Annotated in this window: 49 protein-coding genes and 1 pseudogene (2 of these 50 only partly in view); 30 read left to right on the top strand and 20 right to left on the bottom strand. The window is 72.2% G+C overall.

The features are described 5' to 3' along the window. From ACIGYR_RS06780 to ACIGYR_RS06745, 8 genes are all read left to right on the top strand, one after another. Positions 1-348: the final stretch of an MFS transporter gene (locus tag ACIGYR_RS06780; RefSeq protein WP_399601986.1), read on the top strand. Its footprint begins 846 nt before the window's first position; only the last 348 of its 1194 coding nucleotides appear in the window; the start codon falls outside the window, past its left edge; it ends in the stop codon at positions 346-348. Positions 349-462: 114 nt separating this feature from the next. Beyond that, on the top strand, positions 463-1362 hold the full coding sequence (locus ACIGYR_RS06775; RefSeq protein WP_399601984.1) for an SDR family NAD(P)-dependent oxidoreductase: 900 nt from the start codon (positions 463-465) through the stop codon (positions 1360-1362). 164 nt (positions 1363-1526) lie between these two features. Continuing rightward, positions 1527-1937: a nuclear transport factor 2 family protein gene (locus tag ACIGYR_RS06770; RefSeq protein ID WP_399601981.1), complete on the top strand. Its 411-nt coding sequence runs from the start codon at positions 1527-1529 to the stop codon at positions 1935-1937. A 1-nt stretch (position 1938) separates the two neighbouring features. After that, positions 1939-3216, top strand: coding sequence for a glycosyltransferase (locus ACIGYR_RS06765; protein ID WP_399601978.1), 1278 nt, complete (start codon positions 1939-1941; stop codon positions 3214-3216). Further along, positions 3213-4499 (top strand): MFS transporter, encoded by a 1287-nt coding sequence (locus ACIGYR_RS06760; protein ID WP_399601976.1) that lies wholly within the window; start codon positions 3213-3215, stop codon positions 4497-4499. The genes ACIGYR_RS06765 and ACIGYR_RS06760 overlap by 4 nt, the downstream gene beginning before the upstream one ends. A gap of 208 nt (positions 4500-4707) precedes the next feature. Beyond that, positions 4708-7545, top strand: a complete 2838-nt coding sequence (locus tag ACIGYR_RS06755; protein WP_399601973.1) for an AAA family ATPase — start codon at positions 4708-4710, stop codon at positions 7543-7545. Positions 7546-7724: 179 nt separating this feature from the next. Then, a complete protein-coding gene (locus ACIGYR_RS06750; protein WP_399601971.1) occupies positions 7725-8597 on the top strand; it encodes an NAD-dependent epimerase/dehydratase family protein in 873 nt (290 codons plus the stop codon). Continuing rightward, positions 8590-9414: an MBL fold metallo-hydrolase gene (locus tag ACIGYR_RS06745; protein ID WP_399601969.1), complete on the top strand. Its 825-nt coding sequence runs from the start codon at positions 8590-8592 to the stop codon at positions 9412-9414. The genes ACIGYR_RS06750 and ACIGYR_RS06745 overlap by 8 nt, the downstream gene beginning before the upstream one ends. Positions 9415-9690: 276 nt before the next feature. Here the strand turns inward: ACIGYR_RS06745 and ACIGYR_RS06740 are convergent, their stop codons facing one another. Then, entirely contained in the window at positions 9691-9939 is a 249-nt protein-coding gene (locus tag ACIGYR_RS06740; protein WP_399601967.1) for a zinc-binding dehydrogenase, read from the bottom strand. 596 nt (positions 9940-10535) lie between these two features. Here ACIGYR_RS06740 and ACIGYR_RS06735 point away from each other — a divergent pair. The 4 genes from ACIGYR_RS06735 to ACIGYR_RS06720 all read left to right on the top strand — a co-directional run bounded on the left by ACIGYR_RS06735 (position 10536) and on the right by ACIGYR_RS06720 (position 14336). Continuing rightward, on the top strand, positions 10536-12029 hold the full coding sequence (locus ACIGYR_RS06735; RefSeq protein ID WP_399601965.1) for an MFS transporter: 1494 nt from the start codon (positions 10536-10538) through the stop codon (positions 12027-12029). A gap of 152 nt (positions 12030-12181) precedes the next feature. Next, complete coding sequence (locus tag ACIGYR_RS06730; RefSeq protein WP_399601962.1) at positions 12182-12682, top strand: winged helix-turn-helix transcriptional regulator; 501 nt, start codon at positions 12182-12184, stop codon at positions 12680-12682. Between the two features lie 89 nt (positions 12683-12771). After that, positions 12772-13278, top strand: a complete 507-nt coding sequence (locus ACIGYR_RS06725) for an SRPBCC family protein (protein ID WP_399602356.1) — start codon at positions 12772-12774, stop codon at positions 13276-13278. Further along, the gene (locus ACIGYR_RS06720; RefSeq protein WP_391838227.1) at positions 13278-14336 is read left to right on the top strand and encodes an LLM class flavin-dependent oxidoreductase; all 1059 of its coding nucleotides are present in this window, start codon (positions 13278-13280) and stop codon (positions 14334-14336) included. The genes ACIGYR_RS06725 and ACIGYR_RS06720 overlap by 1 nt, the downstream gene beginning before the upstream one ends. 50 nt (positions 14337-14386) lie before the next feature. On the opposite strand, the gene ACIGYR_RS06715 is transcribed toward ACIGYR_RS06720, so the two are convergent. Then, positions 14387-15190: an alpha/beta fold hydrolase gene (locus ACIGYR_RS06715; protein ID WP_399601960.1), complete on the bottom strand. Its 804-nt coding sequence runs from the start codon at positions 15188-15190 to the stop codon at positions 14387-14389. 238 nt (positions 15191-15428) lie between these two features. Here ACIGYR_RS06715 and ACIGYR_RS06710 point away from each other — a divergent pair, with 238 nt between their 5' ends. After that, positions 15429-16517, top strand: coding sequence for a GlxA family transcriptional regulator (locus ACIGYR_RS06710; RefSeq protein WP_399601957.1), 1089 nt, complete (start codon positions 15429-15431; stop codon positions 16515-16517). Here ACIGYR_RS06710 and ACIGYR_RS06705 read toward each other — a convergent pair. Together ACIGYR_RS06705 and ACIGYR_RS06700 are read right to left on the bottom strand one after the other, a co-directional pair. Next, positions 16439-17797 (bottom strand): beta-1,3-glucanase family protein, encoded by a 1359-nt coding sequence (locus tag ACIGYR_RS06705; protein ID WP_399601955.1) that lies wholly within the window; start codon positions 17795-17797, stop codon positions 16439-16441. The two genes, ACIGYR_RS06710 and ACIGYR_RS06705, sit on opposite strands and share 79 nt — an antisense overlap. 501 nt (positions 17798-18298) lie before the next feature. Then, positions 18299-18529, bottom strand: coding sequence for a hypothetical protein (locus tag ACIGYR_RS06700; protein ID WP_399601953.1), 231 nt, complete (start codon positions 18527-18529; stop codon positions 18299-18301). A gap of 161 nt (positions 18530-18690) precedes the next feature. Here ACIGYR_RS06700 and ACIGYR_RS06695 point away from each other — a divergent pair, with 161 nt between their 5' ends. The 3 genes from ACIGYR_RS06695 to ACIGYR_RS06685 all read left to right on the top strand — a co-directional run bounded on the left by ACIGYR_RS06695 (position 18691) and on the right by ACIGYR_RS06685 (position 24593). Continuing rightward, positions 18691-18915, top strand: coding sequence for a hypothetical protein (locus ACIGYR_RS06695; protein ID WP_399601950.1), 225 nt, complete (start codon positions 18691-18693; stop codon positions 18913-18915). A gap of 395 nt (positions 18916-19310) precedes the next feature. Continuing rightward, positions 19311-23567 (top strand): molybdopterin-dependent oxidoreductase, encoded by a 4257-nt coding sequence (locus tag ACIGYR_RS06690; protein ID WP_399601948.1) that lies wholly within the window; start codon positions 19311-19313, stop codon positions 23565-23567. A gap of 63 nt (positions 23568-23630) precedes the next feature. Then, complete coding sequence (locus tag ACIGYR_RS06685) at positions 23631-24593, top strand: alpha/beta fold hydrolase (protein WP_399601945.1); 963 nt, start codon at positions 23631-23633, stop codon at positions 24591-24593. A 107-nt stretch (positions 24594-24700) separates the two neighbouring features. Here the strand turns inward: ACIGYR_RS06685 and ACIGYR_RS06680 are convergent, their stop codons facing one another. The 4 genes from ACIGYR_RS06680 to ACIGYR_RS06665 all read right to left on the bottom strand — a co-directional run bounded on the left by ACIGYR_RS06680 (position 24701) and on the right by ACIGYR_RS06665 (position 30636). Further along, positions 24701-24877: a hypothetical protein gene (locus tag ACIGYR_RS06680; protein WP_399601943.1), complete on the bottom strand. Its 177-nt coding sequence runs from the start codon at positions 24875-24877 to the stop codon at positions 24701-24703. Positions 24878-25279: 402 nt separating this feature from the next. Then, entirely contained in the window at positions 25280-27514 is a 2235-nt protein-coding gene (locus ACIGYR_RS06675; protein ID WP_399601940.1) for a S9 family peptidase, read from the bottom strand. Further along, positions 27490-29271, bottom strand: a complete 1782-nt coding sequence (locus ACIGYR_RS06670) for an N-acetylglutaminylglutamine amidotransferase (RefSeq protein WP_399601938.1) — start codon at positions 29269-29271, stop codon at positions 27490-27492. The genes ACIGYR_RS06675 and ACIGYR_RS06670 overlap by 25 nt, the downstream gene beginning before the upstream one ends. A gap of 171 nt (positions 29272-29442) precedes the next feature. After that, positions 29443-30636 (bottom strand): glutamate--cysteine ligase, encoded by a 1194-nt coding sequence (locus ACIGYR_RS06665; protein WP_399601936.1) that lies wholly within the window; start codon positions 30634-30636, stop codon positions 29443-29445. 268 nt (positions 30637-30904) lie between these two features. Here ACIGYR_RS06665 and ACIGYR_RS06660 point away from each other — a divergent pair. From ACIGYR_RS06660 to ACIGYR_RS06640, 5 genes and pseudogenes are all read left to right on the top strand, one after another. After that, positions 30905-32123: pseudogene (locus ACIGYR_RS06660) on the top strand (spore photoproduct lyase family protein). A gap of 66 nt (positions 32124-32189) precedes the next feature. After that, a complete protein-coding gene (locus tag ACIGYR_RS06655) occupies positions 32190-32546 on the top strand; it encodes a PRC-barrel domain-containing protein (RefSeq protein WP_399601933.1) in 357 nt (118 codons plus the stop codon). 25 nt (positions 32547-32571) lie between these two features. Beyond that, positions 32572-32745 carry a hypothetical protein gene (locus ACIGYR_RS06650; protein WP_399601932.1) on the top strand — a complete coding sequence of 58 codons (174 nt, stop codon included), beginning with the start codon at positions 32572-32574 and terminating at the stop codon, positions 32743-32745. A gap of 145 nt (positions 32746-32890) precedes the next feature. Next, positions 32891-34063, top strand: coding sequence for a polysaccharide pyruvyl transferase family protein (locus ACIGYR_RS06645; RefSeq protein ID WP_391837136.1), 1173 nt, complete (start codon positions 32891-32893; stop codon positions 34061-34063). 27 nt (positions 34064-34090) lie between these two features. Continuing rightward, complete coding sequence (locus ACIGYR_RS06640) at positions 34091-35500, top strand: FAD-dependent oxidoreductase (protein WP_399601928.1); 1410 nt, start codon at positions 34091-34093, stop codon at positions 35498-35500. A gap of 49 nt (positions 35501-35549) precedes the next feature. On the opposite strand, the gene ACIGYR_RS06635 is transcribed toward ACIGYR_RS06640, so the two are convergent. After that, positions 35550-36761, bottom strand: a complete 1212-nt coding sequence (locus ACIGYR_RS06635) for a PP2C family protein-serine/threonine phosphatase (protein WP_399601926.1) — start codon at positions 36759-36761, stop codon at positions 35550-35552. 216 nt (positions 36762-36977) lie between these two features. Here ACIGYR_RS06635 and ACIGYR_RS06630 point away from each other — a divergent pair, with 216 nt between their 5' ends. Both ACIGYR_RS06630 and ACIGYR_RS06625 read left to right on the top strand, forming a co-directional pair. Next, on the top strand, positions 36978-37292 hold the full coding sequence (locus ACIGYR_RS06630; protein ID WP_399601923.1) for a hypothetical protein: 315 nt from the start codon (positions 36978-36980) through the stop codon (positions 37290-37292). 3 nt (positions 37293-37295) lie between these two features. Continuing rightward, positions 37296-37727, top strand: coding sequence for a response regulator (locus ACIGYR_RS06625; protein ID WP_399601922.1), 432 nt, complete (start codon positions 37296-37298; stop codon positions 37725-37727). A gap of 153 nt (positions 37728-37880) precedes the next feature. Here ACIGYR_RS06625 and ACIGYR_RS06620 read toward each other — a convergent pair whose 3' ends face one another. The 3 genes from ACIGYR_RS06620 to ACIGYR_RS06610 all read right to left on the bottom strand — a co-directional run bounded on the left by ACIGYR_RS06620 (position 37881) and on the right by ACIGYR_RS06610 (position 42191). Then, entirely contained in the window at positions 37881-38723 is an 843-nt protein-coding gene (locus ACIGYR_RS06620; RefSeq protein ID WP_399601919.1) for an RNA polymerase sigma factor SigF, read from the bottom strand. Between the two features lie 113 nt (positions 38724-38836). Beyond that, the gene (locus ACIGYR_RS06615) at positions 38837-40600 is read right to left on the bottom strand and encodes a thiamine pyrophosphate-dependent enzyme (protein ID WP_391837148.1); all 1764 of its coding nucleotides are present in this window, start codon (positions 40598-40600) and stop codon (positions 38837-38839) included. Positions 40601-40616: 16 nt separating this feature from the next. Continuing rightward, positions 40617-42191, bottom strand: coding sequence for an FMN-binding glutamate synthase family protein (locus tag ACIGYR_RS06610; protein ID WP_399601916.1), 1575 nt, complete (start codon positions 42189-42191; stop codon positions 40617-40619). 490 nt (positions 42192-42681) lie between these two features. On the opposite strand from ACIGYR_RS06610, the gene ACIGYR_RS06605 reads away from it, so the two are divergent. Both ACIGYR_RS06605 and ACIGYR_RS06600 read left to right on the top strand, forming a co-directional pair. Beyond that, a complete protein-coding gene (locus ACIGYR_RS06605; protein WP_399601914.1) occupies positions 42682-43890 on the top strand; it encodes a phosphatidylserine/phosphatidylglycerophosphate/cardiolipin synthase family protein in 1209 nt (402 codons plus the stop codon). Positions 43891-44048: 158 nt separating this feature from the next. After that, a complete protein-coding gene (locus ACIGYR_RS06600; RefSeq protein ID WP_391837152.1) occupies positions 44049-44513 on the top strand; it encodes an ATP-binding protein in 465 nt (154 codons plus the stop codon). A 51-nt stretch (positions 44514-44564) separates the two neighbouring features. Here ACIGYR_RS06600 and ACIGYR_RS06595 read toward each other — a convergent pair whose 3' ends face one another. Then, entirely contained in the window at positions 44565-45425 is an 861-nt protein-coding gene (locus ACIGYR_RS06595) for an oxygenase MpaB family protein (protein ID WP_391837154.1), read from the bottom strand. Between the two features lie 291 nt (positions 45426-45716). Here ACIGYR_RS06595 and ACIGYR_RS06590 point away from each other — a divergent pair, with 291 nt between their 5' ends. Both ACIGYR_RS06590 and ACIGYR_RS06585 read left to right on the top strand, forming a co-directional pair. Further along, positions 45717-46511: a beta-glucanase gene (locus tag ACIGYR_RS06590; RefSeq protein WP_399601911.1), complete on the top strand. Its 795-nt coding sequence runs from the start codon at positions 45717-45719 to the stop codon at positions 46509-46511. Positions 46512-46656: 145 nt separating this feature from the next. Then, positions 46657-47907 carry an NAD(P)/FAD-dependent oxidoreductase gene (locus tag ACIGYR_RS06585; RefSeq protein ID WP_399601908.1) on the top strand — a complete coding sequence of 417 codons (1251 nt, stop codon included), beginning with the start codon at positions 46657-46659 and terminating at the stop codon, positions 47905-47907. A 47-nt stretch (positions 47908-47954) separates the two neighbouring features. Here ACIGYR_RS06585 and ACIGYR_RS06580 read toward each other — a convergent pair whose 3' ends face one another. The 4 genes from ACIGYR_RS06580 to ACIGYR_RS06565 all read right to left on the bottom strand — a co-directional run bounded on the left by ACIGYR_RS06580 (position 47955) and on the right by ACIGYR_RS06565 (position 51726). Further along, positions 47955-48431: an MSMEG_6728 family protein gene (locus ACIGYR_RS06580; RefSeq protein WP_399602353.1), complete on the bottom strand. Its 477-nt coding sequence runs from the start codon at positions 48429-48431 to the stop codon at positions 47955-47957. A gap of 85 nt (positions 48432-48516) precedes the next feature. Continuing rightward, positions 48517-49398 (bottom strand): SDR family oxidoreductase, encoded by an 882-nt coding sequence (locus ACIGYR_RS06575; protein ID WP_399601905.1) that lies wholly within the window; start codon positions 49396-49398, stop codon positions 48517-48519. A 221-nt stretch (positions 49399-49619) separates the two neighbouring features. Continuing rightward, positions 49620-51239: a phytoene desaturase family protein gene (locus ACIGYR_RS06570; protein ID WP_391837162.1), complete on the bottom strand. Its 1620-nt coding sequence runs from the start codon at positions 51237-51239 to the stop codon at positions 49620-49622. Next, a complete protein-coding gene (locus tag ACIGYR_RS06565) occupies positions 51232-51726 on the bottom strand; it encodes an SRPBCC family protein (protein ID WP_399601902.1) in 495 nt (164 codons plus the stop codon). The genes ACIGYR_RS06570 and ACIGYR_RS06565 overlap by 8 nt, the downstream gene beginning before the upstream one ends. 411 nt (positions 51727-52137) lie before the next feature. Here ACIGYR_RS06565 and ACIGYR_RS06560 point away from each other — a divergent pair, with 411 nt between their 5' ends. Further along, positions 52138-52740, top strand: coding sequence for a PRC-barrel domain-containing protein (locus tag ACIGYR_RS06560; RefSeq protein ID WP_399601900.1), 603 nt, complete (start codon positions 52138-52140; stop codon positions 52738-52740). Next, complete coding sequence (locus tag ACIGYR_RS06555; RefSeq protein ID WP_399601897.1) at positions 52737-53168, top strand: PRC-barrel domain-containing protein; 432 nt, start codon at positions 52737-52739, stop codon at positions 53166-53168. The genes ACIGYR_RS06560 and ACIGYR_RS06555 overlap by 4 nt, the downstream gene beginning before the upstream one ends. A 312-nt stretch (positions 53169-53480) precedes the next feature. On the opposite strand, the gene ACIGYR_RS06550 is transcribed toward ACIGYR_RS06555, so the two are convergent. From ACIGYR_RS06550 to ACIGYR_RS06540, 3 genes are read right to left on the bottom strand one after another with little or no spacing between them, the layout of a single operon-like run. Further along, positions 53481-55031 carry an FAD-dependent oxidoreductase gene (locus ACIGYR_RS06550; protein ID WP_399601895.1) on the bottom strand — a complete coding sequence of 517 codons (1551 nt, stop codon included), beginning with the start codon at positions 55029-55031 and terminating at the stop codon, positions 53481-53483. Continuing rightward, positions 55028-55747, bottom strand: a complete 720-nt coding sequence (locus ACIGYR_RS06545) for a class I SAM-dependent methyltransferase (RefSeq protein ID WP_399601894.1) — start codon at positions 55745-55747, stop codon at positions 55028-55030. Before ACIGYR_RS06545 ends, ACIGYR_RS06550 begins: the two co-directional genes overlap by 4 nt. Further along, positions 55744-56961, bottom strand: a complete 1218-nt coding sequence (locus ACIGYR_RS06540; protein WP_399601891.1) for a lycopene cyclase family protein — start codon at positions 56959-56961, stop codon at positions 55744-55746. Before ACIGYR_RS06540 ends, ACIGYR_RS06545 begins: the two co-directional genes overlap by 4 nt. A gap of 229 nt (positions 56962-57190) precedes the next feature. Between ACIGYR_RS06540 and ACIGYR_RS06535 the strand changes: the two genes are divergently transcribed. Further along, positions 57191-57452 carry the start of a polyprenyl synthetase family protein gene (locus ACIGYR_RS06535; protein ID WP_399601889.1) on the top strand. Its footprint extends 1067 nt past the window's final position, so 262 of the gene's 1329 nt are visible here — the first part of the coding sequence; the start codon lies at positions 57191-57193; its stop codon lies beyond the right edge, outside the window.

Below are 57452 nucleotides of genomic sequence, written 5' to 3'. Positions count from 1 at the left end.
AACATCCGCGCGACCATCATCACCATCGGCGCCGTGCTGACCGTCGTCCTCGGGCTCTTCCCCCTCGCCGGCCGCACCGCGGTCAGCGGCGCGCTCCTCCTGCTGGCATGGGGGCTGGCCTTCGGCGGCGTACCGGTCGCCGTCCAGACCTGGATCCTCAAGGCCGCACCCGAATCGACCGAGGCAGCCACCGCCCTGAACACCTCCGTCTACAACCTCGCCATCGCACTCGGCGCCCTCCTCGGTGGAATCGTCGCCACCCACCTCTCCGTCAACGCCGCCCTGACGACCGGGGCCCTCTTCACCCTCCTCACCTCCCTCGCCGTATGGAGCGCGCGCAGGAGCTGACCGGCCGACCGGACACGCCCGCGCACCACGCACGCACGCACCCGAACCTCCCACACCCGAGACCCCGGCGGACCGAACCCCGGGCGTCTCGTTCCTCAGACAGGAGTACCGCGAATGCACCTCTCAGCCGACACCACGAGCCGCGTCTGGTTCATCACCGGCGCCAGCCGGGGCCTCGGCCGCGCCTTCGCCGAGGCCGCGCTGACCGCCGGCGACCGCGTCGCGGTCGCCGCCCGCACCACGGCCCCGTTCGACGAACTGGCGACCGCCCACCCCGGGCGGGTGCTGCCCCTCGGGCTGGACGTGACCGACCGCGACGCGGTGTTCGCCGCCGTCGCCGAGGCGGTCGCCCACTTCGGTCGGCTCGACATCGTCGTCAACAACGCCGGAATGCTGTCGATGGGCATGGTCGAGGAGTTCACCGAGACCGAGGCCCGGGCCCAACTGGACACCAACTTCTTCGGCGCCCTCTGGGTCTCCCAGGCCGTCATGCCGGTCCTGCGCGAACAGGGCTCCGGACACCTCGTGCAGGTCTCCAGCATCGCCGCCCTGGGCGGCTTCCCCAGCACCGGTCTCTACAGCGCCAGCAAGTTCGCCCTGGAGGGACTCAGCGAAGCCCTCGCCGCGGAAGCCGCCGGCTTCGGAGTCAAGGTAAGCATCATTCAGCCCGGCGGCTACTGGACCCACCTCTACACCGCCATGCGCAACACGAGCCCCCTGGAGGCGTACGCGCCGCTGCGGGAGGAGTTGGCCAAGCAGTTCGCCGAGGGCTCGGTCGACAGCGACCCGAAGCTCGCCGCGGCCGCGCTGCTCAAGCTGGTCGACAGCGACGAGCCGCCGCTGCGCCTGCTCCTGGGGAGCATGGTCTACGACCTCGCGTTCGACATCGCCCGCACCCGCATGGACACCTGGGCGGCATGGGAGCACGTCAGCCGCGCCGCAGAACAGGCGATCGCCGCTCCCGCCACCACGGTCGAGGAGGCGGGGACCGGCCTTCAGCAGGAGACGCGATGACCCGACGACCCGCAGGCACCGGCCGAACCGGACCTTTCGGGCCACCGGGGGTGCCCGGCCGTCGGCACCGGGCCGGCACACGCACCGCCGGGAGGGCCGGTCGCCCGGCCGGGCCCGAACGGGAAATGGCAGACCGATCGTTCCACTTCCGAGGAGTTGCGGCATTGACGTTCCGTACCACGGCCGAGGTCATCCACTGCTTCAACCGCGCCTTCATCGACCATGACGCCTCCACGCTCGCCGACCTGATCGCCGACGACTGCGTGATGGAGGCGAAGGAGCCGGCCCCCGACGGGACCCGCTATGAAGGCCGCGCCGAGTGCCTGGAGTTCTGCCGGGCACTCGCCGAGGACCGCACGATCCAGTTCGAGCCGGAGGGCGTCGTCATCACCGGTGAACGGGCGACGGTCCGCTGGCGGTGCCACTTCCGCGAGGGACCCACCGACTCGGTCCGCGGCGTGAGCCTCACGCTGGTACGGGACGGGTTGATTGTTGAGTCCCTTGGCTACAGCAAGACCACGGGCTACGCCCCGCCGGCCAAGGCCGGAATCCACGGAAAGCAAGGGAAACCCTGACATGCGTGTGTTGTTGGTGGCGTACGGGTCGCGCGGGGACGTCGAGCCGATGCTCGGGCTCGGGGCGGAACTGCGGGCACTCGGCGCGGAGGTGCAGATGTGCGCCCCGCCGGACTTCGCGGAGCTGCTGGACCGTGCCGGCATCCCACTGGTGCCGCTCGGCCAGTCGTTGCGCGCGATGGCGACCAGGGCGGTGACCGGGACGGGGAAGCCGCTGCCGGCGGAGAGCCTGTCCGAGCGCGCGGCCCGGATGCTCGCCGCGACGTACGACTCGGTCGCCGCGGTGGCCGAGGGATGCGACGTCGTGGTGGCGACCGGCTTGATCCCGGCCGCGGCCGCCGCGCGGGCGGTGGCCGACGAGCTGGGCGTCCCCTACGTGTTCGTCGCCTACTTCCCGACCTACCTGCCGTCGCCGCACCACCCGCCGCTCGCGTGGCCGGGCCGGCCGCTCCCGCCGGAGGTGACCGACAACCGGGTGCTGTGGGACCTGAACACCGAGCACATGAACGCGCTGTTCGGCGAGGCGGTCAACACCCACCGGGCCGCGATCGGTCTGCCCCCGGTGGAGAACGTCCGCGACCACGTCTTCACCGACCGCCCATGGCTGGCGGCCGACCCGGCCCTGAGCCCGTGGCCGCAGCCGGTCGACCTCGACGTGGTGCAGACCGGCGCGTGGATCCGGCCGGACGAACGCCCGCTCCCGGCCGCTCTGGAGGCGTTCCTGGACGCCGGCGAACCCCCGGTGTACGTGGGCTTCGGCAGCATGCCCGTCCGCGACGCGCAGAGCGTCTCCCGGGCGGCCGTCGAGGCGGTCCGCGCGCAGGGCCGCCGCGTCCTCCTCTCCCCCGGCTGGGCCGACCTGGCCCTGACCGACGACCGGGACGACTGCTTCGCCGTCGGCGAGGTCAACCAGCAGGTGCTGTTCACCCGGGTGGCCGCCGTCGTGCACCACGGCGGCGCGGGCACCACGACGACGGCTGCCCGGGCCGGCGCGCCCCAGGTGGTGGCAGCCCAGATGGCGGACCAGCCGTACTGGGCCGGCCGGGTGGCCGAGCTGGGCATCGGCGCGGCGCACGACGGTCCGACCCTGACCTACGAGTCCCTGTCGGCCGCACTCGAGACGGCCCTGACCCCCGGGACCCGCGCACGAGCGGCCGCCGTGGCTGCCACGATCCGCACCGACGGGGCGACGGCGGCCGCGAAGCTGCTGCTCGACACGGTCGGCTGGGAAAGGCCGCCCGCGTCCGTGCCTCACCCCGCACTTGAGGAGAGGGTATGAAGGTGAAGGATCGCCGGGTGCCCGGCGAGCGGAACCTGATCGCCGGGATGCTGGTGGACGCGGTGGGCACGGGTATGTACGTGCCGTTCAGCCTGGTCTTCTTCCAGCGGATCACCGGACTGCCACTGCCGACGATCGGCACCGTCCTGACCGCTGCCGGGCTGCTGGCGATGGGTGCCATGCCGGTCGGCGGCTGGGCCGTCGACCGGTTCGGTGCCCGGCGGGTGCGGCTGGCCCTGTATCTGGTCCGTGGCCTCGGCTTCCTGGCCTTCCCGCTCGGTACCACCCTGCCGGTCTTCGCCCTGGTCGCCGCCCTCACCGCGGCCGGCGCCCAGGCGTTCCCCGCGACCCAGCAGGCCCTGATCGGCGAGCTCGGCCAGGGGGAGCACCGGGACCGGCTGATGGCACTCGCCCGGAGCGTGAACAACGCCGGGCTCGGCGCCGGCGGCCTGCTCGCCGCCGGATTGGTCCAACTCGGCGGTGACCGCGGCTTCCTGGCGGTCGCCTGGCTGAACGCGGCCACCTTCTTCGTCGCGGCACTGTTCGCGCTGCGGATCAGGCCCGCCCACCCGGTCCGCCCCGCGACCGGTCGGCAGCGGGCCGGCTATCGCGCGGTGCTGCGCGATAGCCCGTACGCCGGGCTCACCCTGGCCAACTTCCTGATCGCCCTGGGCTATTCGGCGCTCAGCGTGCTGCTGCCGGTGTACGCCGTGAGCCAGTTCGACCTGCCCGCCTCGGTGGCCGGTCCGCTGTTCGCGGTCAACACCGCGCTCTGCGCCTTCGCCGGCGTGCCGGTCGGCAGGCTCGGCCGGCGCTTCGCCCGGCGTACCCGGGTGGCCGCGGTCGGCGCCCTGGTCTTCGCCACCGCGTTCCTCGGCTACGCCCTGCTGGGCGGTATGCCCCGCCAGGGCGTGATGGCCGGCCTGGTCGGGCTGCTGGTCCTGTACACGATCGGCGAACTGGTGCACAGCCCGAGCGCGGGCGCACTCTCGGTGAGCGCCGCTCCCGCCGAGGCGCGCGGCCGCTACCTGGCCACATACCAGCTGTCCTGGGCGCTGTCCCAGACCCTGGCGCCGTCACTGTTCACCGGGCTGCTGGCGGTCGACGGCCGGCTGCCCTGGCTGGTGCTGGCGGCGAGCTCGACGGCGGGGGCCGGCATGCTGCTCGCCCTGGAGCGGCGCCTGCCGGCCGAGGCCGTGTACACGACGACGGCCGCGGCCGTGCCGCCCGAACACCGAGAGGCCACCGAGTCGAGAACACTGATCCGGGGAGGCGCCGGCTAGTGTCCCGGCGTTTTGCTGTCCGGCCTGGTCGGACTCGGGACAGCCAGGTCAGCCCGGTCAGCGAGGTCAGCCCGGTCAGCCCGCTCATCAGAAGACAGGAACGGCGCATCGGCACCGTGCTGTTGAGCGCACCGTGGACCGGGGGGGGCACCGCCGTTGGACCGATGACATCGTCAGCCATGCTCACTGAAGGAGGGGACAGCACCACATGACCGACGCGGTCCGGGCAAGCGCCGCCGATCGGGGGCCCGCCGGTCTCAGCGGCCGGCAGCACGAACGGGAAGTGCTCGACGGGCTCTTGAGGGGAGTCCGGGAGAGCCGGGGCGGGGCCGTGGTGCTCCTCGGCGAGGCAGGGGCGGGCAAGACGGCACTGCTCGACCGATGCGCCTCCGCGGCGGCAGCCGGAGCCCGGCTGTTGCGGTGTACTGGTGTCCAGTCGGAAGCCTCGCTGCCGTACGCCGGTCTGCAGGTGCTCCTCCGGGGAACCCTGGACCGGGTCAGGAGCCTGCCAGAGCGTCAGTTGACGGCGCTGCGCGGGGCGATCACGCCGGACGAGGTGCCCGCCGGGGACCGCTTCCTGCTCGGGGCCGCGACGCTGGGCCTGCTCGACGAGCTGGCCGAGGAACGTCCGGTCGTGGTCCTGGTGGACGACGCGCACTGGCTGGACCTGGAGACCTTGGATGCTCTGCTGTTCGCGGCCCGCCGGCTCGGCAGGGGGCGGGTGGCCATGGTGATCGCAGCGCATGAGGATGCGGCAGCCTTCGACGGCGCGCAGGGCCTGCCGATGCTGCACCTCGGGCCGCTGACCGACGAGGAGGGGACGGCGCTGCTGGCGGGCCGGGCGCCCGAGCTGCATGCCGCCGTGAGCAGCCGCATCCTCGGGCTCGCGCAGGGTAATCCGCTGGCCATGGTGGAGCTCGTGGGGGCTCTGACGGCGGCCCAGCGGGACGGGAGCGAGCCGCTGGACGCACGGGAGATCGCCGTGTTGCCGGCCTCGTGGCGGGTGCGGCGGATCTTCGACGAGCGGATTCGAGCGCTGCTCGCGCCGACCCGTCTGCTGCTGACGGTCGCCGCGGCGGACGACACCGGCGACGTGGCGCTGCTGGTGGCGGCGGGGGAACGGGTGGGCGCGGCCGCCGGCGATCTCGGGCCCGCGGAGGCGGCGGGCCTGGTGAGGGTGTCCGGACGCCGGCTGGTGTTCCGGCATCCGCTGGCGCGCGCCGCCGCATATCAGGGTGCGGTGCTGGCCGAACGGACGGCCGCGCACCGGGCGCTCGCGGAGGCGGCATCGGCCGCCGACGACATGGGCCGCCGGGCCTGGCATCTGGCCGCGGCGACCGTCGGCTACGACGACGAGGTCGCCGCCGAACTGGAGCGCAGCGCCGAGCTGTTCCGCTCGCGGGGCGGCCGGGCGGCGGTCGCCGCCGCCTATCGGCGGGCCGCCCGGCTGACCGAGGACCAGGAAGCCCGGTCGCTGCGGCTGGCCGCCGCGGCCGCCGCAGCAGCCGAGGCAGGACAGGTGGAACTCGCGGGGATGCTCGCCGACGAGGCGGGGCCGGTGAGCAGTCCACCGGCGGTCGCCCGGCTTGCCAGCGTCCGGGCAGCGCTCGAACACGAGCAGGGCCGCGCGGAGTCGGCGCGGCTGCTGCTCGTCGAGGCGACTTCCGAGGTGACGGCGCACCGTCCCGCCATGGGGGCGTCGCTGCTGTTCGAGTCCACCGCGATGGCCTGGGAGGCGCCGGACCCGGTCGCGGCGGCCCGGCACACCCGCGCGCGGGTGGCCGGTCTCGACTTCGGTGAGCATCCCGTGCACCGGGGTGCGGCCGGGGTTCTCGACATGCTGGCGGGTGATCTGGTGGACGGGGCGGCGGCGGTACGGGAGTTCGCCGACTACGTCGTGCGGACCCGGCATGAGCGCAGCCTGACTGATCAGGTGCGGCTGCACGGCTGGGACGTGCTGCTCGGCGAGTACCGCACGGTGCACGACGAGGCCGTGGCCCTGGAGCGGGAGTGCCGGGTGGAGGGTGCCGTCGGGGTGCTGCCGCGGGTGCTGCTACGGCTGGCGCGGCTGCGGCTGTTCCTGGGGCGGCACCGGGACGCGTACACGACGGCGGTCGAGGGTCTGGAGATCGCCTGCGACACCGGTCAGCGCCATCTCGCCACGATGTTCAGCGGCGTCCTGGCGGTGCTGGCCGCGCTCGACGGGAAGGAGCCGGGCGCCACGGAGGGACCGGAAGGAACTGACGGCCCGGGGGGCGGGGACCTGCTCGGCCGCGGCTCCGCCGGACAGCCGGGACAGGACCTGTGCCCCGATGTCGTACCGTCCCCGTTCTGGCTGACCAGGGCACACGGTCTGCTCGACCTCGGGCTCGGCCGCTACGACCGGGCGCTGCGACATTTCGCCGCCCTGACAGGGGGCCCGCACCGGCACCTCATGGTTTCCGTACACAGCCTGCCCGACCAGGTGGAGGCCGCCATGCGCACGGAGCGGGCCGCCGAGGCCGGGCCGGCCGCCGAGAGTTTCGCGCGGTGGACCGGGGCCACCGGAACTGCGTGGGCGAGGGCGGTGGAGCTGCGCTGTCGCGCCCTGCTCACCGCCGACGCCGCAACTGCGGAGGAGTTCTACGAGCGGGCGCTCGCCGCCCACGACGGGGACGGCCGCCCGTTCGAGGAGGCGCGCACCCGGTTGCTGTACGGGGAGTGGCTGCGCCGGGCGAAGCGGCGGGCTGACGCCCGGGAGGCGCTGACCGTGGCGTTGAAGTCGTTCGAGCGGATGTCGGCCGCCGCGTGGGCGAATCGGGCCCGCGCGGAGTTGCGGGCCGTCGGTGTCGCCCCGGCCGCGTCAGCGGCGGGGGTGGCTCTCGTGGACCGGCTGACCGTGCAGGAGCTGCGAGTGGTACGGCTCGCGGCAACTGGCCTGAGCAATCGGGACATCGGCGCGCGCCTGTTCCTGAGCCCGCGCACGGTCGGCTATCACCTGTCCAACGCCTACCCGAAGCTCGGCGTGACATCGCGGGCCGCCCTGGGAGCGCTCGACCTGGGCTGACCTCCACCCCGTCCCGCGTCCCCCGTCACCTCCTCGCCGTCGGTCTGGTCGACCCGGTCAGCCCTTCGGCCCCTTTGCGGCTGAACGCCGGTACGCACCCCGGTCGTTCGACGGATCCGCGAGTGCGGGCGCGGTTCCTACGGTTCTCCTGTTCGAAGAACGTCTGCTTGGGAGGGTTCATGAGGGTTCTGGTGCTCGGTGCCACCGGTTACATCGGCTCCGCGGTGGTGTCCCGTCTGACGCTGGAGGGCCACGACGTGGTGCCCCTGGTCAAGGACGCGGCCGCGCTCCATCCGGACGTGCCGGTGCGGGTCGGCGATCTGACCGACCCGGCATCGCTGCGCGCGGCGGTGACGGACGACGTGGACGCGGTGGTGAACCTGGCCACCCCGACCGGCGACGAAGCGGTGGACACCGCCGCCCTCGAGGCGCTGCTCGCACCGCTGCGCGGCACGAACCGGGCGTTCGTCTACACCAGTGGCGTGTGGGTGCTCGGCGCCACCGGCGACACCCCGCTGACCGAGGACGCGCCGACCAACGCCATCGCCATCGTCGGCTACCGTCCGCGGATCGAGCAGCGCGTGCTGGCCGCCGTCGGGGACGACGTGCGCGCCGTCGTCGTGCGGCCCGGCATCGTGTACGGCCGCGGCGGCGGTATCCCCGGCATGATGACCGACTGGGCACGCGAGCACGGCACCGGCCGGTACGTCGGCTCGGCCGCGGCCCGCTGGCCCATGGTGCACGTGGACGACCTCGCCGAACTCTTTGTGCTGGCGGTGACCAAGGCCGATGCGGGCAGCGTGCTGCACGGCGTGGCGCACGAAGCGGTGCCGGTCGCGGCACTCGCCGCAGCCGCCGACATCGCCGCGGGCGGCACGGGCCGAGTCGAGCCCTGGCCGGTGGAGCAGGCCGCCGAGGCCCTGGGCGGCCCGTTCGCCGAGGCCCTTGGCCTGAACCAGGTGGTGTCGGGACGGCGCGCCGTCGAGGAACTGGGCTGGCGGCCGAGCCGTCCGTACGTCCTCACCGAACTCGCCGGAGGCAGCCGTGGCTGACACCACCGCCCCGGCACGTCCGATCTGCCGCACCTGCGGCACCCAGTACGCCGCCGCGCGTCCGGACTGTCCGGTCTGCTTGGACGAACGGCAGTACGTGGGCCGGGACGGCCAGCGGTGGACGACACTGGCAGGCTTGCGGGAGGAAGGCCACAGCGGCCGCTTCGAGGAGCAGGGGCCCGATGTGCTCGGCGTGGGGGTCACCCCGGAGTTCGCCATCGGCCAGCGGGCCCTGCTGCTGCGCACCGCCGCCGGGAACGTGCTGTGGGACTGCGTGCCATACCTGGACGACGCGATGGTGCGGGCCGTCGAGGAGCTCGGCGGCATCGACCACGTCGCGATCAGCCACCCGCACTTCTACTCCGCGATGGTGGAGTGGGCGCACGCCTTCGACGCGCCGGTCCATCTCCACGACGCCGACCGGCAGTGGGTGGGCCGGCCGGACCCGGCCGTGCGGTTCTGGAGCGGGCGCACACTCCAGCTCACCGACGAGGTGACCCTGATCAACCCGGGCGTGCACTTCCCGGGCAGCGCGGTGCTGCACTGGAGCGCCGGCGACGGGGCGCTGTTCACCGGCGACGTCGTCAACGTCTGCCCGGACAGCCGCTGGGTGACCCTCATGCACAGCTACGCCAACCACATCCCGGAGCGCCCGCAGGCGGTCCGCGCGGCGGCCGACCTGCTCGCCGGCTACCGTTTCGAGCGGATCTACGGCGCCTGGTGGGACCGGGTCGTCACCTGCCACGGCAACGAAGTCCTGGCCCGGTCCGTCGAGCGCTACCTCCGCTTCGAGGAGGGCACCGTTCCGGGCGACTGACACACCCCACCGCGCAACTGCCCCGTCATCAGGACGCAGGACCACGCGGGGAGTCCTGCGATCCGGTGCCGGCCTGGCGGGGGGGGGGGGGGGGGGGGGGGGGGGGCGCCGCCCCCCCCCCCCCCCCCCCCCCCCCCCCGCCGATCGCCGTCATGCAGATCACGGACAACCTCACCGGGAAATCCCGCCACGCTCCCGGACGCCGAGGGCCCGGCCGAGGCCGTGCCGACCGACTGGGAGGTCGCCACGCCCGGCACTCCAGCCTCTGACTGCTCGTCATGCCCCAGTAGGGGCCTGCGGGGAGGCGTAGGAGTGGCTGCCGACGACCTTGCGGAAGGGAGCGCCGGTCGCGTAATGCCGGTAGGCGTCCACGGCCGCCTCGAAGGGGAAGACACGGTCGATCACGGGCCGCAGTCCGTGAGTCTCGATGAAGGCGTTCATCGCGGTGAACTGGGCGCGGCTTCCGACGGCGACGGTCCGGACGGTGGCACCGGAGGCGAACAGGGCACCGGTGTCGAGGGGCACGGCGGCTTTGCCGACGAAACCGACGCACCCATCTGGCCCGAACGGTGTGGTGGGACGCGTGACTCGTGATCATGTTGACAACGGGACGGCAGTCGACGCCGTTGTGGGCGAGCCGGTATCCGTCCGCCTTTCGCCGGCCGACGTCGAGGACGGGGTGAGGGTGACATTCGGCGACCCCGCGAGTTCCGACGAGGACGTACTGGCGCCCAGTGGCGAAAGCGGCGACTTCAAGGCTTCTGGTGCGGGGACGGTCGACATCACGGCGAGGGCCACCTGCCGTGGCGCAGACGGTGCCGACGCCACATGCCCCGACGGCAGCGATGGGAAGGTCAACGTCACCGAGGCCCCGGCCCCTCCGGCCCAAGTGCCTGCGTCAGGTCCTTGTGTGACCGCCGCAGCCGCCCGACGATCCCTCCGGCTGCCGTTCGGTTCGGCGTCCCACGACACTCAGCCGAACGGCTGACCCGTGCCCGGGTGCTCCGGCCGGCCCGTCACATCGATGTGACTGCGGGACATAAAAGTGCCTTCTTCCCCAGGTTGGGCCGGTTACAGAAGATGGAGCCAGTAACAAAAAGGCCCCCAAGGAAGGCGTATCCATGTCCGCTCAGGCCGTGCCCTCACCACCGGGCCGGATCTCTCGCCGGCCCGCACTGGCGATCCTTTGCACCGGGCAGTTGATGGTGATCCTCGACGGCACCATCGTGAACGTGGCCCTGCCGTCCATCCAGGAGAGTCTGGGCTTCTCCTCGTCGAACCTCGGCTGGGTCGTCAACGCCTATCTGATCCCCTTCGGCGGCCTGTTGCTTCTCTCGGGCCGGCTCGGTGATCTCTTCGGCCGCAAGCGGGTCTTCGTCACCGGTCTGGCCGTCTTCACCGTGGCGTCCCTGCTCTGCGGCCTGGCCCAGAACCCGACCGCGCTGCTCGTCGCCCGTTTCCTCCAGGGAGCCGGCGGTGCGGTGACGTCGTCCGTCACCCTCGCCATGATCGTCACGCTGTTCACAGAGCCGCGGGAACGTGCCAAGGCGATCGGCGTCTACAGCTTCGTGCAGTCCGCGGGCGGCACTCTCGGTCTCCTGCTGGGCGGTGTGCTGACGCAGGCCGCCGGCTGGCACTGGATCTTCTTCGTCAACGTGCCCCTCGGTGTCGCGGCTGTCGTGATGGCCCGGCGCGTTCTGGCCGCCGAGCGGACCGGGAGCCCGGGCAAGAGCACCGACGCACTCGGCGCCGTTCTGATCACCGCCGCGCTCATTCTGGCCGTCTGCGCCATCGTCGAGGCGGCCGACCACGGTTTCGGCTCCGTCCGGACCCTCGGCCTCGGCCTCGGCTCCCTCGTTCTGCTCGCGGCCTTCGTCGGGCGCCAGGCCAGGGCCGACGACCCGCTGCTGCCGCCCCGGATGTTCCGGTACCGCAACGTCTCCGGCGCGCTGGGCACGCACACCCTCCTGGTCGCGGGCATGTTCGGCTTCCAGTTCCTGGCCGTGCTGTACATGCAGAAGGTGCTCGCCCTCGACGAGGTGCGGACAGGTCTCGGCGTCGTACCCGTCTCCGTGCTGATCGGCCTGATGTCGCTGTTCGTCGCCCCACGCCTCATCGCCGGGTTCGGTGCCCGGACCGTGCTGCTCGTCGCTCTCGCCCTGATCGCCGGCGGCCTGGGCTTCCTCGGTCGGATCTCGGTGCACGGCACCTACTTCACCGATGTCTTCCCCGCGACGGTGCCGCTCGGCATCGGCTTCGGCCTGGCGATGCCCTCACTGGCCGGACTGGCCATGTCCGGTGCCACTGCGCAGGACTCCGGCCTGGCTTCCGGCATGTTCAACACCATGCAGCAGGTGGGTGCCTCCCTCGGTCTCGCCGTCCTCAGCGCCCTCGCCGCCTCGCACACCGGCGCCCTGCTGCACGGCGACACCACCCGGGACGAAGCCCTGACGGGCGGCTACCAGCTCGCCTTCCGAGTCGCTTCGTGCTTCGTCCTGGCCGCCCTGGTGATCGCCGCGGCCGTCCTCCGCACTCCGCGCGAGACGGCGGACACCGCCTCGACCACCACTTCCCCGGCCGGCCGACCCGCGGAATCGAACGCCACGTCGGCCTGAGCCCGCCCCTTCCGAACCTGCTGGCGCGGAGCCGGGTGGCGACCCGGCTTCCGGCCCAGGATCGGGACCGGTATCGGTCAGCCGATCGGGCTGAGCTGAGCCCGCAGATTCAACTGCTGAGTCTCTTCGCGCAACTCTCTATGATCGGGGTCATGAGAAGAACCTCGTTCGCCGACTGGCCGTGCTCCATCGCGCGGACCCTTGATCTGCTGGGTGACCACTGGACGCCTCTCGTCGTGCGCGAGGCGTTCTACGGCATCCACCGCTTCGATGACTTCCAGCGGGAGCTGGGCATCGCGCGCAACACCCTGACCGACCGGCTGCACCGTCTGGTGCACGAGGGGGTGCTGGAAAAGCGGCTCTACGAACGCGAGCCACCGCGCTACGACTACGTGCTCACGGAGAAGGGGCGCGACCTCTTCACCGTGCTGGCCACGATGTCCCGATGGGGCGACCGCTGGCTGGCCGGCGAGGAGGGCGTCCCCGTCGTGTTCCACCACGACGCGTGCGGCCACGACACCACGGCCGAAGTGGTGTGCTCCGCCTGCCACCGGCCCCTCGCGGTCGAGGAGACGTCGATGCGGATGGGACCGGGCTATCCCGAGCGGCTCAAGCGTTGGCCGGATGTGCAACGCCGGTTCGGTACGGCCTGATCGCCACCGCCAGCACCGCTCTTGACAGCTAAGTCTCATGAAGCAACTCTAATGGCCACACCAGTCCGACAGCGAGGAGGATGACGAACGTGGAGTGGACGGGCGCGCGTTACGCGGACAAACCCACGGTCGAAGTGCGGACCTGGATCGACGCCCCACCGGAACGGGTGTGGAACCTGGTCAGCGACATCACCTTGATGCCGGCCATGAGCGAGGAACTCCAGTCCGTGCACTGGCTCGACGGTGCGGGTGGCCCGGCCGTGGGTGCCCGGTTCGTCGGCCACAGCAAGCACGAGGCACTCGGCGAGTGGTCGACGACATCGCACGTGATCGAGTGCGAACCGGAACGCGTCCTCGCCTGGGCGGTGCAGGACCCCGCCGACCCCGCCGCGGTCTGGCGCTTCCGCCTGCGGCCCGAGAACGGCGGAACGGAACTGTCGGAGTGGATGCAGCTGGGCCCGGGCCGCTCCGGACTGTCCCTCGCGATCGACCGGATGCCGGACAAGGAAGAGAAGATCGTCTTCGTCCGGCTGCGCGAGTTCGAGCGGAACATCGCCTCGACCCTCGAGCACATCAAGCAGCGGGCGGAGGCATGATGCGTACCGCCACCACGGTCGAGGCCTCGGGCGGCGAGAGCTGGAGCGAGCCGGCGGACTTCGTCGTCGAGGCGGAGAAGCTGGGCCTGGACATCTGCTGGGTCGCCGAGGCATGGGGCTCCGACGCTCCCTCCGCGCTCGGCTACTACGCCGCGCTCACCGACCGGATGCTCCTGGGATCCGGTGTCATACAGCTGGGCACCCGCACCCCGGCGGCCATCGCACAGACCGCCATCACCCTGTCCAACCTCTCGGGGGGACGCTTCGTGCTCGGCCTGGGAGCCTCGGGCCCACAGGTGCTGGAGGGACTGCACGGGGTGCCGTTCGCCCGGCCGCTGCGCCGTATGCGGGAGACCGTCGAGATCGTGCAGCGGCTGCTCGACGGCGGCAAACTCGCCTTTTCGGGACAGGAGTTCACCATCCCGCTGCCCGGCAGCGAAGCGGTTCCCATGCGGCTGTCGATGCGGGCCGAGCACCGGGTCCCCCTGTACCTGGCCGCGCTGTCACCGGCGATGTTGCGTCTGACCGGGGAGGTCGCCGACGGCTGGCTGGGAACCAGCTTCGTACCCGAGGGCGCGGCCGGCGCCTACTTCGCCCACCTGGACGACGGCCTGGCCCGCGCCGGCCGGACACGCGGCGACCTGGACGTCTGCCAGGGTGCCGAGGTCGCCTTCGCAGCCGATGAGGAGGTCCTCGGCGCGATGACCGCCCGGCGCAAGAAGGAACTGGCCTTCAGCCTGGGCGGCATGGGGTCGGCGACCACCAACTTCTACAACAACGCCTACAGCCGGCAGGGCTGGGCCGAGGTCGCCGCCGAGGTACGCGAGCGGTGGCAGGCCGGTGACCGGGACGGTGCGACGGCGCTGGTGACCGACGAGATGGTCCTGGGCACCACGCTGATCGGTACCGAGTCCATGGTGCGCGAGCGGCTCCGGGTGTGGCGGGCCGCCGGCGTCGACACCGTGCGCATGTACCCGGCCGGGGACACCCTGGAGGCCCGGCTCGCCACCTTGGGCAGGGCGATCGAGCTGGTACGAGAGGTCGACGACACCCCCTGAGCCGCGCTCCCCGGTGGGTGACGCCGCCGGGCCGCCGGCACCGCGCGGCGCTAGCGGCCGGCGGCGAGGAAGGCGCTGATGTGGGAGGCCACCTGGTCCGGCACCTCCAGCGGCGACAGATGGCCGCTGCCCTCGAGTTCGGTGAGAGAGGCCGTGCTGATCAGGGGAAGGAGGTGCTCGCGCAGGATCGGCGGCGGGTCCACCTTGTCCTCGCTCCCGGCCAGCACCAGCACGGGTACGTCGATCGTCGTCACCCTGTCCGTGAAGTCCTCGACCAGGGCCTGCCGCGGCCACGCCGTGCGGGCCGCCTCGCCTGCCCTGGAACTGTCCTCGTGGACCTGGCGGCGTGCCTCGGCGGACAGCTCACCATGGGTGAGCACCAGATCGATGCTGTGGTCGATGGTCTCGTCGTTGTCGTACGCGTGCGCCAGGCCCTCCTGGTACTCGGCCGTCACGCCGACCGGAGCCGGCGGAGCGGGTGCGACGAGCACGACACCCCTCAGTCCGGCGGGCCGGCGCGCGGCGAGCACCTGGGCCACCTTCCCGCCCATCGAGTGACCCACCAGGACGTGGTCGCCCTGGCCGAGTTCGCCGATGACGCGCTCGGCGTCGTCGGCGAGCTGCTCGATGCCGTAGGGCCCGGGGACCTCGGTGGACTCACCCCAGCCGCGGTGGTCGTACGAGACGAACGACTGTGCCGGGCTCAGACGCTCTATGACCCAGCGCCAGGTGCGATGGGAGCCACCCCAGTAGTGGAGGAAGACCAGCGTCGGTCCGTCGCCCTCACGGACATGGCCGTACAGGCGTCCGTCCTTCACGGGGAAGTACCGGCCGATCGGGGAGTATGCGGTCACGACAGTCGGATGTCCTTGCCTCGGCCGGTGCGAGTCGCTCCGCCGCGACCGCTCCCGGCGTGAGCCCCGGCCGTGGGGCCGGGCCGCTCACGGCTCGATCGTCGCCCGGCCCCTCCGGATCGACCACGGGCTCGCCCGCCGCCCTTCGCAAGTTTCGGGACACGCGGCCCGTCGGGCGTCCGTGTCGGCGACCGGGGCTCCGGCCTGTCCGGAAAGTTGCGGTCGTACTATCGAAGCCATGGCTGCTCATCGCGTCGCGGTCCTGGTGCTGCCCCTCGTCCTCCCCATCGACCTCGGTATCCCCACCCAGATCTTCAACGCGCGGCCCAACACACCGTACGAACTCACCGTGTGCGCCGCGGTGCGTGGCAGCGTCACGACCAGCACGGGGTTCACGGTCGGGGACACCGCGGGGCTGCCGGCCCTGGCCCAGGCGGACACGATCATCGTGCCCGGCTACGGGGACTATCAGCGGCCGCCGGCGCCCGAGGTCACGGCGGCACTGAGACTCGCCTCCAGCCGGGGTGCCCGCATCGTCTCCATCTGCACCGGCGCCTTCGCGCTCGCCGCGGCCGGACTGCTCGACGGCCGTACGGTGACCACTCACTGGGCCAGCGCCGACGATCTCGAACGGATCCACCCTCAGGTGCGGGTGGACCGCGGCGTCCTCTACATCGACGACGATGTCCTGCTGACCTCGGCCGGCGTGACCGCCGGCATCGACCTCTGTCTCCACATCGTCCGCAAGGACCTCGGCGCCGCCGTCGCCAACGACATCGCCCGCGAACTGGTCGCCGCACCGCACCGCGACGGCGGCCAGGCCCAGTACATCTCCCAGCCCTTGCCGGAGCCCACCGCTCACACCCTCGCCGGCACCCGTGACTGGGCCCTGAGTCACCTGGACGAAGCCCTCACACTGGAGGTCCTCGCCCGGCACGCCCGCGTCTCCGCGCGCACCCTGGTCCGCATGTGGCGCCGGGAAACGGGCGTCACCCCGCACCGGTGGCTGCTCACCGCCCGCATCCGCCACGCCCGCGAGCTGCTGGAAGTCACCGACCTCGGTATCGAACAGATCGCCGGCCAGAGCGGACTCGGTACCGGTACCAATTTCCGTGCCCGGTTCCGCGCCGCCCTCGGCACCACGCCCTCCGCCTACCGGCGCGCTTTCCGGCAGACGAGCACGGCCCCGGTCGGCTCGGAGGGTTCCGAGCCGACCGGGGGCGAGCCGTTCAGGGAATCGGCGGTCGGTCACCAGCCGACGGCGACCATCAGCCACTGCGGATCGCCGTGCGAGACGAAGGAGGACTGGCCCGCCACGTCGTCGTAGGGGAAGCCGTAGGCGAGGTGGTTGATGGCGTTGTCGTGCCAGAACTTGGCGTAGTAGTTCGCCGGGGCGGCCTTGTAGTACTGGGCCGGGTCGGCCTGCTGAGAGGCCGGCAGCGTGGCCACATGGCGGTTGAGGGCGGCGCACATGTCGGGGTTGGCGGCCAGGGACGCGGCGCACCCGAAGATGTCCGAGGTGGCCGCGTTGACGCCGACGGACTGGGCGTAGGAGGTGAAGTAGTTGGCGTTGGCGCCGCCCGCGCGGAAGCTCGGGTCACTGCCGGGAGCGATGATCCGGTAGGGAGCCTGCGTCTGTGCCAGCACCTTGAACTGGGACGGGACCGCGTCGGTGAAGCGCTGGAAGGTGGTGGCGCGGTCCTCGGCGAAGGTCTGCCTGTTCTCGCCGACCTCGACGTCGTAGCCGTCCTTGGCGTGCAGCCGCATGGCCAGCTTGAGGCCGAAGGCGTCGACCCGGGTGGTGTTGCCGTTGAAGACGTTGTTGCCGACCGTGAACTCGATGAAGTCGTAGTAGGGGCTGTTGGGTGAGCCGAGGTAGAAGTACATGCGGCCCGCGGAGTTCGCCGGCATGTCGAGGTAGGGCTGTTCGGCGATGGAGTGCGTCTGGCCGTTGAAGCTCCAGTACACCTGGCTGTCGGGGTACTTGCCGTTGGTGCGGTTGAGGATCTTCACTTCCACGGCGTTGCTCGCGGGCGGAATGTCACCGGTGCTGCCCCAGAAGTCGTCCGGCGGAGTGGTGCCGCCGCCGGGCCCGTACACCTGGAACTCCCAGAGCGAGTAGCCGTACTGGGTTGCTCGCGTGGTTCCGTACACCCGGACGTAGCGGCCACTGCCGGTGACCGCGAGGTTCTGGGTGCCGCCGGTGGCCGAGGCGGTGGAATAGAGGGTGGTCCAGTTCCGCGCGTCGGTGGACGTCTGGATCTGGAAGGTCCTGGCGTACGCGGCCTCCCAGGCCAGGGTGACGCGGGTGAGCTGCTGGGTGGAGCCGAGATCCACCTGAAGCCACTGCGGATCGGCGAAGGCCGAGGACCAACGGGTGCCGGGGTTGCCGTCGACCGCGGCGCCGGCGGTGAACGTCCCGTTCTCGACCGAGGACGCCGTGGCGGGCCGTCCCTGGGACAGGAGCTGGTCGGCGGCCCGCGCGGGCGACGGTGTCAGGGCGGCGAAGCAGGCCGCCAGCAGGATGACGACCAGGCCGAGCGCTGTGCGGGAGCGGGCGGTACCGAGGGGTGGTCTGTGCGTGGGTGGACCGGCGGGTATCTGCATGCGAGGTCTCCTCAAGCCGGGTCGGCGTGGGTGGGTGCGGGAGCAAAAGCGGGCGTGAGAGCGCTCTCTTCCGGTTTGTAGCCCCACCGGTGCCCGACGTCAACAACTGAAGCCGAAGTCACAGGAGTTGAGGTTGCCGGGCAGTGGTTACGGGGCGATCCCTTCGGACTCTGATCCCTCTGCGGGACTGCCCGCGCCTCGTCCCTTCATCACTTGACCTGTTCGGTACCCGCCTTCCGCGCACCAGGGGAAGTCCCGGCCGGTGATCCAGGGGACCGGTCGGTGGGGAACCAGTCGGTCGCCGGGGCCAGGTGCCGGCTGAGGCAGCGCTCGGCGCAGGGCACGAGTTCGGTGCGGACGGCGTGATCCGGCGGGACGGCGGCCCGTGGCGTGGGTGAAGTGGCCCTGTGCGTGAGGTGGCCCTGTGCGGGAACGGGCCTTTGCGGTCGGCCGTGCACACCAGGAGTACCGGACCGGTACGGGACGGCCGGCGGCACGTGGTCAGACGGCTTGGAAGACGAGGACGGCGTTCTGTCCGCCGAAGCCGAACGACGTGCTCAGGACGGTGTCCATCCGGCAGCTGCGGGGGGCCTTGGCGACGATGTCGAGGTCGATGCCGGGTTCGGGTGTGTCGAGGTTGGCGGTCGGGTGGATGGTCCGGTGGTGAAGCGACAGGACGCACCCCGACTCCGCGGGCGCGTGCGTGTGCCGCCCCCTCCTGGTGCGTGGCATGGACCCGCCCGAGCTGATCGGCCCCGGCACCCGGGAGCGCGCCGCGCGGGCACGGGTCTGCCTGGCGCGGGATCGGCGTCGCCCTGCGGCGCCCGGTCGGCACCGGGCTCCTGCGCACGCTCGCCGAGGACGCGGACGGCCGGCCGGCCCGGGCGGAGACCGTGGCCACGTGCGCCCAGCTCGTCGCGGCCGGATACGAGACGACCGTGGGCCTGATCGGCAACGGTATGCACGCCCTCCTCGAACAACCCGCGGCGCTCCGGCACCTGCTCCGCCGCCGGCCCCGGCCGACCGCCGACCAGGTGATCTACAGCCCTGCTCGCGTCGCCCGCAGCGTGCAGGGCCTGCGCGTCCGCCTCGACCCGGGGGCGGACGCTCGGCCGTAGCCCCGCGCCGGTGCACGCCGCGAGAACGCCGACGCCGCCCGCTCAGGCCGCGCGCCACAGAGCCGGGACCGCGGGGGCTCCCAGCCCGGCTGGGCCGTGTGCGGCTGGAGGCAGACGCAGACGCGGCCGGCGTCCGTGGCCCGTTCCCAGCGGGTGTGAGCACCTGAGCCACCGGGCCCGGGCGCGTCGGTCGGAGCGCCCGGGCCTCTTTGTCCTGGGCGGAGGGCCGGCCTCACAGGGCGCCGCGACGACATGTGCGGGGGGCGTAACCCCGGGCGCCGCCGCCGTGTGACGGGCTGGAAATTCCCTCTTCCTACGGTGCTGATCTCGGGCTGCCGCCACCGGCGGGACGGTCCCGGCCCGGGAAAGCGCACACACCTCGGGATGGGGAATCGGTGGCATCTGGCTCGGCGGACGGCACTGTCCGCACGGTCTGCTCGTACTGCGGCGTCGGCTGCGGGATCGTGCTGGACGTGACACGCGACCCCGCCGACGGCCGCCGCCGTGCCACCAAGGCGTCCGGGGACAAGGCACACCCGGCCAACTTCGGGCGCCTGTGCACCAAGGGAGCGACGAGCGCGGACATGATGGCCGCGCCGGGGCGGGCACGCAGGGCGCTGGTCCGTGCGGAGCGGGGCGCCGCGGCGGTCGAGACGGACGTGGACGAGGCCGTGGCGTCGGTCGCGGCCCGGCTGCGGGCGATCCTGGACGAGCACGGCCCGGACGCGCTGTCCTTCTACGTGTCCGGGCAGATGTCCCTGGAGGCCCAGTATCTGGCGAACAAGCTGGCCAAGGGCTTCGTGCGCACCCACCAGATCGAGTCGAACTCGCGGCTGTGCATGGCCTCGGCGGGCTCCGGCTACAAGCTGTCGCTGGGTGCGGACGGCCCACCCGGCTCGTACCAGGACTTCGACCACGCGGACGTCTTCCTCGTCATCGGCGCCAACATGGCCGACTGCCACCCGATCCTGTTCCTGCGCATGATGGACCGCGTGAAGTCGGCCGGCGCCAAACTGATCGTCGTCGATCCGCGCCGCAACGCCACCGCCGACAAGGCCGACCTCTTCCTGCGGATCAGGCCGGGCACCGACCTCGCCCTGCTGAACGGCCTGCTGCACCTGCTGGTCGCGGGCGGCCACACCGACGACGCGTTCATAGCCGAGTTCACCGAGGGCTGGGAGGAGATGCCCGCCTTCCTCGCGGAGCACCCGCCCGAGAAGGTCGCGGAGATCACCGGCATCCCCGAGAGCGACATCCGGCGGGCGGCGCAGCTGATCGGCGAGGCCGGTGAGTGGATGAGCTGCTGGACGATGGGCCTGAACCAGTCCACCCACGGCACCTGGAACACCAACGCCCTGGTCAACCTGCATCTCGCGACCGGCGCACTGTGCCGGCGGGGATCCGGTCCGTTCTCGCTCACCGGCCAGCCCAACGCCATGGGCGGGCGCGAGATGGGATACATGGGCCCGGGGCTGCCCGGCCAGCGATCCGTGCTCGACGCCGCCGAGCGGGCCTTCGTCGAGCAGCTGTGGGGCATCCCCGAGGGCTCACTGCGCGCCGAGTCCGGGCGGGGCACCGTCGAGATGTTCGAGCGGATGGGCACCGGTGACATCAAGGCGTGCTGGATCATCTGCACCAACCCGGTCGCCTCGGTCGCCAACCGCAGGACCGTCATCGCCGGCCTGGAGGCCGCCGAACTCGTCATCACCCAGGATGTGTTCGCCGAGACCGAGACCAACGCGTACGCCGACGTCGTGCTGCCCGCGACGCTGTGGACGGAGTCCGACGGCGTCATGGTGAACTCGGAACGGAATCTCACCCTCGTGCCGGGGGTCGTCGACCCGCCCGGACAGGCGCTGCCCGACTGGCGGTTGATCGCCGAGGTGGCCCGCGCGATGGGATTCGCCGAGGGCTTCACGTACGCCTCGGCCGAGGAGGTGTTCGAGGAGCTCAAGCAGGCGTGGAACCCGAGGACGGGGTGGGACCTGCGCGGCGTCTCGTACGAGCGGCTGCGCGGCACACCGGTCCAGTGGCCGGCACCGGCCGCCGACGGCCCTGACCGCAATCCGATCCGCTATCTCAACGACGGTGTCAGCCAGACGCTGCTGGAGCGCGAGGACGGCACCCGTCCCCGCCTGGCCTTCCCCACCGCGAGCGGGCGCGCCCGGTTCTTCGCCCGTCCGCACCTGCCGTCGGCCGAACTCCCGGACGACGACTACCCGTTCGTCCTGAACACCGGGCGCCTCCAGCACCAGTGGCACACCATGACCAAGACCGGCAAGGTCGCGAAGCTCGCCAAACTCGACCCCGGCCCGTTCGTGGAGATCCATCCGGAGGACGCCGAGGCGCTCGGTGTCGTCGAGGGTGATCACCTGGAGGTCGCCTCGCGCCGCGGGCGTGCCGTGCTGCCCGCCGTGGTCACCGACCGGGTCCGGCAGGGAAGCTGCTTCGCCCCCTTCCACTGGAACGACCTGTTCGGCGAGTACCTCAGCATCAACGCCGTCACCAACGACGCGGTCGACCCGGTCTCGTTCCAGCCCGAGTTCAAAGTCTGTGCCGTCGCCCTGGCCAGAACGGCCGCACCCGTACGTCCGGCCCGCCCGAGCACCCACCCGAGGACCACGCCCGTGCCACCCGCCCCCGTGCCCGTACCGGCAGCCGCGACGGACTCCCCCGTCCGGGCGCTCGCCACGCTTTTCGGCATCGCGGACCTCGCCCCCGCGTCGCTGGCCGAGCCGGAGCGCCGCTACCTCTCCGGCTACCTGTCCGGCCTCGCCCTGAACCCGCCCGACGGGCGCGTCCCCGTGCTGCCGCCGGGCGCGCCCCTCGACCCGGGTCACGCCCTGTGGGTCGACGGCGTCCTCGCCGGCATGTTCTCGCGCACGGCCGGCGAGGCGCCTGCCCGGGTGCCCGCACGGACCGCGGCGGCGGGCACGGACACCGCCGTACCGACCCGCCGTCTCCTGGTCCTGTGGGCTTCTCAGACCGGCACCGCCGAGGAGTTCGCCGCCGGCGCCGCCGCGCACCTCACGCAGGCGGGCCTGGACCCGCAACTGCTGCCCATGGCCGACGCGAACCCGGCCCACCTCACCGCGGACACCGACGTACTCGTCGTCACCAGCACCTTCGGCGACGGCGACGCCCCCGACAACGGCGCCGGGTACTGGGAGGCGCTGTGCGCCCCGACCGTCCCGCGGCTGGAGGGGATCCGGTACGCGGTCCTCGCCTTCGGCGACTCCAGCTACGACGATTTCTGCGGCCACGGCCGCCGGCTCGACGAGCGTTTCGCGGCACTCGGCGCCACCCGCCTCGTCCCGCGCACCGACTGCGAGCCCGACTTCGAGGAGAGCGCCGGGCAGTGGCTCGACCAGGTGGTGACCGCCCTGGCCATGGCCGGCGACCGGCAGGCCGCGGCACCGGGCGCCGGCGCGGGCACGGGTGCGGGCGGGGGCGGGGGCGCCGACCCGGGCGCGGGGACGGACATGGCCGGAGCCGCCGTCACCTCGTCCGTCGCCGCCGCCGCACCGGCCGGCCACACCAGGGCGTCACCGTTCGCGACCCTGCTCATCGGCAACAGGTTGCTGAGCCTGCCCGGTTCCCAGAAGGAGGTACGGCAGTTCTCGCTGGACACCCGTGGCGGGGAACTCGCCTACGAAGCCGGTGACGCCCTCGGCGTGTGGCCGGCCAACGGCGCGGGGCTCGTCGCCGAGTGGCTCGCGCTCACCGGACTCGATCCCGACGAACCCGTGGACCTGGGCGACGGTACGCCGCTCCCCCTCGAAGAGGCGCTGCGCACCCGCCTGGACATCGCCCGCATCACCACCGACCTGCTCAGGTTCGTGACGGAGCGGACCGGCAGTCATCAGCTGAAGCGGCTGCTGCGGCCCGACAACAAGGACGCGCTCGCGCAGTGGAGCTGGGGCCGGCAGGCCGTCGACGTCGTCGCGGCGTTCCCGGTCCGGGCGTCGGCCGCGGAATGGACCGCGGTGCTCAAGCGCCTCCAGCCCCGGCTGTACTCCATCTCCTCCAGCCCGCTCGCGCACCCCGGCGAGGTCCGCCTCACCGTCTCGGTCGTCCGCTACACCAACGATCTCGGCCGCGACCGCAAGGGCGTGTGCTCCACCTACCTCGCCGACTGCGCCGACGACGGTCCGGTGCAGGTCTTCGTGCAGCGCTCACCGCACTTCCGTCCGCCCGCCGACCCCACCACGCCGATGGTCATGGTCGGGCCCGGCACCGGCGTGGCACCCTTCATCGGCTTCCTCGAAGACCGCCGCGCCCGCGGCCACACCGGCCCCAACTGGCTGTTCTTCGGCGAGCAGCGCCAGGCCACCGACTTCTACTACCGCCAGGAACTGGAGGCGTTCCGGGGATCCGGCCAACTCGACCGCCTCGACCTCGCCTTCTCCCGCGACCAGCGCAACAAGATCTACGTCCAGGACCGCATGCGCGAGAACGGCGCCCGCCTGTGGCAGTGGCTCCAGGACGGCGCGCACCTCTATGTCTGCGGCGACGCGGGCCGCATGGCGAAGGACGTCGACCAGGCGCTCAGGGACGTCGTCGCCACCCACGGCGGCCTGGACTCCGAGGAGGTCACCGCCTACGTCAGGCGCCTGTCCGCGGACAGGCGCTACGTCCGTGACGTCTACTGAGGGGACCTGCCGCCGCCCCGTGTCGGCACCGGCCCGTTGCTCACGGCACGTACCCTCGTGCCCATGGTTGATCATCGAATGGTTGACGCGAACGGCATTCGGCTGCACATCGCCGAGCAGGGCGAAGGCCCCCTGGTGGTGCTCCTGCACGGCTTCCCCGAGTCGTGGCACTCCTGGCACCGCCAGTTCGGCCCCCTGGCCGACGCCGGCTTCCGGGTCGTCGCGCCCGACCAGCGGGGATACGGGCGCAGCGACCATCCCGACGACGTGGGCGCGTACTCGATCCTGCACCTGGTCGGTGACGTCGTCGGACTGATCCGGGCCCTCGGCGAGGAGAAGGCGTACGTCGTCGGGCACGACTGGGGCGCACCGGTCGCCTGGCACACCGCGCTGCTGCGACCGGATCTGGTGCGCGGGGTGGCCGGCCTGAGCGTGCCGCCCCCGTTCCGGGGGACGCAGCCTCCGCTGGCCGCCATGGAGAAGATGTTCCACGGCCGCTTCTACTGGAACTACTTCAACCGCCCCGGCGTCGCGGACGCCGAGTTCGGCAGGGACCCCCGCACCGCCCTGCGGAAGTTCTTCTACTGGGCTTCCGGGGACGCTCCCGAGGCCGGTGAGGGCAGGCAGCCGTTGGTCGACCCCGAGCGCGGCTGGCTCGCCACCATGCCGGACCCCGAAGTGCTGCCGGCGTGGTTCACCGAGGAGGATCTCGACGCACTCACCGAGAGCTTCTCCAAGGGCTTCACCGGAGCCCTGAACTGGTACCGCAACCTCGACCGCAACTGGGAACTGACCGCACCCTGGCACGGCGCCGTCGTCACCCCGCCGGCCCTGTACCTCTACGGCGACCGCGACGTCGTTCCCGCCTTCCCCGGCACACCGGAACTCATCGAGCGTCTCCCCGCCCTGATGCCCAACCTGTGGCGCGCCCCCATCGAGCTCGCCGGCTGCGGCCACTGGACGCAGCAGGAGCGTCCGGACGAGGTGAACACGGCGCTGATCGACTTCCTCAGGGCGTGTTCCTGACCCTGCTGCCGGCGCCCGGCCGCCGGTGCCCAGTTGCGGTTCAAAGGAATTCGATCGCCCCGGCGGCCGGAGGCGGTGGCCCGGCGTGTCCTCGCGCCGGGGACCCGTCAGCGTCTGCGGCCACGCGCCGCCCAGCCGCTTCCCACGCCCGCGAGATGCAGGGCCAGGAGCGTGAGACCGATGAGCATGATGTTGGTCTGGGTGAAGACCTCATTGGTGGAGATGTCGGCCGCGTCGATCAGAAAAGCGATGAAGAACAAGGCCGCCGCAACAATGGCCAGCATGGTGTCCGTCCTCCCGGTCGGGTGAGGTCGCGGGTCGCGATGCTCTCCGCATTCCCCCCGCCCGCCCTTCCACGCAGTCCGCGGCCCGCCGCATGGATCGCCTCGCGCGAGCCATGGCGGCGGGCCGCGGACTGCATGGACCGCCTGTCACATACCCGATGCCGACCGGCGGGCGCGCAGCTTGCCGAAGAGTCGCTGGGCCTGGGCTCGGCGGCGTGGGTCGGCCGCGGTACGGCGTACTTGTTCGATCGTGCGCCGACCCTGCGGGCTCCGCGCGAACTGCTTGAGTCGTTCGACAACTCCGGACACGACACTCCTTTCGACAGGGGGTGCCCTGCTCTCGTCAGGTCCCGTGACGTCCGACTACCCGTTGACCGGCGGTCCAGCCCCGGCCGGGCCGGTTCAGCCGGTCAGGTGCCGTTGCAGCCAGTCGGCGGCGGCACGGCGGAAGAGCCGCCGGTTGTCGGCGCGGAGGAAGTCGTGGCCCTCATCGCGCAGCGTGAGCAGTTCGGCGCTCAGGCCACGTTCGCGCGCTGCTCGTACGAACTGCTCGGACTCCCCGGGCGGCACGTTGGTGTCGTGCTCCCCGTGCACGGCGAGCACCGGCGCGCGCAGCGCGTCGATGCGGCTCATCGGGGAAAGCGTGCGCAGCAGTTCGCGGTCGCGCTCCGGGTGGCCGTACTTGTGAGCCGCCGACTGCGCGATCCAGGGCTCGGTCCCCTCGAAGAAGGTCGCGAAGTCCGACATGCCGCACACCGCCACCCCGGTACGGAACAGGTCCGGGTGCCAGACGAGGGAGGCGAAGGTGAGATAGCCGCCGTACGAGCGGCCCATGACGGCCAGCCGGGACGGATCGGCCGGGCCGGCCAGCACCGCGTGGGCGACGCAGTCGGCCACGTCGTCGATCGCGGCGAACCGGCCGCGGGCCAGGTCCGCGTCGACGAACGACCGGCCGTATCCGGACGAGCCCCGTACGTCGGGCGCGAAGATGTCCAGTCCCCGCCCGAGGATCTCGTGGTAGAGCGGGTTCAGGACGGGGCGTTCCTGTTCCTCGGGACCACCGTGCAGATGGATCACACAGGGCGCCGGTTCGCCGGGGCCGCGCCCCGGCGCACGGTAGTACCAGCCGTTCAGCGGCAGTCCGTCCCGTGCGGTCAGACTCAGCTGAACCGGTCGCACGGGCGGGCGGCCCGGGGGCACGGCGTCCTCGTCCCGGGACGACCACGGGGTGCGCGCCAGGGCCACCCCCTCGGGGAGCCACCACACCCCGGGGCGGCGCTGGGAGCCGGACAGGGCCAGCAGCAGCCGCGGGCCCGCGTCGACGATCCGGGTGGCCACTTCATGGGGCAGCGGCACCGGCCGGGGCGGTCCGGTGGTGGCCCCGGCCGTACCGGACGGGCCTGTGTCGAGGACCTCCACCTCGCTCACGCCCCGGACGTTCCAGGCCAGTACGGCGGTGCTGCCGTCATGGGCGCAGTGCAGCAGTTCCAGGTCGCTGTCCTCACGCGCGGCCGCGACGGACCAGCCGTGCGGCTGTCCGTCCCGGTCCAGTCCGGCGGCGAGCAGGACCGCGAACTCGCGGTAGGCGTCGCTGCGCAGCCAGAGGGTGTCCGCGCGGGGAGAGAACCGGCCGATCCACGGGTCGCCGTCGGCCACCGGCACCACACACGTCGTGGTGCGGTCGGTGGTGCGCGTCACCACCGCCTCGCGTCGTCCGCGGGGCCCCCGGCGCAGCAGCGCCAGGCCGCCGTCGCGGCTGAGGTCGCACACCCGCAGTGTCGCCGCGTCCTGTTCGGCGGCGAGCAGGACGGGGGCGGTCAGACCGTCGGGGTCGATCAGATAGGCCGACAGTCCGTCGCCGAAGCCGGCGGCCGGAGTGTGGCGTCCGTCCCATGAGGCGCCGGGGGCCGTCACGTCGGCGGTCGCCGACGGGGGCGGCCATCCCAGTCCGCTCTCGGAGTGGGGCGCCGCACCGAGGAGCACGGCGTCGCCGTCCCGGCCGGCCCGACCGGGCGGCAGGCGGTCGGCGGACGGGCCGGGTCCGGCCGGAGTGCCCGCCGCCACGCTCTGAGGCGCGGGTACGGCGGTGGGGACCGCGACGGTCACCGCGATGGCCGATCCGTCATGCGCCCAGCACCCCAGATGGGCGGAGCTGCCCGGTTCGGCTCCGGCCAGGATGTGACGGTCGGTGCCGTCGGGGCGTACGCACAGCACCCGCAGGTGTTCACCGCCGCCGGGGGCCGTGGTGTAGGCGATCCATCGGCCGTCGGGCGACCAGGAGACCTCCTGGACGGGGTCCGGTTCGGTGTCGAGCAGTCGTACCTCGGCGCCGTCGACGGACCCCACCCACAACTGGGGCACACCACCGCGGTCGCAGATGTAGGCCACCTGGGCGCCGGCGGGGTCGGCCGAGGGGTACCAGCAGCCGTGCGCGACGAGCCGTGTCGTCGCGTCGCGCGGACCGGCGGCGTCCGGCAGCGGGATGCGTGCGGGGGCGGCGAAGCCGGGGGCACGGCCGTCCGGGGCCGGTGGCGCCGGGCCGGCATCCCGCGTCGGCTGCCCGGCGGTGGTCGTGCCCGGGCCGGCCGTAGGCTCCGCGGCACGCTTGTCGGTCAGATTCCGTGCGTCTGCAGCCATATCTCCAGCAAAGCCACTTGCCACAGCGCGTTCGCTCCGCGCTTGGTGCGGTGTCGGTCGGGGGCGGCCAGGAGTTCGGCGAGGTACGCGTCCTTGAAGAGTCCGCGCTGCCTGGCCTCGGGGGCGTTCAGTGCCTCGCGTACCCGCTCCAGGACGGGTCCGGCCATATGGGTGATCGCCGGGACCGGGAAGTACCCCTTGGGCCGGTCGACCACCTCGCGGGGCAGCAGTTTCCGGCCGGCGTCCTTCAGGACGCCCTTGCCGCCGTCGGCCAGCTTCAGCTCGGGGGGACAGGCGGCGGCCAGCTCGACCAGCTCGTGGTCGAGGAACGGCACACGGGCCTCCAGGCCCCAGTCCATGGTCATGTTGTCGACCCGTTTCACCGGATCGTCCACGAGCATGACATGGGTGTCGAGCCGCAGGGCTGCGTCGAGAGCGGTCTCGGCGCCGGGCGCCGCCATGTGCTCCCTGACGAACCGGCGGGAGACGTCGTCCGGCGGCAGCATGTCGGGCTGGAGCATGGCGGACAGGTCGGCGTGCGACCGGTCGAAGTAGGTCTCGGCATACCTCTCCGGTTCCTCCTCGCGGGCCGCGGAGGCGAGTTGCGGATACCAGTGGTAGCCGGCGAACACCTCGTCCGCGCCCTGACCGCTCTGCACGACCTTCACGTTCTTGGCCACCTGCTCGGCCAGCAGGTGGAACGCCACCACGTCATGGCTCATCATCGGCTCGCTCATGGCCGCGACCGCCGCGTCCAGGGCGGTCGACACCCGCTCCGAAGGAACCATCAGCTGGTGGTGGTCGGTGGCGAATTCCTTGGCGATCAGGTCGGAGTACCGGAACTCGTCCCCTTCGACCCCGCCTTCGGATTCGAAGCCCACACTGAACGTCGCCAGGTCCCGCTGACCCTCGTCGGCCAGCAGTGCCACGATCAGGCTGGAGTCCAGGCCGCCCGAGAGGAGGACACCGACCGGCACGTCGGCGACCATCCGGCGGCTCACGGCGGTGCGCAGCGCGTCGAGCACCGCGTCCCGCCATTCGCTCGGGCTCATGCCCGCGTGCTCGGCCCGGCGGGTGTACGTCGGCTGCCAGTAGCGGTGGTCCTGGAAGGTGCCGTCCGGCTCGACGGTCCGCACGGTGGCCGGGGGGAGCTTGCGCACCCCGGCCACGATGGTGTGGGGTGCGGCCACGGTCGCATGCCAGCTGAGGTACTGGTGGACGGCGACCGGGTCCAGTGTGGTGTCGACGCCGCCGGCGGCGAGGAGAGCCGGAAGCGACGAGGCGAAGCGCAGCCGTCCGGCGGTCTGCGCCAGGTACAGGGGCTTGATGCCGAGCCGGTCGCGGCCCAGTATCAGGCGGCCGGTCCGGTGTTCGACGAGTGCGAACGCGAACATGCCGTAGAAGCGGTCGACACAGGCGGTCCCCCATTGCTGGTACGCCTTGAGGACGACCTCGGTGTCGGAGGTGGACCGGAACCGGTGGCCGAGGGCCGCCAGTTCGGCGCGCAGTTCCTCGTAGTTGTAGATGCAGCCGTTGAAGACGCCGGTGATCTCGTGCTGGCCGTCGGTCATCGGCTGTGATCCGCGCTCGGACAGATCGATGATCTTCAGTCGCCGGTGCCCCAGCGCCACGGCTCCCCGGGACCAGATCCCTTCACCGTCCGGGCCGCGGGGGGCGAGCCGGTCATTCATCCGTTCTACGGCCGTGAGGTCGGGCCGCCCGCCGTCGAAACGCATCTCTCCGCTCAGACCGCACATCAGGCAGCACCCCCACGGTGTGGGTGCGGGTCGCGTGGTGTCGCGAAGCGCGCGGGCCGGGCCTTCGGTATCTGGTCGGGGGTCGGCATGGTGCTCTGTTCTCCTTCGTGTCCGTACGGGAGCCGTCGGGTGGCCCGGTGAGGCGGCAGGCGTCGTCGTGGGCCGTGCGCGTCAGTGGCCGGCGATCCGTGCCCGGCGGGAACCGGAAGCGTCCGCGGCGGGCCGCCCCAGGGGTGTGACGTTCCCCTTGAGGCCGGTGGCGGGCCGACGGCGCCGGGCGGGGTCGCCGCGGGTCTCCGCGATCGCCAGATCGGTGCAGGCAAGCAGGTCCTCGGCCGTGGCCGTGCGGCGCATGCGATGGGCGGCGCTGCCCTCCTTGAGCGCCCGCTCCGCGAGGTCCCGGACCGTCCGCCAGTCATCGGCGGCCTCCAGCGCCGGTCGTACCCGCCTGAGCAGGGCGCGCACGACCTGTGCGGCGGGCGCCTCGTGGCGGGTGTAGGGGTCGATCAGGGTTCCTTCGAGGCCGGATCGCGCGGCCCGCCAGGACGCGGCGCGCAGCCACTCGTGCCGCCCCTCGCAGGCGGGGGCCCGCGTGCTCGTCAGCCGGTCCCGGGCCTCGGTCACGAGGGCCCGGAAGAGTGCCGCGATGAGCACGACCGTCTCCACGCGGGGGCAGGCATCGCAGATGCGCAGCTCAAGGGTCTGCTGATGGGCGGAGGGCCGTATGTCGTAGTAGATCATTCCCGGGTCGCTGATGACGCCCGAGTCGATGAAGCCTTGGACGGTCGCGTCGTACGCGGCCGCGTCCGCGAAGCAGCCGACCGGCCCGGCGGTGGGCCAGCGCTGCCACAGCATCGTGCGCCAACTGGCGTAGCCGGTGTCGGCACCCAGCCAGAACGGAGAACTCGCGGACAGGGCCAGCAGCACGTGCAGCCACGGCGACACTTCGCACATGATGCGGACGGCCAGGTCGCGGTCGGGAGCGTCGACGTGGACGTGGGTTCCGCAGATCAGCTGCTCGTCGGCGACCATGCGGTACTGGTCGACCATGCGGCGGTAGCGGTAGCCGGCGGTGGGGTGGATGTCGGCGGTGCTGGCCAGCGGCACCGTTCCGGCGGCGACCGCGGCCAGCCCGTGAGCGGTCGCGGCGGCGTCGAGCTGCCTTCTGGTGCCGATGACGTCGGCGTAGAGGTCGCCCAGAGATGTGTGCACACCGCTGTTCGTCTCCACGGTCGCCTGCTGCATCTCGGTGGTGAAGGTCGGTCTCGGAAGCTTCTCCAGCACCGTGTCGGCTCGTGACACGAGCAGGCCCGTCTCCACCTCGACAATGTGGAATTCCTCTTCCACTCCGATGCGCACGGTCACGACGCTCCTATGGGGTGACGGACGGAGGCTGACTGCCCTCGCCCTGGGAACCGCTCCCGACGCCGCGGGCGGCGGGCGATGAATCTCCGACTTCCCAGCTGGCCGATGGCTAAGCAGTGACGCTCGAACGAGTTGCTTGCATCACAGATGAGCGCTCTCGAGGACGGCTGGGCCCACGGCGCGCACCGCCCGGCCCGCGGAGGCGCGCGGACAGCGGATGCCTACAGTGGAGTGAGGCATCCACCCCGACATCCCGAGCGGAGCACGCATGAGGTACTCCTCCGCCGGACCGGACGAGGGACCCGACGCCCTCTTCGATCTCGACGCCGTCGCCGCCGCGGCACCGGTAGGGGGCGCGGGCGACAGCGGCGGCCGGGAACCGGGGCGCGTTCCGGAGAACCGCTTCGCCTTCCGTGACTCCCCCACCGCCCGCCGCCTCCTGCCGGTACGGACCGTCTACGCGGAACCGGCGGCCGCCACCTCCCCACGGGGCCGTCAGATCCTCGCCCGCTTTCCGCACGCCGAGGTGATCGAGGTCGATTCCCACTGGCTCGTCCCGGGGCTGCACGGCAACGAGGGGAACGTCGACCGCTGGGTGCGCGTGAAGGGGGAGACGCTGGTCCTGGGTGAGAAGAAGACCCTGACCACGCGGCCCAACGGCCGCTCCGCCGACTGGATCGCCCCCGGGCCCTCCAACGGATGCGCCATGGCCTGCGCGTACTGCTACGTGCCGCGCCGCAAGGGATACGCCAACCCCATCACCGTCTTCACGAACATCGACGCCATCATCGCCCACCTGGCGCGCCACATCGCCCGGCAGGGCCGCAAGCGGGAGCCCAACCAGTGCGACGAGTCGGCCTGGGTCTACGACATCGGGGAGAACGGCGACTGTTCCGGTGGACGCGTTGATCTGCGACAACACCGCTGACCTCGTGCGGGCCTTCCGCCAGTGGCCCTCGGCGAAGGCATCGTTCGCCACCAAGTTCGTCAACCCCGACCTGCTGGCGCTGGACCCGCGGGGCCGCACGCGTATCCGTTTCTCGCTGATGCCCGCGGCGGACTCGCGGCTGCTGGACCTGCGGACGACGCCGGTGGGCGACCGGATCGCCGCCGCGGCGGACTTCCTGGACGCGGGGTACGAGGTCCACTTCAACCTCTCCCCCGTGGTCCTGCGGCCCGGCTGGGAGGAGGCGTGGACCGAGTTGCTCCGCCGGCTCGACGACGTCCTGCCCGAACGGGTCAAACGGCAGGCGGCCGCCGAAGTGATCATGCTCACCCACAACTGGGAACTGCACGAGGTCAACCTGGGCTGGCATCCCCGCGCCGAGGAGGTGCTGTGGCGGCCCGCTCTCCAGCAGGGCAAACGCTCGGAGAACGGGGCCCTGAACGTGCGCTACACCAACCGGGTCAAGGCGCAGGCCGTCGACACGCTGCGCGGCCTCGTGGCGGCCCATGCGCCCTGGCTGCGCATCCGGTACGCCTTCTGAGGGCTTGGGCGCCGTCGGCGAACATCTCCGGCCCGTCAGCGGGTACCCCCTGCACAGGAGGTTCTGATGTTCGAGGCATCCGACATCCGCGAATGGCGGAGTCATGACGTGGTCGACGCGGACGGACACAAGATCGGCGTTCTGGAGTCGGTCTACGTGGACACCGGAAGCGACCAGCCCGTCTTCGCCACGGTGACCGTGGGTCTGCCCACGCGTCGCCGCCTGGCGTTCGTGCCCCTTGCCGGGGCGACGGTCGGTCCGGGCTACCTGAAGGTCGCCCAGACGAAGGACCGGGTGAAGAAGGCACCATCGATCGACACCGACGGCGAACTGCCCGCCGCCGAGGAGCCGGCCGTCTTCGCCCACTACGAACTGCCCTACACACCGGGCACCGGCGGCGAGCGACGCCTGGCCCGCCGCTGACCCACCCGAGCCCCCGGGAGATCCGATGACCGTGTTCCTGTTGCTGATCCTCGTGGCCCTCGTCCTGGGCATCATCGGATTCGCCGTCCATGGCCTGTTCTATCTGCTGGTCATCGGCGCCGTCGTGCTCCTGGCCGCTTTCGTCTTCGGCGCGACGCGCTTCCGCCGGGGCGGGCGCAAGCACCGCATCGCCCGCTGACCGGGGCTCGACGCCGGGGTCGCGTGTTCACGCCGGGAGACTGCAAGCTGGTACGGAAACGCCCATGACGGGCGCGGGGCACACGCCCACCTTCCAGCTCCGTAGCCCTGGGAGCACTTCCGGCTGAAGCCACGAGGGAGCGGTCATGGACGGCACCGACAGTGTGACCGTAGGCGTACTGGGCTCCTACGGGGGACGGAACGTGGGAGACGAGGCGATCCTCACCGCCCTGCTGGACCGGATCCGGGCCGGCCGGCCGGACGCCCGCTTCGTGGTCTTCTCCCGCGATCCCGGGCACACCCGTTCGGTCCATCCGGATGTCGAGGTCGTCGCCTGGGAGGGCGTCTGCCGGGAGGACGTCTCCGAGCATCTGCGGCGGCTGAGCGTACTGGTGCTCGGGGGTGGCGGGATCCTCTACGACACCGAGGCCCGCCGGTACCTGCGGATGGCCCGCACCGCCCAGAATCTGGGCGTGCCCCTGTTCACGTATGCCGTGGGGGCCGGGCCGCTCACCGACGAGACGGACTGCGCGTGGGTGCGAACGGTGCTCTCCGACGCGGTCGCGGTGACGGTGCGTGACGAGGAGTCGAAGCTCGTGCTCGAAGAGGCCGGACTCACCCGGCCGATCTCCGTCACCGCCGATCCGGCGCTGCTGCTGGAACCCGGCGACCGCGGTGCAGCGCTGCTGCGAGCGGAGGCCGTGCCACGCGGCGTGCGCCTGGTGGGAATGAGCGTGCGGGAGCCCGGACGCGCGGCCGAACACCTCGACGAAGAGGGATACCACCAGCTTCTCGCGAGCGTGGGCGACTTCCTCGTCCACCGCCTGGACGCTCATGTCGTCTTCGTCTCCATGGAACGCGGCGACATCCGGCACGCGCACTCCGTCGCGTCCCGGATGGCGGAAGCGGACCGCTGCACGGTGCTGCACGGCGACCACGGGCCGCAGGAGGTCCTCGACATCGTCAGGGAACTGGACCTCGCCGTCGGCATGCGGCTGCACTTCCTGATCTTCGCCGCACTCGCCGGGATCCCCCTGCTGCCCCTGCCGTACGCGGGGAAGGTCTTCGACTTCGCCCAGCGGATCGGCGCGCCCGCGCTGCGTGGTGTGGTCAGGGAGACGGCGGGACTGCTGCTGGCGGAGGTGGACCGCCTGTGGGACGAGCGGCACACCCGCGCCTCCGCCGCCGCCGAGCGCACGGCGTCGATGCGGCTGCGGGCGGCCCGGACCGCCGAGCTGCTCCTCACCTACCTGGACGGCACCGCCGCGCTCGACGTCGTCCACCGCGGCACGCCGGTGCCCGCCTCCACCGCGGGCTGAAGCCGCCCGCCGCCGAGGGGAGTGACCGTGTCCTGTCTGAGAGCGCCCCGTGTCCCGCGCGAGGTGGAGCTGCCACCACGCCGGGCGCTGCACGCGGGATCCACCCAGGTGCTGGTGATCGGTGGTGGACCGGCCGGTATCGGCGCGGCGCTCGGTGCGGCCAACGCGGGCGCCGAGGTGGTCCTCGTCGAGCGCTACGGCTTCCTCGGCGGCAACGCCACCGCGGCGCTGGTGATGCCTCTGATGAGCTTTCACAACGAGGTCAGGCAGGCCGTGGCCGGGGACACCACGCGTCTGCTGCCGCCCGACCACGGCGAGGGCGAGCCAGTGGTCGGCGGGGTGCTGTGGGTGCTGCTCGACCAGCTCGTGCGCGCCGGAGCGGCGATCCGGCCGTCACTGGAGACCGGCTACACCGTGCCCTTCGACGCGGAACTCTTCAAGCTGGTGGCGTACGAGCTGCTGGAGAGCCACGAGGTGCGCACGCTCCTGCACGCCTTCGCCTCCGACGTCCTGAGCATGCCGGACCGGGCGCGTGCGGTGTTCGAGACCAAGTCGGGCCCCCTCGTGCTGGACGCGGACGTGATCGTCGACTGCACGGGGGACGGCGACATCGCCGCGGCGGCGGGGGCCGCGTACGAGATCGGCCGGCCGGAGGACGGCTGGACACAGCCCATGACGCTGATGTTCCGCATGGTCCGCTTCGATCACGAGGAGTTCACCGGCTACACCCGCGCCCACCCCGACCAGTGGAGGGGCGTGCACGGGCTGTGGGACCTGGTCCGGGCCGCGACCGACGCCGGAGAACTGGACCTGCCCCGGGAGGACATGCTGTTCTTCGCCACCCCGAACGCCGGAGAGGTCGCGGTCAATTCCACGCGTGTCACCGAGGTCCTCGGCACGAGCGTCTGGGACCTCACCCGCGCCGAATTCACGGCTCACCACCAGATGGCGCAGATCGCCCGTTTCCTGCGCGACCGCGTGCCGGGTTTCGCGGACTCCTACGTCGTCCAGAGCGGCGTCCAGGTCGGCGTCCGGGAGACCCGCCGGATCACGGGCGACTACCAGCTGACGGGCGAAGACGTCCTCGCGGCCCATAAGTTCGACGACGCCGTGGCCCGCGGTGCCTACCCGGTCGACATCCACAACCCGAGCGGTCGCGGCACCACGCTCAGACGGCTGCCGCGCGGAGAGTCCTACGACATCCCGCTGCGCTGTCTCCTGCCCCGGGGCCTGGACCGGGTACTGGTCGCGGGGCGCTGTATCTCCGGGGACCACGTGGCCCACTCCTCCTACCGCGTCATGCCGATCTCCATGGCCACCGGACAGGCGGCGGGCGTCTGCGCGGCCCTGGCGGCGACGCGGGGCCGGCAGCCCCGCGACGTACCGGTGAGCGCGGTCCAGCGGGAACTGCGCGCACAGGGCGCGAACCTGCCCTGACGCCGCCCACGCTGTCGAGGATGTGTGACAACGCGGCTCACACCCCTGCTCATGGTGCGGTGCGCCAGGCGTCCGCCGCCTGCTCGGGGGTGCCGGTGTTCCAGTCGAGACGCAGGACGGCGAGGTCGTCGGTGTGCCGCTCGGCGTTGAGGGCGCGGGTCCGGGCGATGAGCTGATCGAGGTGGGCGCCGGGGTCGGGCGTGTGGATCGCGTCGATGATGCGCAGCAGGCCGTCGACGCCGAGCCGGGCGCCGGTGCTGTCGGCGAAGCCCTCGACGAGGCCGTCGGTGTAGGCGACGAGCGCGCCGCGGGCGGGCAGCGAAAGCGTGGTGGCGGACCACTTGCCCAGTCCGGGCGCGATGCCGAGGGCGATGCCGTGGGCCGCGGTGATCTCCTGAGCGCCCTCGTCGGTGATGAGGAGCGGTTCGTGGTGGCCGGCCAGGTGCACGGTGGCGGTGGCCGCGTGCGGATCCAGCCTGATCAGGGTGCAGGTGGTGAACAGGTCGTGGTCGGCGCGCTCGGCGATGTGGATCTGTTCCAGGAGGTGCAGCAACTGCTGGTCGCGGTGGCCGCCGAGGGTCAGGGCGCGCCAGGCGATGCGGAGGCAGACGCCGAGCGCGGCCGCGTCGGGGCCGTGGCCGCTGACGTCTCCGATGACGGCGTGCACCTGCCCGTCGTCGGTCTGCACGACATCCAGGAAGTCACCTCCGAGCAGGGCCTGCGCCCGCCCCGGGAAGTAGCGGCTGGAGGCGGTGACACCCGTCGACGAGAGCAGGGGCTCAGGCAGCAGCCCGCGCTCCAGGCGTGCGTTCTCCGCGGCGCGCAGCCGCCCGATCTGCAGGGCGGCGTTGGCGCGTTCGGCCTGCTTTCGCTGGACGGCGTAGCGGACGGCGCGCTGCATCAGGTCGGGATCGACCTTGCCCTTGACGAGGTAGTCCTGGGCGCCGGCGGCGAGGGCGTCGACTCCCGCACGGGGTTCGTCCAAGCCGGTCAGGACGATGATGGCGGCCTGGGTGTCCGCCTGGATCGCCTGGACCGTCTCCACGCCGGACGCGTCGGGCAGGTGCAGGTCCAGCAGAACACAGTCGAGGACTGCCGACGCCAGTGCCGCACGCGCGTCCGCGGCCGTGTGGCAGCGCGCGAGGGTGTGCGGGAGACCGGTGTCGTGGAGGAGTTCCTCGACGAGGAGGGCGTCGCCGTCGTCGTCCTCCACCAGGAGGATGCGGAACCCGTCTCCGGGTCGCTCGGGCCTTCCGGTCACGGTTGCGGCTCTTTCACGCCGCCGGCATCGCACGGCTCGGTCTTCATGGCGGTGCGCATGTCTCCCTCGGCGATCGGACCACGATTGTCGTTCGGCAACCACACTGTACCCACGGCCGGACAACACACGTTGTCCTCGACGAGATCAACGCCTTAGTCTGGTGCCATGCCTGGTTCAGTTTCGCCGCCCCAGCCGTCCGGAGAGACGATCGCGCTGGTGACTCAGGTAGTGGACGAGCTCGCCCGGCGTCTGGCACCCGACACCCTGCCGTCGCCGCCGGAACACCGCGACACGCTCGACCATGCCCGCCGACAGGCCCTGGTGCGGCTGCGGATCCTCACCGGCGTCAAAGAGGCGCTGCGGCACCTGGAGGATCAGGCGGCCCGGGCCGCGGCCGACGGTGGCGCGGGCTACCCCGAGATCGGCCAGGCAATGCGCATGAGCCGCCAAGGAGCCCGGCGCCGCTGGCCCGGGCTCATCACCAACAGCACCCCCCGTCCGAACCATCGCCCCACATACCGGAGCTCGTGAATCATGGCTGCCGCCGCAACCCGCCCCTACGACGTGCTGCTGGTCGAGGACGACGTCGCCGACGCGATGCTCATCCAGGACGCCCTCACCGAACGGGGTGCGCGTCATCTCACCCGGGTCTCCGACGGCGTCGAGGCCCTGGAGTACCTGCGCAACCCGGACAACGAGCGCCCGGACCTGATCGTCCTCGATCTCAACATGCCGCGCATGAACGGCCGCGAGTTCCTGGCCGTGGTCAAGGAGGACGCCGATCTGCGGACCATTCCGGTCGTCGTGCTGACGACGTCCGCCGCTCCCGACGACGTCACCGGCGCGTACCGGCACCACGCCAACGCCTACGTCACCAAGCCGGTGAACCTCGAGGAGTTCGAAGCGGCGGTCCGCAGCATCGACGCCTTCTACCTGGACGTCGCCGTCAAGCCCCCGAAGGAGTAGGGCAACGCCCCCGAAGGAGTAGGGCAACGCCGCGCCCCGCGCCTCTCGCCGAAGAAGGCGGAGGCGCGGGGCGCGGCGTTACCGGGGACGTGTCGCCGGCGCAGCGGCCGGAGGCGGGACACGCGGGTCGGTCGGTTTCTCGTACCCGGAGGTTCAGTGGGTGCTGAGCATGCCCTCGCGAAGGCGGCCCAGGAGGCGCGAGATCAGGCGGGAGACGTGCATCTGGGAGACGCCGAGGCGTTCGCCGATCTGGGCCTGCGTCAGCTCCTCCACGAACCGCCAGTGAATGATCTTGCGTTCGCGTTCGTCGAGTTCGGCGATCAGCGGTGCGAGTGCGTGGAAGTCCTCGACCAGTTCCAGGGCCGCGTCCTCGTTGCCGATGAAGTCCTGGAGCGCGGCCTCGCCGTCCTCGCTGCCGCTGATCGCCGCGTCCAGGGAGGCGGACTTGTAGCCGTTGGAGGCCAGTTGGGCCTCGACCACCTCGTCCTCGGGGAGGGACATCAGCTCGGCCAGTTCGCCCGTGGTCGGCCTACGGCCCAGCCGGCTGCGCAGTTCCTCGTTGGCCCGGGCCAACTGGACGCGGGCCTCCTGAAGACGGCGCGGGACGTGCACGGCCCAGGAGGTGTCACGGAAGAACCGCTTGATCTCGCCGACGATGTAGGGGACGGCGAAGGAGGTGAACTCCACCTCGCGGGAGAGTTCGAACCGGTCGATGGCCTTGATGAGGCCGATCATGCCGACCTGGACGATGTCCTCCATCTCCTCCGGCCCACGGCTGCGGAACCGGCCGGCCGCGTAACGGACCAGGGACATGTTCATCTCGATCAGCGTGTTGCGCGCGTACTGGAACTCGGGCGTTCCCTCTTCCAGTACCGCCAGCTGGTCGAAGAACAGCTTCGACAACTCCCGTGCGTCCTTCGGCGTCACCTTGGCCGGGTCCGCCACCTCCGGCACGTCCACGGTCTGCCCGGTGCTCTGCACGGTTGTCGTCGCCATGATGCGCCCTCCCGCTCGATCCTCGCCCCCGCCGGCTCATTGTCCGACGACCAGCCGCCTACCCCGGCTCACGGCGTGCATGCCTGGGCATCGCGAACGCTCGGCGGACCGTGTCAGCGTGCGTCGTCCTCGCCGAGACTGCGGACGACCTCCTTGACCTTGGCGACAGCGAATCCCCATCCCTGCTCGACGGTCGGCTTGGCCGGGACCGCGACCTCGTCCGGGTTGGTGAGCACGTCGAGCAGTACCGGCCCGGGGGTGTCGAGGGCACGGCGAACCGCTTTCTCCAGTTCGGTCGGGTCGGTGACGCGGATTCCGGTCATCCCCAGGGCCGTGGCCACGGCGGCGAAGTCGGGGTTGTCCAGGACCGTGCCGAACTCCGGAAGCCCCGCCTGCTCCTGTTCGAGTTTGACCATGCCCAGCCGGCGGTTGTCGAAGACGATCAGCTTCACCGGGAGCCGATACGTCTTCAGTGTCATCAGGTCACCGAGCAGCATGCCGAGCCCGCCGTCCCCGCAGAAGGCCACGACCTGACGCTCACGGTCCAGGCACTGGGCACCCAACGCCTGCGGCATCGCGTTGGCCATCGAACCCAGGTTGTAGGAACCGATCAGCCGCCTCTCGCCGCGCATCTCCACGAACCGTGAGAGCCACACCGTCGCCATGCCGGTGTCGGAGGTGAAGACAGCGTCGTCGGCGGCCAGCCGGTCCACCACGGCCGCCAGCGCCTCCGGGCGGATGTCATGGGCGCGGTTGTCCAGCGAGGAGCGGATACGCCCCATCAGTCCCTTGTCATGGGCCGGATCAGCGAGCCGTGCCTGTCCCTCGCGCCACCGGTCGAACCGCTCGCGCGCCTTCTCCAGGTGCGAGCGGTCCCGGGCGCCCTCCGCGTCGGCGGGAGGCGCGGCAAGGTGGGAGAGGAGGTCACGAACGGTCGCGCCCGTGTCGCCGACGAGACCGAGGTCGACAGGCACCCGCCGCCCGATGTGGGTGGCCTCGCTGTCCACCTGGATGACGGTCTTGCCCTCCGGATACCAGTCCCGGTAGGGGAAGTCGGTCCCCAGGAGCAGCAACGTGTCCGCGTCCTGGAGGGCCGACGCGGCGGCCGGATTGCCGATCAGCCCGGTCTGGCCGACCTGGAACGGGTTGGCCTCGCCCTCGAAGCCTTCCTTGGCCTTCAGGGTGAGAACCATGGGAGCGGCCAGCCGGTCGGCCAGGGCCAGGACGTCCTCGCGAGCGGCACGGGCGCCCCGTCCCACCAGCAGCGTGACCCGTTCGGCGGCGTCGAGGAGTTCGGCGGCCTGCCGTACGGCCGCCTCGTCCGGCCGGCTCACCGGGGCGTGCAGGGAGAACCTGCCGGGGCGGTCCGCGCTCACCTCGCGTTCACCGAGGTCGCCCGGCACGGTCAGGACGGCCACGCCCCTGCGGCCCAGAGCGTTGCGCACCGCCGTCTCCAGCATCTGCGGCAGCTGGTCGGGTGAGGTGATGGTCGCCCGGAAGACGGCCACGTCGCTGAAGAGGGCGTCGTTGTCGACCTCCTGGAAGTAGTCGCTGCCGAGTTCGGCGAGGGGCACCTGGCCGGCGATGGCCAGGACCGGGGCGTGGCTCTTGGCGGCGTCGTACAGGCCGTTGAGCAAGTGGACGGAACCGGGCCCGACCGTGCCCATGCAGACGCCGAGGGTGTCCGTGAGCTGCGACTGGGCACTCGCGGCGAACGCCGCCGCCTCCTCGTGCCGGCATCCCACCCACTCCAGGCCCTCCGTGGTGCGGATGGCGTCCGTCAAGGGATTGAGCGCGTCTCCCACGACGCCGAACACCTGGCGCACGCCGAGTTCGCTCAGTGCGTCCACGATGACGCGGGCAACGGTTCGGGCCACTTGAGTCCTCCTGGGATCAGACGGTGAAACGGTCAGGGTCGGCGGCCTTCCAGTCGGCCGCCCAGGTGCTGGGCGGCTCGGCGAGCAGACGCCCTGGTTCCAGCCACTCGTACAGCTCCTCGTAGGAGCGTTCGGTGTAGGGGTCGATGCGTCGCCGCAGCATGTGGGGGCGCAGCTCGGCGGGATCGGTGACGCCCATGGATGCCATGAGCTGCAACGCGCTCGCCACGGTCGCTTCCTGGAAGCGCTGTACCCGCGGTGTCTTGTCGCGGACGTCCAGGGCGCGGGCGCGCCGCGGGTCCTGCGTCGTGACGCCGGTGGGGCAGGTGTTGGTGTGGCATCGCTGCGCCTGGATGCAGCCGACGGCGAACATCATGGCCCGTGCGGCGTTGCCGTAGTCGGCGCCCTGCACCAGGCGCTTCACCAGATCGGTGCCGGTGGCGATCTTACCGCTCGCCCCGATCCTGATCCGGTCGCGCAGACCCGTGCCGACGAGGGCGTTGTGCACGGTGAGCAGGCCCTCGGTGAGGGGAGCGCCCACATGGTCGGCGAATTCCAGGGGCGCCGCGCCGGTTCCGCCCTCGGCGCCGTCCACGACGATGAAGTCGGGAGCCGTGCCCTCTTCCAGCATGGCCTTGCAGACGGCGAGGAACTGCCGGCGCGAGCCCACGCAGAGCTTGAAGCCGGTCGGCTTGCCACCGGCCAGTTCCCGCATGCGTGCGATGAAGCGCACGAGTTCACGCGGTGTGGAGAAGGCCCGGTGGTACGGCGGTGAGATCACCGTCCGCCCTTGGGGCACGTCCCGTACCCGTGCGATCTCGGCATTGACCTTCGGTCCCGGCAGCACCCCGCCGATCCCCGGCTTGGCTCCCTGCGACAGCTTCAGGGACACGCACTTGACGTGGTCGTGCGCTGCCTTCTGCGCGAACTCGCCGGGATCGAAGTCGCCGTCCTCGGTGCGGCAGCCGAAGTATCCGGTGCCTATCTCCCAGATCAGGTCACCACCCGGCCGCAGATGGTACTCCGACAGGCCGCCTTCACCGGTGTCGTGGGCGAAACCCCCGGCGGCGGCCCCTCCGTTGAGAGCGAGCACGGCGTTGGCCGACAGCGACCCGAAACTCATCGCCGACACGTTGAGCAGCGCCATGTCGTAGGGCCGGCCGCAGTCGGGGCCGCCGATCCGTACCCGCGGGGGTGTGGTCGGCACCGGACACGGAGCCATCGACGGAACCAGGTACTCGTAGCCCGGCTCGTACACGTCCCGTTCCGTGCCGTACGGCTGCTCGGCGTCGGTTCCCTTCGCCCGCTCGTAGACGATGTCGCGTATGTCCCGGTCGAAAGGCCGGCCGTCGTAGTTCCGCTCGATGAAGTACTGCTGCAACTCGGGGCGGATCCGCTCGAGCAGGAAACGCGCGTGCCCCAGGACGGGGTAGTTCCGCAGCACCGAGTGCCGGCGCTGGAGCAGGTCCCGTGCACCCAGCAGTCCCAGCAGCGTGAGCGGTACGGCGGCGAACCACCACGAAGCCGACATTCCGACCGCGGCCACGACCGCCGCCATGCCGGCGACCAGGGTCAGGGTGACGATTGCCATGCGTCTGTCCATGCCGCTCGCATGCCCCGGCAGTCGACTCTCTCGCCGGATTCCTCACGGTGGACAGTGTGACGAACGTCTCAGTGCAGTCGTGGTCGCGCGGCTGCGGACGGAGGTTCGGCTCGACGGACCACACCACGCCGCGCGCCGCGCCACCACAGGAAGGTCGCGTCCTGCGGGAATGCGTCCGCGCCAGACCGGTTCGTGCACGTGGACGGGCGCCGGTTCGCATGCCGGTCGGCGAAGTCCTGGAGCATCGAAAGGATCCGCCCCGGATTGTCTCCGGACTGCCGCTGGTCGATCCAGGTGATGTCCCGGTAGGTGGAGCCGAGATCCAGGCTCCGGCGGCGGTCACCGCCGTGGCGCGCCCCGCGGCCGGGGCCGGGCGGACGCGGGGAATGCGGCGGTGGCGGCAGGGCACGTGCTTGTGCGGGCTCACCCGGCCAGGGCGGGCCCGTGACTCGTCTTCGTGTTCAGGAGGAGATCCGGCGTGGTCCTCGACGGCATATCCGCACCCGCTGTCCCTGGCAGCGCGCCGGACGCAGCAGCCCGCAAACAGCGCCTGCGCCGCCGACTGGAGCGACTGATCGGTGTGGCCGCCACCGAAGGAAACGATCTCGTGCCGCTGCGCAACGGCAACGAGATCTTCCCCGCGATGCTCGCGGCGATCCGCTCGGCGCGGCACACGATCGACATGATGACGTTCGTGTACTGGCGTGGCCAGATCGCCCGGGACTTCGCCGTCGCCCTCGCCGACCGCGCCCGCGCCGGGGTGCGCGTGCGCCTGCTGCTCGACGGCTTCGGGGCCAAGGAGATCGAAGGGGACCTGCTGGACCTGATGGACACCTGCGGTGTGCAGGTGGCCTGGTTCCGCAGACCCGTCTGGCTGTCGCCGTTCAAACAGAACCACCGCTGCCACCGCAAGGCCCTCGTCGTCGACGAGCACACCGCCTTCACCGGCGGCGTCGGCATCGCGCAGGAGTGGTCCGGCGACGCCCGCGGTCCCGGCGAATGGCGCGACACACACGTTCAGGTCCGCGGTCCGGCCGTGGACGGCATCGCAGCCGCGTTCGCGCAGAACTGGGCCGAATGCCACGACGAGCTCTTCGACGACCGTGACCGTTTCACCGAGCACCCTCAGGCCGGCTCGGCGATCGTGCAGGTCGTACGCGGATCCGCCAGCATCGGCTGGCAGGACATGCAGACACTCATCCGCGTCATGCTCACGTCCGCGGAGGAGCGGTTCCGTCTCGCCACCGCCTATTTCGCTCCCGACACCTACTTCATCGATCTGCTGTGCCGGACCGCCCGGCGCGGTGTGCGCGTCGAGATCCTGCTGCCCGGTCCGCACACCGACCAGCGCGCCTGCCAGCTCGCCGGTCAGCACCACTACACACGCCTGCTGGAGGCGGGCGTGCACATCCGCCAGTTCCAGCCGACCATGATGCACGCCAAGATCATCACCGTGGACTCGGTCGCGTCCCTCATCGGGTCCACCAATTTCAATCGCCGGTCCATGGACCACGACGAGGAGGTCATGCTGGCCGTCCTGGACGAGACGTTCACCGCCGCGCTCGACCGCGACTACGAAGCGGACCTGGAGCGCAGCGTGGACATCGATCCCGCGCGATGGAGGCGGCGGGCGCTCGCCCAGCGCGCCAAGGAGGCCGTCGTCGTCCCGGTCCGACGTTTCCTGTGACCTGCTGGTGGGGGTCCTCGTCGCATCGGGACCGGACGCCCTCCCGGTCGCCCGAGGGAACCGCTGCCGGGCCGTGACCGTCATCATTCCTTAAGAAGGGGTACAGCGGGTAGACGGCGGAAGTCCGACAGCAACAACCTGTACTCGACAACGCACCGATGCACAGGAAGATCATGGTCATCCCGCTTAGGAATCAGGCGACGGATGAGCAGGACCAGACCGCGACGTGGCGCTATGGCGCCGTCTGGGACACTCATGGGACGTCCATCACGGACGCCCGGCACGCCGTACGCACCCTGCTCGCTCAGGCAGGACACCCTCCCGACCGCCGGCCCAGCCAGGACGCCCAGCTCGTCGTCAGCGAACTCGTCACCAACGCCCTGCGCCACGCCCCCGGCCCCGGGGGGCTGCTCCTGGAACTCACATCGGATCCCGCCCTGCTGCGGATCACCGTCCGCGACAGCTCACCGAGGCCACCGCGGCCGATGGCCCGCAATCCGCACCGCATAGGAGGCCACGGCCTGCACTTGATCAGCCGGCTCTGCGACCGGTTCCAGACCGTCCTGCTCGGCCAGGGCAAACACGTCATCGCGGAACTGGGCCTGCACAGGACCACGCTTTAGCCGGGGCAGGGCGAAGCGGCCGCCCCGGAGCCGTCGGCGATCAGTCCGTGCTCAGTCCGTGCGCGACCGCGGCGGTGGCATCATCGCCCAGCGGATGGTCCTGGTCAGCACCTGCCCCGTGGGGCGTACGGCGATGTCCTCGACCAAGGGGAGCCGGGGCAGCCACAGCATGTTCCGGGCCCACGGAGGAAGCAGCGCCACCGCGTTCGCGGCCAGCCCGGCGTAGAACGGCCGCGCCGCGAGCGGCAGCGGAGGCCGCAGCAGCAGGAAGCGTGCGGCGGCACGGCTCTCGGGAGTGACCCGCAGTTCGGGGCGGTAGGCGGCGAGGCGCTCGGTCAGGGCACGGCGGTCACGAGGCGGGTCGACGACCCCCAGTGCCTCGGCCACCCGGGCGGTGTCGGCGACGTAGCCGTCGTAGCCGGCGGCGTCCGCCGGGTGGGCGCCGTAGCGCTCGTGAGCGCGCAGGAAGCAGTCCGTCTCGGCGGCGTGCACCCAGCCGAGCAGATGCGGATCGGCCGCGTGATAGGCGAGCCCCTGGCCGGTCGTGCCGCGGATCCGTTCATGGACGCCGCGGACGTGGTCGACGGCGCGCTGGGCGTCCTCGGCGGTGCCGTAGGTCGTCACCGCCAGGAAGGTGCTGGTGCGCTGGAGCCGGCCCCAGGGGTCGCCCCGATAGCCGGAGTGGGCGGCCACGGCGGCCATGGCGAGCGGGTGCAGCGACTGCAACAGCAGGGCGCTGATCCCGCCGATGAACATCGAGGCGTCGCCGTGGACCGTCCGGATCGGGCGGTCGGGGCCGAACCAGCGCGGGCCCGGGGTCTGGTGGATGCGGGCGCGGCTGACCGGCCCGTCGGGACCCGCCACCCGCCGGAACAGTGCCCTGCCCAGGTGCTCGCGCACGTCCATGAACATCGCCGCCTCCCGTTCCCCCGTTCAGTGTCCGTCATGGGTCCGCGTCCGTGACGACTTCCGCCTGCGGCACCCACGGCGGGTGCGGGGCGTCGTCGCCCCTTTCGCGCGGCACGGAGTGGTCCATGCGGGGAAGTCGTCGCCGTTCCGCGCCGCGCGAAGTGGCCCGTGCGGGGAAAGCCGTTCGCCCCTCCGCGCGGTACGGAGTCGGCGTCGTTCACCCGGACGGAGCAATTTCGTCGCCCCCGGGGCGCCCGGACGCATGACCGGGCCACCGCAGGTCAGACATGGGACGTGAACGAACCGGAATCGCGCGGCCCGTTACCGGCCCCGCGCGACCCACCCTCGTCCGACCTCGTGTTCACCGCCGACTTCACCTCCACGACACAGTGGGTCGCGGGTCGCTCCTGGGCCTATCCCGGAGGCGGCCCGGTCAATCCCGGCGACGACAAACTGGACTACCTGGTGAGCGACCCCCACTACAGCCGATCGGGCACGTTCCGCGCCACGCGCCGACCGGACGGCAGGTGGGACACCGGCCTGCTGACCACGGAGGACAGCGAGGAGGGCTTCACCGTCCGGGCGGGGGACGTGCTGGAGGCCCGCGTGCGGCTGCCCCGGGAGACCGGCGCCTGGCCGGCCATCTGGACCTGGCGCGACGGCGACCAGGAGATCGACGTTTTCGAGTATCACCCCGACAACGCGAACGTACTGGAGTTCACCAACCACGTACACGGCGCGAACCGCTGTCTCCACGACGACGCCGTCCAGCCAGGTGCCTGGGTGGACCTGCGCACCGAGTTCGGGTCCCGCTCGGTGGTCTGGTGGCTCAACGGCACGCCGGTCTTCGCCGACCGGCGAGGCGTGGGCCGCGCCTGGCACGCCTACCTCATCGTCAACCTCTCCGTCTGCGCCGGGCGTTACCACCCGGCGCCCCCCTCCGAGACGACCGAGATGACCTTCGAGGTGAGCAGCCTGGTGGTACGGCGCCCCTCCACGGGCGGCGCACCGCACGGCGCGGCGGCCGCCCACAGCCCGGGGACGGCGACCGCGGAACAAGGCGGGGAGGAGCAGCCGGCGGGCTCGTAGGCCCCGGGGGCGCTCCCCCGGCAGTGACCCGAACAGCTACTTTCCGGCCGTCATCCGGTCCCCTGCCGCATCCGGTGCCGGTCCTGGGCGGGAAACGTTGCATGAGCGTCCCGTCGTGGGGCGCGAGGCCGCGAGGAGGAGCGACGTGAGCAGCAGGCGGGACACGGAGCGGTGTGACGTCGTAGTCGTGGGCGCCGGACTGGCGGGGCTGGCCTGTGCCCGGGATCTGCGGGCGAGGGGGCTTCGGGTAAGCGTGCTGGAGGCCCAGGACAGGGTCGGCGGGCGCATGCGGACCGACCGGGTGGAGGGCTGTGTGGTGGACCGTGGATTCCAGGTCTTCAACACGGCCTACCCCCAGGTGCGCCGGCGGCTGACGCTCCAGGAGCTGCGGCTGCGCCCCTTCACACCCGGCTTCCTGGTGCACACCGGCCGCGGGCGGCTGCGGTTCGCCGATCCGACGCGGGCGCCCCGGCAGGCGCTGCGCGGGCTGGTGGGCGGTGTGGCCGGCCCGCGTGACCTGACGGCGCTGGCCGCGGTCACCGGCTGGGACATGCTCGCCCCCGCCGCGCTGGTCCGGCGGTCGCGGGACACGTCCACTCGGCGCGCCCTGTCCGCGGCCGGGTTCAGCGAGGGCTTCGTCGAACGCTTCTTCCGCCCGTTCCTGTCCGGGGTGTTCCTGGAGGAGGACCTGGCGACCTCCAGCCGGTTCTTCCACCTGGTCTGGCGAAGCATGGCGCGCGGCACGATCTGCCTGCCCGCCGGGGGCGTGGCGGCCGTGCCGGAGCAGCTGGCCTCCGGACTGCCGCCCGGCACGCTCGCTCTGGAGTCGTCCGTGACGGCTCTCACGGACGACGGTGTCGTCGTCGACGGAGGACGTGAAGTGGCGGCACGCGCCGTGGTCGTGGCGTCGAGTCCCGCGGCGGCGGCCGGGCTGCTGCCCGGCCTGCCCCGTCCGCCGTACCGCACCGTCACCACCTACTACCACCTCGCGGCCCGCTCCCCGCTGCGGGAGCCGACCTTGTTGACGGACGTGCGACGCCGTTTCGCGAACAGCTGTGTGCTGACCGAGGTGCACCCCGGTCATGCGCCCCGGGGGTACGCGCTGGTGGCGACCTCCGTGCTGGACGAAGACGCCGCGGGACGGGAGCGGACGGTGCGGGACGCTCTGGCCGAGTGCTACGACACCGACACCGCGGGCTGGGAACTGCTGACCGCGCGTACGGTCGCCGAGGCGCTGCCCGCGATGGAGCCGGGGCTGCCGCTCAGTCGCCGCACCCGCTGGGCGGCGGGGCGGTACGTGTGCGGCGACCACCGGGCGACGGGATCGGTGCAGGGGGCGCTGGCGTCGGGGGCGCGGGCGGCCCGGGAGGTGGCGGCGGACCTGTCGGCGGCGTGACCGTCGGGCGATGGACAGCCTGGAGGAGGAGTTCACGCCGTGAGCGTTCACGCGGTGGCCCCCGCCCGGTCGGACGACGGCCACACGTAGGGCAGGTCGTCCGGGACGTCCGGGAACACGTCCGCGTAGGTCTCCCGGTCCTTGCGGACGAGCGCGGACCGGTGGCTGCGATGGAACGCCTCGTCACCGAGCCACGGCGGCAGTTCCCCGGCCTCGGCGAGCGCGGGCTGGTCGCGCACGGAGGCGCCCGGGCGGTCGGCCGCGTATCCGGCGATCAGTGACGCGGCACAGCTGTCCTGGTGTCCCCGCTCCCGCCACACCCGGCAGATCTCCAGCCCGTACCGGACCAGGGCCTCCTCGTATCCGCTCCACATGCGCACGGCGGGATGCCTGCGCCAGCCGTATCCGGGGACGGTCAGGCCACGCAAAACCTGGAGCGCCTCGACCCGCTGCTTGCCCAGGCGTCGACGGTCCAGAAGCAGCGCGGAGCGCCGGAAGTCGGAGTCGGGCAGGAAGGTCTGCATGGCGCCGTCCTGGGGTGGGTGCGTGGAGGGGGGCTTCATGTCCGGGTGCCTGTCCCGCAGGCCGTGAGGTTGCTTCTCCGCCGGCTCAGAGGGCGTGCCGCGCCGCGGCGTGGTCGGCCTCGCCTCCGGCGCCGAGCAGTCCGGTCGGTGTCAGTGGGTCCTCGGCCTCCAGCCGGAGCAGGTGCCGGCGGGCGACGCGCAGCACGACCGGCGGCAGGGCGGCACGCACCGGTTGCACCAGCCGCAGCCAGGGCGGTGCGTACACGGCTGTCCGCCGGTGTTCCAGGCCGCGCACGATCCGGGCGGCCACCTCCTCGGCGCCGTACACCCGGCGGGCGGGCCCGGGCATGTGGCCGCGCAGTTCGCGCAGCACGGGGTACCGGTCGGCGTCGCGCACCATGTCGGTGTCGGTCCAGTTCAGGTAGGCGATACCGACGGCGACGCCGTGCGGGGCGACCTCGGCGCGCAGCGCGTGCGCGAAGGCTTCCACGCCCGCCTTGGAAGCGCAGTAGGCGCTCATCATCGGAGCGGCGCCGAAGGACGCGAGTGAGGCGATCTGGAGGTAGTACCCGGCCGTGGCCCGCAGGTCCGGCAGGAAGACCCGTGCGGTCTGGGCGCTGCCGGTGAGGTTGACGTCGATGACCCGGCGCCACTCGGCCGGGTCCGTGTCGGTGAGCGGGCCGCCCGCCGCGACACCGGCGTTGGCGATCACGACGGAGGGTGGCCCGAGGCGGTCTCTCACCTCGCGCGCGGCCCGCTCCAGGGCCGGCAGGTCGGTCACGTCCGCCTCGATGGCGAGTGCCTGTGCGGGCAGCCGTGCGGCCAGCGCGTCCAGCCGGTCCTTCTCGTGCCCGAGCAGGACGGGCCGCGCTCCTCGCCGGGCGACTTCGCACGCGAGCGCGGCTCCCACGCCGCGCGCGGCACCCGTCACCACGACAGTCCGGTTCGTCAGAGGACTGCTTCGCACGGCGCCTCCCTGATCGCTGTCACCTGTCCGTCTGTCCCGTCTGTCCGTCCCTCCGTGTATCTCTTCCTGTCCCTCCGGGCGACCGGATGCGCCGTCGGCCGGATGTCCGCCCGGCGTTCCCGTCCGGCGCGCTCCTGTCGGCATTCCCGTCGGCGCGCTCCTGTCAGCGCAGCGTTTCCGTCCGGTGCGGTCCCCTCAGCGTTTCCGTCGGCGCGCTCCCGTCAGCGTTTCCGGCCGGTGCGGTCCCGGCGGGCGAGGAGCCGCTGGGCGCCGGCCAGAGGGACGGCCCGGTGAGCGCGCAGCGCGGCTCGGGCAGCGTTGGCGCCGGGGGCACCGTGCACCCCGCCGCCGGGGTGGGCTCCGGCCGAGGCGAGGAAGAGACCCTTGACAGGGGTCTCCGGACGCCCGGCGCCGGGTACGGGGCGGAAGACGAGCTGCTGGTGGAGGGCGGCCGTGCCGCCGTTGATGGCGCCGTCGGAAAGGTTGGCGTCGAGTGCCTGGAGAGTGGGCGGCGCGAGGACGCGCCGGGCGCGGACGAGGGAGCGGAAACCCGGGGCGAACCGCTCCACCTGGCGTTCCACCCGGTCCGCCATGCGCTCCTGGTCCGCCGGACCCCAGTCGCCGCTGATCCCCTCGCCGCCGGCGTCCGCCCGGATGTCACGCGGGACGTGGGTGTACGCCCAGGCGGACTCGGTGCCCGCCGGGGAACGCGAGGGGTCCGCCAGGGTCATCTGGCCGAAGAGCAGGAAGGGCCGGTCGGGAACCTGGTGCATGGCGATCTGCGCCGCGAAGCGGGTCAGCTCGTCCAGGCCGTCGGCCAGGTGAACCGTCCCGGCGCGGCGGGCCTCCGCGGCCTGCCACGGCACCGGCCCGTCGAGGGCCCAGTCCACCTTGAAGGTGGCGAAGTCCCACTGGAAACGCCGCAGATCCTCCAGCAACTGTGCGGGCAGGTGCTCGCGGCCGACGAGATCCCGGTAGAGGACGGGCACGGCCACGTCGGCGAGGACGGCCCGGCGAGCGGCCACCGTCTCCCCGGCGTCGGTGCGCACCGCTACGGCCCGGCGGTCCCGGATGACGACGCGCTGCACCCGTTCTCCACAGCGGACCTCTCCACCCCGTTGGCGCAGCCGCCTGATCAGCGCTTCGGTCAGGGCCCCGGCACCGCCGACCGGCACCGGGAAGCCGTACGTCTGCCCGAGCATCGACATCAGCCAGCCGAAGCCGCCGCTGCCCGCCGCTTCGGGGGCGAGATCGGCGTGCAGGGCGTTGCCGGCCAGCAGCAGCTTGCCGCCCTCGCCGCGGAACTCCTCCTCCCCCAGTCGACGCACCGGCAGGACGAGCGACCGGGCGACGCGCAGACCACCCGCTGCCCGCAGGGACCACAGCAGTCGCGCGGACGACCGGACCGGCGGGAACGGGGTGAACAGGGCGTTCAACAGATCCGGGTGCAACGTCCGCCACAGCTCGAACAGCCGCCGCCAGGCCGCACCGTCGCCGGGTGCGAACGTCTCGACGGAGGCGGCCGTCGTGTCGATCCGCCGGTCCAGCACGGCACACCGGCCGTCACTGAGCGGATGGGCGAGCACGTGCGGCGCGTGGCTCCAGCGCAGCCCGTGGTCCTCCAGGCGGAGCGCGGAGAGTACGGGGGATGCCGCGGCCAGGGGGTAGAAGGAGCTGCAGAGATCGTTGACGAAGTCGGGGTGGACTTCTCGGTCATGACGGACCGCACCGCCGGGGTCCGGCTGCTCTTCGAGTACCTGGACGCTCCACCCCGCGTCCGCCAGCAGGTTGGCGGCCACCAGCCCATTGGGTCCCGCCCCGATCACCACGGCATCAGGCACGGCCGGTCCCCTCGGCGCCGGATGCCTGCCGCACGGACGGCTGCGGGCGCCTGGTCGGGGCGTCCTCGCAGCACCGGGCGAGCCGGGCGAGCATGGAGCGGTGGCGCACCTGGATCAGCGCCTCGACGGCGACGTTGTGCACGACCGCTCCGGGCCCCCGCAGTGGATGCTCGTCGGCGATGATCAGGCAGTGGTCACCCCACTCGCGCAGCTCGATCGAGAATCGGGCCGTGCCGAGGGGGCCCGCGATGATCTCCAGTTCCAGGAGGTGGCCCTCGCGGCAGTGCCGTACGACGGTCTCGTTGCCGAGCCGGAACGGCCCCAGTCTGATCTCGTACTCGAGGGTCGCGTCCTTCTGCGGCCACTGACCTCGCTTCGGCCGGGACTCACCGGTGCCGACCACCCATTCCGCGTACCGGTGGCCGTCCGCGAGTACCTCCCAGACCGCGGCGGGGTCGGCCTTGATCACACGATGCCGAACAGCCATGCACGCCTCCGGGTCAACAGCTGGTCATGGGCGTCACCGAGTGCCCAGGAGTGCGGCGGCCGAACCGTCTCGCCCCCCACCCACCCCGGTCGGCGCCCACCCGCCTCGGCCCCACCCACGCCCGATCCGCGCCCCCCGCCTCGGCCCCACCCACCCCCGATCGGCGGCCGAAGCGTCTCGGCCGTCCAGGCGTGCCCCGGCGGCCCTGCGGGCAACCGGAGGACAGGGACGCCTGGACAGGCAGACACGGCCACGGAGGAGGTCGGCAATGGTGTGGTGGGGCTGGTTGGTCCTGTTGCTCGCGGTGATCGGACTGGTGGTCACGGCGGCGCTGTCGGTACAGGCGAAACGCCGTGCCGGGACGGTGATCGCGGTGCGCGGAGGTCGTCGGTCCGGGCGGGGAGATCTGTGGTGATCACCCTGATGCTCGCTTCGGACCTGACCGGGCGTGAGGTCGTGACCCTCGGCGGCGACGCGGTGGCGCGGATCAAGGACACCGTCTTCGACTCCCGGGCCGGCCGGATCACCGGCTTCACCCTCAGCGGCCGGGGGCTGCTGGCCGGACCGCTCAAGCGGAGTCTGCCATTCTCGGCCGTACACGCTCTCGGGCCCGCCGCCGTGATGATCCCGAGTCAGGCGGTCCTCGACGGCCGGGACGCGGTCCTGGGGTCCGACGCGGCCGGACGCGGCCCGGTGATCGGTGCGCCGGTCATCACCGACCAGGGCACCGAGATCGGCACCGTGCGCGATGTGGTGGTCGAGGCCGGCACCAGCGGGGACGTCGTCGGCTTCGAGATCACCGCCGACGATCACCTCCACAGCGGACGTCGCAAGATCTTCATTCCGCGCGGGCAGACGCTGGCCGTCTCCGGCGAGGCCATGGTGGTACCCGCGCAGGCACGCCACTTCGTCGCCGAGGAGCTGCCCAGCTTCGGCGCCCAGGTGGAGGCATTCCGGGCGGGCGTCGCCGAACCGCACGCGGACTCCCCCGCACGCGAAGGAGGCGTCGCATGATGCTCTTCACGCGGACCAGGGGCCTGCCGGTGATCACCGCCGAGGAGGCGGCGACCCTGGGCACGGTGGACGACCTGACGATCGACGTCCGTACCAGGAGCGTCGCCTGTCTGCGCCTGGCGGGAGCGCCGAAGAACCGAGCGGTCCTCGGCTGGGGCGCGGTGGAGGCGGTGGGGCACGACGCGGTGATCGTGCGCTCGCGGGACGCCGCCGAGTCGGTACCGGATGACGCGCCGGAGCACCGCGGAGCCGTCGGGAGCCGGGTTCTGACCGAGCACGGCGTCGAGCACGGGACCGTGCGGGACGTCGCCTTCGACCCCGTGTCGGGCAAGGTCATCACCCTGTACACCGCGCTCGGAGACATCGCGGGAGACCGCCTCATCGGCCTCGGCTCCTACGCGGTGGTCGTCCACGCCGAGCGTGGCTGAACCGCCTGATGGCCGTCCATGCGGCGCAGCGAGTGGCGCACCGAGTGGCCCGACGCGCCGGTGCGCGCCATCGGCTGAACCGCCCGGTGGCCGGCTGTGCGGAGCGCGGCGGATCCCGCGGGGTGATCGCATGTGCGGAGCGCGGCGGATCCGTCCGTGGCCGCCTGTGCCGAGCGCGACGGTTCCCGCCTGGTGGCCGGCTGTGCGGAGCGCGGCGGATCCCGCGGGTGATCGACCGTGCGCAGCGCGGGTGAACGCGCGGGGGGCCGGAGTGCGGGCCGGGTGCACGGCGGGCCGGGAGTCACCGAGGGCTCACTCCGCTCCCCACCTGGCCAGTGCACGCAGTACGGCGTTCCGGCCGCGGTCCGGCACCGTCCACAGGGTCACCCCCCGCAGCCCCCATCGCTCCAGCAGGGCGTTGGCGGCCAGGAAACCGGTCGTCGCGGCCCGCTCCATCAGCGCCACGGGCAGGCCGGTGCGGACCAGGTCACCGGCCACCACGAGACATGGGTCCGAAGTGCGGACGGTCGGCCGGTCGCGGTAGCCGCCCACCGGGAACAGGGGGCAGTCCTCGCGCCATTCATGGCGGGCGTCGACGATCGTGGCCGCGCGTGTCTCGGGCCAGGCGCTGCGCATCTGCTCGATCAGGCGCTTCTCCTCGACGTCCCGGGCCGCTCCGGCCGGGACGGCGTAGGCATGCAGTTCCACCACCGATCCCCCGGTGCGCGCGGACCAGTGCGCGGCCTCGTCCTCCCAGCGTTCCAGCACACTGATGTTGTCCAGGGTCGTGAACCCGCCCGTGCCCAGGAACCCGGGCCGTCCCGGAGTCACGGGCCGGTCCAGCCACAGCCGGGTCACCAGGAACGCGGGGGCGTTGCGCAGCCGTGCGATGCGCTCGCGCCACGGGGCGTCGCCCAGTTCCGAGCGGGACACCACCCGTCGCAGGCCCGCGGTGTCCAGGGCCAGGACGACACCGTCGTGGTGCCGCTCGCCCCCGTCCGTCGTGACCCGGTATCCGTTCCCTGCCGGCGTGATGTGTGCGACGGACGTGGCGGTGCGCACCTCGGCGCCGTGCCGCCGCAGGTATCCGGCCAGGGGGTCCCACAGGGCGGCGGGGAACGGCGCGGTCGGCACGTCGAACAGCAGGCCCTCCGCGCTGCCCAGGAAGTAGATGTGGAACATGAGCGCCATCTCCGCCGCGGAGAGTTGCCGGGGATCGGCGAAGAAGCTGCGCGAGAACACCTCGAACGCGAGATGGCGGGCCCGCTCGGGAAAGCGGACGGCGTTCAGGAAGTCGTGGGCGCTGGTGCGGTCGAGCCGGTCGTAGATCTCGGGGACGCGGACGTCCAGCAGGGGCAGGGCCGCGGCCGGGTTCACGGCGCGCAGGTCCCGCACGGTGAAGGAAGGGCTGAGGGCGGCGAAGCCGAAGGCGCTCCACGGCGGGGTGCGCGGGACGTGCCGGAAGCTGTCCCGCAGCCCGCTCGCGTGCAGCAGCGGGTAGTCGGGCAGGCCGGTCAGCCGTCGCAGGCCGGGGTCGGTACGGCGGAGCAGTCCGCGCAGGTTGTAGTACTGACGGAAGAAGGCGTGGAAGCCGCGGCTCATGGTCACCGGGGTGCCGTCCCGCAGGGTGGTCGGCCAGCCTCCGGCGCGACCGCCGAGGTACGGCTGACGCTCGTACAGCGTCACGGCCACTCCGCGTTCGGCGAGCGCCGTGGCAGCGGCGAGACCGGCGATGCCGCCGCCGACGACGGCGGTCGTGGGACGGTCGCCGTCGACGCGCCGCTTTCCGGGCGGGCCCGGCAGCCGGCGGGCCCGCCGGTCCCGGCCGTGACGGGCTCCGTTCGGGTGCCCGGATCCGGTCATCGCACGGCCTGCGCGCGGCGGGCGACGAACGTGTGGGTGATGCCGGTGTGCCAGCCCGGCAGGGGCAGGGTCCGGACGTCCTGGAAGCCCGCCGCCCGGACGCGGGAGGCGAAGCGGCCGGCGGTGTCGAACTCCACGACGCTGCGCCACAGATGGCGGTACAGCCCGCCGTCCCCGAGGACGGTCGCCGCCGGCTGTACGAGGCCGCGGCACACCAGGGTCCACACCAGGCGGTCGGCGCGGCGGCCGCTGAGGGTGTACTCGTGCACGCCGAGCCGCCCGCCGGCCACGAGCAGGTCGCGCACGGCGGCCAGGACGGCGTCGGGATCGGACACGTTGCGCATGAGGTAGCCGGCGAAGACCGCGTCGAACGGTCCCCTCACCCCGGCCTCGGCCAGGCGTTCCGCCGGTGCCCGTACGAAGGTCACGTCGCTGGCCCAGGGCTTCGCGGCGGCCCGCCGCAGCATGCCCGCGGAGGCGTCGACGGCGGTGATGTGCGCGGCCGGCAGAACGGACCGGAGCGCGGCCGTCGAGGCGCCGGTGCCGCAGCCGAGGTCCAGCAGGCGCAGGCCCGCTCCGTGTCCGGGCAGCCCCAGCCGGCGCACCGAGCGCCGGAGCTGGGCGTGGTAACCGGGGTTGGCGGCCACCAGCGCGTCGTAGCTGCGGGCGGCGTGGTCGAACGCGGCGGTGAGGTCGTCGTCGCGCAGCAGGGTCATGTGGTCTCCAGGGGCGGGCGGGGCCAGTCGAAGGGGCGGCGGGGCAGGCCCGGCAGTTCGAACGCCGAGCGGAGCATCGGACCGATCGGGGTGCGCAGGCCGATGGAGAGGTCCTCGCGCAGCCGGGTACGGCCGTCGAGGAAGCCCAGGAGCCGGGGCATGGGTACCTGGTCGAACAGCCGGCAGAAGAGCGCGGGGCCGTCGACCCGGCCGCTCGCGAGGGCCCGCAGCAGGACGGCGTCCATGGCCCGGGACCGGGCGGAGTGGGCGGCCGGCGGCGCCGGCCGGTGTCCCCGGCGCAGGGCGGCCGCGACGGCCCGGGTCTGGCGTTGCAGGCCGGCGAACGTGTAGCCGGTGGCGGGTCGGGTGGCACCGCCGGCGGCGCCGATACGGAACACCGAGGCCCCGACCTGTCGTGGGATCGGGGCATCCGTCATCGGGATGACGCCGGTCTCGGTGGCGAGGACACGGATGTCGCCGAGGCGCAGGACGTCGTGGACGTAGTGCCGTACCGCCGCCTGGTAGCCGCTGTCGGTGAGGGGTCGCGCGGAGAACTCCGTGTACTCGACAAGTGCCTCATGGGGTCCGGTGGGCAGGACGTACCCGAAGGACAGACCGTCGGCCGGCTGGGGCGTGCGGAAGTCCATGAGGTCGACCGTGCCGGGGTCGAAGGCGGGCCGCACGCTGCGGACGAACCAGCCGTGGAAGTGCTGGAGCAGTGTGGTGCGGGCGGCGGGCAGGCTGCCGAGCGGCCGTGAGTCGAACACCCAGCGAGCGCTCAGTACCCCTGATTCGCCGTCGGCGTTCCGCAACCTGACGCGAGCGCCGCCCTCGACGTCCTCCACCGTCTCGACGGTGGCCTCCACGCACCGCACGTTCGGGCTGCGCGCCAGGTCTCGCCGGATGAGATCCTCGAAGTCGTCGGACCGGATCATCTTGTACCGCAGAGGCGAGAGGTCGCCCTCGATCGGGACGCCCCGGGGCGGCCGTACCCGCAGGTGCCGCCAGGACGCCGTCAGCGCCGCGTCGAAGCGTCCGCGGCCCGGCTCCCAGAAGCACCAGGTGCGGCGCGGTGGGCTCAGGGGGCCCGGCGGCGCGTCCACGAGCACGACGGACGGCGTCCGCAGCCCGCGCGCATGCCCGGCCAGACGATGGGCCAGGGACAGCCCTGCGGCTCCCCCGCCCACGACGGCCACCTCCGCCTCGAACACCACGGCTCCTCCGCTGCTCCCGCGGTCCGGTGCTCATCACCGCACCCTGCGCGTATTCCCGCCCGTGTGCCCGAACGGATGCGGGTCACTCGGATGCGGGCCGTGTCCGCCTTGTCGGGTGAGGGATGTGGAAGACACCTTCACAGACTCGGCCGGCGTCGCATCCACGCCCGACGCTCGGGCCGAAGACGTGGTGACGAACCGCTGTGTGCTCACGACGAGAGGAACCGGGATGCGCCCCACACAGGCGAAGGAACACGAGGCGGCCGTACCGCCACCCGGGCCGTGCCCGGGGCCGCCGTCGGGTTCCCCCGTCCGAGTGCGCCCGGACGGGGGAACCGGTGCGGCTCCCGGCGGGATCCCGGCAGGGCTCGATGACGCACGGGTGGTCGACGCGGACGTACCCGCCGCCGTCGGCCGGGTGCTCGACCACGTCCTGGCCGACCGCGTGGCGCGCGCGCATGCCGTGGACGCCCTGTTCGCCGAGGAGCTGG

The organism is Streptomyces sp. NPDC053076 (assembly GCF_044546845.1).
GTDB lineage: Bacteria > Actinomycetota > Actinomycetes > Streptomycetales > Streptomycetaceae > Streptomyces.
The sequence above is the reverse complement of the archived record's forward strand: the minus strand, read 5'-3'. Positions and strand labels throughout refer to the sequence as shown.

What these genes read in the sequence shown, in the direction of transcription:
- ACIGYR_RS06580 (WP_399602353.1), bottom strand. Translation starts at nt 48,431, where the DNA reads ATGCAGACCTTCCTGCCCGACTCCGACTTCCGGCGCTCCGCGCTGCTT.
- ACIGYR_RS06645 (WP_391837136.1), top strand. Translation starts at nt 32,891, where the DNA reads ATGGACGGCACCGACAGTGTGACCGTAGGCGTACTGGGCTCCTACGGG.
- ACIGYR_RS06755 (WP_399601973.1), top strand. Translation starts at nt 4,708, where the DNA reads ATGACCGACGCGGTCCGGGCAAGCGCCGCCGATCGGGGGCCCGCCGGT.
- ACIGYR_RS06600 (WP_391837152.1), top strand. Translation starts at nt 44,049, where the DNA reads ATGCACAGGAAGATCATGGTCATCCCGCTTAGGAATCAGGCGACGGAT.
- ACIGYR_RS06555 (WP_399601897.1), top strand. Translation starts at nt 52,737, where the DNA reads ATGATGCTCTTCACGCGGACCAGGGGCCTGCCGGTGATCACCGCCGAG.
- ACIGYR_RS06720 (WP_391838227.1), top strand. Translation starts at nt 13,278, where the DNA reads ATGCGTACCGCCACCACGGTCGAGGCCTCGGGCGGCGAGAGCTGGAGC.
- ACIGYR_RS06595 (WP_391837154.1), bottom strand. Translation starts at nt 45,425, where the DNA reads ATGTTCATGGACGTGCGCGAGCACCTGGGCAGGGCACTGTTCCGGCGG.
- ACIGYR_RS06620 (WP_399601919.1), bottom strand. Translation starts at nt 38,723, where the DNA reads ATGGCGACGACAACCGTGCAGAGCACCGGGCAGACCGTGGACGTGCCG.
- ACIGYR_RS06760 (WP_399601976.1), top strand. Translation starts at nt 3,213, where the DNA reads ATGAAGGTGAAGGATCGCCGGGTGCCCGGCGAGCGGAACCTGATCGCC.
- ACIGYR_RS06655 (WP_399601933.1), top strand. Translation starts at nt 32,190, where the DNA reads ATGTTCGAGGCATCCGACATCCGCGAATGGCGGAGTCATGACGTGGTC.
- ACIGYR_RS06700 (WP_399601953.1), bottom strand. Translation starts at nt 18,529, where the DNA reads ATGCCACGCACCAGGAGGGGGCGGCACACGCACGCGCCCGCGGAGTCG.
- ACIGYR_RS06680 (WP_399601943.1), bottom strand. Translation starts at nt 24,877, where the DNA reads ATGCTGGCCATTGTTGCGGCGGCCTTGTTCTTCATCGCTTTTCTGATC.
- ACIGYR_RS06675 (WP_399601940.1), bottom strand. Translation starts at nt 27,514, where the DNA reads ATGGCTGCAGACGCACGGAATCTGACCGACAAGCGTGCCGCGGAGCCT.
- ACIGYR_RS06730 (WP_399601962.1), top strand. Translation starts at nt 12,182, where the DNA reads ATGAGAAGAACCTCGTTCGCCGACTGGCCGTGCTCCATCGCGCGGACC.
- ACIGYR_RS06775 (WP_399601984.1), top strand. Translation starts at nt 463, where the DNA reads ATGCACCTCTCAGCCGACACCACGAGCCGCGTCTGGTTCATCACCGGC.
- ACIGYR_RS06610 (WP_399601916.1), bottom strand. Translation starts at nt 42,191, where the DNA reads ATGGCAATCGTCACCCTGACCCTGGTCGCCGGCATGGCGGCGGTCGTG.
- ACIGYR_RS06625 (WP_399601922.1), top strand. Translation starts at nt 37,296, where the DNA reads ATGGCTGCCGCCGCAACCCGCCCCTACGACGTGCTGCTGGTCGAGGAC.
- ACIGYR_RS06705 (WP_399601955.1), bottom strand. Translation starts at nt 17,797, where the DNA reads ATGCAGATACCCGCCGGTCCACCCACGCACAGACCACCCCTCGGTACC.
- ACIGYR_RS06650 (WP_399601932.1), top strand. Translation starts at nt 32,572, where the DNA reads ATGACCGTGTTCCTGTTGCTGATCCTCGTGGCCCTCGTCCTGGGCATC.
- ACIGYR_RS06670 (WP_399601938.1), bottom strand. Translation starts at nt 29,271, where the DNA reads ATGTGCGGTCTGAGCGGAGAGATGCGTTTCGACGGCGGGCGGCCCGAC.
- ACIGYR_RS06550 (WP_399601895.1), bottom strand. Translation starts at nt 55,031, where the DNA reads ATGACCGGATCCGGGCACCCGAACGGAGCCCGTCACGGCCGGGACCGG.
- ACIGYR_RS06565 (WP_399601902.1), bottom strand. Translation starts at nt 51,726, where the DNA reads ATGGCTGTTCGGCATCGTGTGATCAAGGCCGACCCCGCCGCGGTCTGG.
- ACIGYR_RS06710 (WP_399601957.1), top strand. Translation starts at nt 15,429, where the DNA reads ATGGCTGCTCATCGCGTCGCGGTCCTGGTGCTGCCCCTCGTCCTCCCC.
- ACIGYR_RS06765 (WP_399601978.1), top strand. Translation starts at nt 1,939, where the DNA reads ATGCGTGTGTTGTTGGTGGCGTACGGGTCGCGCGGGGACGTCGAGCCG.
- ACIGYR_RS06735 (WP_399601965.1), top strand. Translation starts at nt 10,536, where the DNA reads ATGTCCGCTCAGGCCGTGCCCTCACCACCGGGCCGGATCTCTCGCCGG.
- ACIGYR_RS06685 (WP_399601945.1), top strand. Translation starts at nt 23,631, where the DNA reads ATGGTTGATCATCGAATGGTTGACGCGAACGGCATTCGGCTGCACATC.
- ACIGYR_RS06750 (WP_399601971.1), top strand. Translation starts at nt 7,725, where the DNA reads ATGAGGGTTCTGGTGCTCGGTGCCACCGGTTACATCGGCTCCGCGGTG.
- ACIGYR_RS06545 (WP_399601894.1), bottom strand. Translation starts at nt 55,747, where the DNA reads ATGACCCTGCTGCGCGACGACGACCTCACCGCCGCGTTCGACCACGCC.